Below are 57,671 nucleotides of genomic sequence, written 5' to 3'. Positions count from 1 at the left end.
AAAGGTAATCATCTTTGTAATAACATTTGTAAACAGTCTGAAAAGAAATAAAAATTTAACTTTGTAAACACAGAAATGTATAAAATTTACAAACTAAAATATTAATAAATTATGTTATTGATAATCATTTATTTTGTTTAATTTAATTAAATATATTATTTAATTAAATACTGTCTTAAAAAGTTAAATTACATTTGTAACATTTATTTAAAACAACTTATTGATTACATTTGTAACATCAAAAAATCAATTATTTTATAGTATGCAAAACACAAAGGAATTTGTACAAAAATTGGAAAAAATACTAGATTATTTTCAACTTAGTGCTTCTGCTTTTGCGGATAAAATTGGCGTGCAGCGATCAAGCCTTTCTCACCTACTCTCCGGTAGAAACAAACCCAGTTTAGAATTTGTAATTAAAATTACAGAAGCATTTCCCGAAGTAGATTTGTATTGGTTTTTGTTCAATAAAGGAAATTTTCCTAAATCAAATTCGTCAGAAAACATTTCAATAAATGAAGTTCTTCCTTTGAAAAAAAGTGAAGAGAACAGTAAGTTAGAAACTACCAAGTCGGATAAATTCAATTTTTCTAACCAAGACGAAGTTGAAAAAATAGTAGTTTTCTACAAAAATGGTACTTTTAAAACGTATTTACCCAAATAAAGAAAGCCAAGACTCACAGGAGCCAAGGCTTTCAGGACCAATAAAACAAACACAAAAAACTATCTTCTCAGCAAGAAAACTGCAGCACAACCAGGTTCTAGTCTGTTCATTGTTGGGGCATAATCGCCACTTGTGGAAGGAACAGAGAAAGTTAATACTCTCCCACCCCCATTTGCTCTTTCAGCTACATAAATCATTTTTGTTACATTATCATAAGCCACATCAACCGGATTTCCTAACATTGAACTAGGACCGTAGATTCTAATTTGATTAGCCATTGAAATTGTTCCGTTATTAGCTGTGGACGAGAAAACTGAAGAAAAATTGTTAATTACAATCACCCCTCCGTCAGAATCCGAAGCGGCAGCTCCAACATCCGTTAACACCATCGTGTTTTCTACACTTGAATAAGTAATTCCATGTGTTCTTACCAAACCTTCAATTGTCACTCGCTTGCTGGAAACCAGAGGGCCTGAGGAGTTGCCCAACACATTATTATAAACTACTAAATCACTAGTTAAGTCAGCGATTGCATACAAGTTATTTCCGTCAAAATGGATTCCCCACAACTTTATATCAACTTCAAATGTTCTTTGCAATGTAAATCCGGAAGCGGTTTTTTCGTAAACAAATAATTTGTTTTGATTTCCGTTAGATTCAGCTTGATCTTGCGTTACAATTACTGTATTCCCTGCAACCGCAATCTCTCTTGCATTGTTAAAATCAGATGTGCTACTGTAAGCCAAAGTTAAACTTGAACTGTTGTTCATCAATGCTTCACTAACGTTTCCATAAGCTTCTAAACGATTATTTGACCGTGATGCAAGAATAATTTCGTCGGTAGACGGATAGTAATGAATTCCATCTGCGTCGGTAGAATTTACCGAAAAACTTTGAGTAGTCGGCATGGAAGGAAGTAAATCCATTACCGATACCATTCCTGAAGTATTACTAGAAGTAAACAACTTTACTTCACTAACTGTTTGTTGGTTACTATCGTCATCACTACATGACATAAATAAGATTGAACTCAAGATAACCGCCGTAAATAAATTTTTGTTTTTCATGCTGTATAATTTTAAGTGTTTATACATGCATGTACGAAAACAAATTACAATTGGTTTTTAAATAATTGATTTTTTTTCTTTAAAAACTATTTTCAGGTATTTTACCGATTACGCCAATATAAAATTTTTGTAAAAACAACAAATCCTCTTCTATTTTTCCGGTTGGATAAAACGGTTCACCAAGTTTGACTTGTTTTTTAGAATAATCAAAAGCAACCGGAATTATGGGCACATTGGCTTGAAGAGCAATGTAATAAAACCCTGTTCTCCATTCGGTAACTTTTTTTCGGGTTCCTTCCGGAGCAATAGCCAACCTGAAAATTTCTCTATTTTGAAAAACTTTTGAAATAGCATCCACTTTATTTAAACCTCCTGATCGATCTAATGGCTCACCTCCCATCCATTTAAAATAATAGCCAAAGGGAAATCGAAATAATTCTTTCTTTCCGACAAAATTCATTTCCAATCCCATAATTCCTCTTGTGAAAAGTCCGATATAGAAATCATGCCAACTGGTGTGAGGCACAACAATCATCACGCATTTTTTTACAGTTGCTTCAATCGTTCCTGAGATTTTCCATCCCATCAATTTGAAAAAAATCAATTTATATAGCCATTTCTTCATTGCCTAAAATATTTTAGTAAAAATACGATTTATGCCTTATTTTTGATAAAAATTATCGAATGTTCAAAAAAATAATCAGCTACCTCTATCCTATTCCTCTACACAAAACGACTTCTGAAGTGAGTAAATCGTTGGAAGTTACCATGGTAAACGGAGAAGTGGTTTTGGATAGTTTAAATACGAATTATTCGTATGGTAGTCTGCAACGCATCCTTCGAAAAGGGCTTCTGTGTATTGGCTTTGAGAACATAAAACCACTAAATCACGTTCTTGTTTTAGGTGTTGCCGGCGGAAGTGTCATCAAAACATTAGTAGATGAAATCGGTTACACAGGAAAAATTACCGGCATTGAATTGGATGAAAAAGTGATTGATTTGGCTAATGAACATTTTGGTTTAAATAAAATCAAAAACCTCAATATTATTCATCATGAAGCCTTTGAATTTGTGTTAAAAACAAAAATGAAATATGATTTGATTATTATTGACATCTTTCAAGACACTGTAATGCCCGGATTTTTGTTTGAAAATTTCTTTCAGAATCGGTTAACTGAGGTATTAAATAGTAAAGGATATATCTTATTTAACACAATGATTTTGAATACTCATGACAATGCTCGAAACAAAGCTTATCTTTCCTTTTTTGATACTGAAAAATATAAAGTTTGGACACTTCCACGGGTAGAAGAACACAATGAATTAATCATCATACAAAAAGAAAAATAACTTGGTATACTAATTGTATGAAAAACAATCAAGTCTAAATAAATCAGTACATTTGATGGCAGAAATTCACAACATGAAAAAATTATATTACCTACTCCCAATTGGTTTAGCCCTGCTCATTTTATTTGGTTTTGAAATGGATGATAAAGATAAAAACACCCAAAAAGCAGGAAAAAAAATGCAAGAGATGGTGATTGGCATTTCAAAATATGCCCGAAAATTTCATCCTGATTTTATTGTTATTCCGCAAAACGGTTCGGAATTAGCTTTTCAAAATGTTAATCCAGAAAATCCATTGTGCCAAGAATATATAAACGCCATTGACGGAATAGCGATTGAGGAATTATTTTTGGACGAAAAGGGTAAGGCAGATGATTATCGAATCAATAACTTAAAAAAAATACCAAATGACAAAAAAGTAATTGTTTCTGAGTTTGTAAAAGAGAAAAATGATGAAGATAGAATTGTTAAATTGAATCAAGAAGCCGGATTTGTTCCGTTTATCAGAACGGCAGACAATTATCATTATCATACTATTCCTGAAAAAACACTAAATGAAAACTCGAACAATATTACTAAATTAGTTGATGTTCAAAATTTCTTATACCTCATTAATGCTGATGATTTTGACACTAAAAAGGAATTAATTGAAAAGGTTGCCAATAGCAATTTTGATTTAATTCTAATCGATTTATATTATTTGAGTTTTCCCTATACCAAAGCCGATTTAGAAAAACTAAAAATAAAGAAAAACGGCGGAAAACGATTGGTTATTTGTTACCTCAACATTGGTGCGGCAGAAAACTGGCGAAGTTATTGGCAATCCGATTGGAAGTTAGGTAATCCGAAATGGCTTAAAAAGAACTACAAAGGTTATGACAACGAAATATATGTAGAATTTTGGGAGCCTACATGGCAGAAAATGATGTTTGGCAAGGAAGATTCATACATGAAAAAAATTATCAATGCCGGATTTGACGGTGTGTTTTTAGACAATGTGGAAGCCTATTATGCTTTGTACAATTAAATAAGAAGTCTGGCCTTTTCTAAATCTTCGGGCGTATCTATTCCAATTCCAACATGATTGGTTTCTACCATTTTGATTTTTTTACCATATTCTAAATAGCGAAGTTGTTCCAATTTTTCAGAAGCTTCCAATGATTTCATTGGTAAATGATAAAAATCCAACAAGGCTTGTTTTCTGAAAGCATAAATTCCGATATGCTGGAAGTAGCGAACACCCACATTTTTTTCTCTAGGATATGGAATAACCGAACGTGAAAAATACAATGCTAATCCGTTTTGATCGACAATTACTTTTACGTTATTTGGGTTTTCAATCGAATTCCAGTCGGTGATTTCTCGCATAAGCGAAGCTAAATCGACCTTTTGTTCAACATCTTTTTTAAAAACTTCAATCACTTTTTCAAGTGGTTCTTTGTTAATGAAAGGTTCGTCTCCTTGCACATTTACAACCACATCAACGTCTAAATTTTCAACCGCTTCGGCAATTCGGTCACTACCACTTTCATGTTCTTTAATGCTCATAATGGCTTTCCCGCCTTTCGAAACAATTTCATTGAAAATTAAATCCGAATCCGTTACAACAAAAACATCATCAAATAAATGGGTATTGACTGCCGCTTCATACGTTCGAGTAATGACTGTTTTTCCTCCTAAATCTTGCATAAGTTTAGCCGGAAAACGAGTAGAAGCATAACGAGCTGGGATGACGGCGATGATTTTCATAGTTAAAGTGGCTGAGTTACTGAGAAGCTGAGTTGCTAAGTTTTTTCTATTTCATTATTTTTTTGAATAATTTCATTCCCACAAAGAAAATAAAAAGCACTAAAATAAAGGCTAAAATAGGTATAAAAATAGAGGTGAATGACATAACTGTGGCAGTTCCTGTTTCAACGGTGGAAACAAATGGATTACCAATTCCCCCTGTGGCAGCAGTTGAAGTGAGTCTGGTTGCAGCCGTGGCAGAATTAATGGCTGCGGCTGTTCCTCCTCCGGCAATTATGGCTAAACCCCAAGTGAAGAGCGGACTGAAATCAACTAATGAAGAAGCCATAACTGCTGTTCCGGCAATTGCCGCTAGTGGAACCGCAATCGTATCTAAAATATTGTCTACAAAAGGAATATAATACGCTAAAACTTCAAAAATCATGGCAATGCCCAATGCGATTAAAGCCGGTGTTTCGCCTAACCAACTCCAGGACTCATTCACAGGAATCCAATTTAGGTAAGAAGCTAAACTCAGTATAAAAAGCGGTACAAAAACCCTAAAACCGGCTGAGGCTGCCAATCCGATGCCGAGACAAATGCTTATTATAGTTTCAATGGATATCATACTTCAAATTTATTCAAAATTTTCATCTTTATAACCAATCAGATACAATTTTTCCTTGGCACGTGTAATGGCGGTGTACAACCATCGAATATAATCTCTATCTACACCATCCGGCAAATAGGGTTGTTCTACAAAAACAGTATTCCACTGACCTCCTTGTGATTTATGACATGTTATGGCATAAGAAAACTTAACTTGTAAAGCATTAAAATACTCGTTTTCCTTCACTTTTTGCACTTGTTTGTATTTTGGACCTTCATTTTCATAATCTTGCAACACTTCTTGATATAAACGGTTTGACTCTTCATAGGTTAGTGAAGGTGAAATGCTTGTAACCGTATCCAACAACAAGATAGTTTCGAATGGTTTTTGGTTGGGATAATCGACCATTCTGATTTTTACTTTGGCAAATTTGAAACCGTATAATTCTTGAATTTTGTGAATTTCGAGTATTTCAATAATGTCGCCATTGGCAATAAATCCGGCTTCATCGGTTTCTTTTAACCAAAAATAATTGTTTTTAACCACCATCATAAAATCGCCGGCAGACAAATCGCTTTCGCGAAAGAGAATCGCGTTTCTAATTTGCTGATTGTATTGATTAGCTCGCTTGTTGGTGCGGACAATGAAAGCCGTTTCCTCCATCCCATCCTTACTGTATGCGGTATGGATGGCATCTTGAATATCATAACCATCCGTTAAACGTACAATATCTTTGAATCCTTGAAGTGAAAATTGAAACGAATCGATAAAATGCTCCTTTAATTTTTCCCTGAGAAGTGTTGCATTATACAAAATTCCGGAGTTTTCTTCTTGTCGCATTACTTCATCCAATTCAATATGAAATACTTCTTTATTATAGTATGTCATTAAAGTTTCTATATTTAAAGCCGGACTTACATCCAAGTGAACGGGTGGTAACTGAGCTGTGTCGCCAAGTAGAATCATTTTACAATTTTCACCGGAATACACATAACTCATTAAGTCATCCAATAGCGAATTGTTGTCCATCGATTTTGAGTCGGTATTCACATCCGAGATCATCGAACTTTCATCAACAATAAAAATGGTGTTTTTGTGTTTATTAATTTGTCGGGTAAAAGAAACACCACCAGAGGGATTTTTTTTGGGAAAATAAATTTTTTTATGAATGGTAAAAGCCGGTTTTCCTGAATAATTGGCGATTACTTTTGCTGCCCGACCGGTAGGAGCTAATAGAACATATTTTTTGTTTACGGAGATTAAGTTTTCAACTAAAGTAGAAATTAATGTTGTTTTACCGGTACCTGCATACCCTTTTAAAACAAAAAGCTCGTTTGAATTTGAATTTGTGGTGAAATTAGCAACCTTTTCAAAAAAAACAGTTTGTTTTAAAGTAGGAGTAAACGGGAACGATTTTTGTAAGATACTGTAAAACAGAGATGAATTCATTGATGAAAAGTTACGAAACGATTAAAATTCAAATATACTGATGAATTTTGTGTGAAATGCTTTTGAGAAAAAAAAAAAATTGTAGATTTGCCTTAAACTGAAATTAAAAAAAATCAAGATGATTAAATTAGTTATAATTGTTGTAGTACTTGCATTAGCCATTTTTGGAATTGTAAAATTACTTGATAAAAACACCAATACTAAATTGAAACCTATTATTTCAATCGTGTTATGGGCTGTAACAATATTGTTTGGCTATTTAATTTACGAATCCATTCAAGACCCGATTCGTTTTGACAAATTAAAAGAAAAGCGTTTTCAAGTTGCGGTAAATAAAATGTTGGACATCAAAGCTGTACAACAAGCCTATAAATCTATCAATGGAAAATATACTGACAACTTAGACACTTTAATTTCATTTATTGAGAATGAAAAATTTACAATCATTGAAAGAAAAGACACTTCTATAATTGATGTTGAAAAAAATGCCGCTTACAGAATTACAGTAGGTCCTGACGGAACCGGTGGTTATTTTAAAGACATCGTTGTTACTAAAGAATTAGGTAAAGTAAGTATCAAAGATTCATTATTCAAAGATTCTGACCGATACAAAAGACTTAACATCGTTAAAATTGGCGATATTGAAGCTAAAATTGATATGAAAGCCGGTTTTATTAAGAAAAGTGATTTAAATGTACCTGTTTTTGAAGCAAAACTTGAAAAAGCAAAATTGTTAACCGACCAAGATCAAGGATTAGTTGCAAAAGAAAAGAAAGTTGTATCGGTTGATGGCATCAATGGAGAATACATTCTTTTAGGATCAATGGAAGAAGTAAGTTTGTCAGGAAACTGGCCTAAAAAATATGGAAATAACGAATAATTCAATCATTCAAAAAAGTTATAAAAAGCTGTCCATTCAGGTTTCACTGAATGGGCTTTCTTTTTGTTGTCGAGACACTTTGTCGGGGCAAATTACTTCGTTTGAATCTGTTGAATTTGAAAATTTTCCAAAAAATTACACAATTGAAAACGCTTTGTGGAAAACACTTTTAGATTATTCCGATTTAACAAAACAGTATGATCAAATTACTGTTTTACATGAAAATAATCTGAGCACTTTTGTTCCAAAGCCACTTTTTGACGAAGATTATAAAGGCAGTTACCTGCAATACAATACCAAAGTTTTTGACACTGACTACTTTGCCGTAGATGAAATCGAAAAATATGAAATGATGAATGTTTATGTTCCTTATGTGAATATAAATAACTATCTAATCGATCAATTCGGAACTTTTGAATACCAACATTATACCGGAATTTTAGTTTCTAAATTATTAGATCTTTCAAAAAACGACGTTTCTCAAAATATGTTTGTACACATCGCCAAAACACATTTTGAAATCATCATTATTCAAAATCAAAAATTAGTGCTTTTTAATTCTTTTGAATATCAAACTCCGGAAGACTTTCTTTATTATCTGTTATTTACAGCTGAGCAACTTCATTTAAATCCGGAGTCGTTTAAGTTAATCATCTTGGGCGATTGTACAGAGCAAGACGAATTGTATCAAAAAGCATATCAATATGTTAGAAATACATCGATGTTGGATGTTACGGATTTACAAAAATCGAATTCGTTTACTACACAGAAAAACCGAACCCATTTTATACTTTTTAACGCTTGAGAATCATATCCGGAAAATACAAAGGTCGCCGATTATCTCCTCCCAAAAACTTACCTGTTCGCCCCACAACCGATATGAGCAAAGAGGCATTGTTCAATATTTTAAATAACCATTTTAATTTTACGGAACTTTCAGTTTTAGACTTATTTGCCGGTACCGGAAACATCAGTTTTGAATTTGCATCACGTGGAAGCGAACCTATCGTTTCTGTTGATGCCGATTTTGGATGTGTTTCCTTTATTAAAAAAACGGCAGCAGAATTCGATTTTACAATTACCGCCATCAAAAGTGATGTGTTTAAATTTTTAGAAAAAACAAAAGGGGATTTCGATATTGTTTTTGCCGATCCGCCTTACGGAATAGAGCAAAAAGATTTTGAAAAAGTGGTTCAGCTCGTTTTTGAAAGAGAGCTTCTCTCAGAAGACGGAATGATGATTGTGGAACATTCTAAGCACACCAAACTAGAACATCTTTCCAATTTTTCATTTCAAAAAAATTATGGTGGTTCTACTTTTTCTTTTTTTGAATGGGAAAGTGATTCAGGTAATAATGAAGATAATGAAGATGACAGCGAAGAATAAAATTCCTTTTTTCGGACTTTTTATAATCCTTTTGACTTTTAATTCCTGTTATTTTCCGCACTACAAGTCCATAGCAGAATCTAGCATGTATGACATTGATTTTTCACAAGGAAAATGGTTTTTAAATCATGTTACCGTAAATGGTAATGCTTGGAATGATTTGACTACTCAAACAGAAGTAGCTCTTTCAACTTGTCTCAAAGACTCACTCTATTTAAGTTACGGAAAGCGAAAAGTACCTTATATTATTCCGGTATTAAATGATAAAAATGCTAAAGAGCAATTAAATTTATTGAAAGCAACCAATAGTGTGAATTATGTAATTCAGGTGATTGGTAAAATAATTGCTGACGAAATTGGAGTAATCAATATCAGTCCGCATGATTTCAATGAAAAATCAGAAGCATCCATTTCAATTCAAGTTTATGACATTCAAAAAGGGAAACTAATATATTCCCACAAAACCACCGGCATTATTGATAGCGAAAACAAAAACAAAGATGTTGTTTTTGGGAAATCAATAGAAACAATTTTAAAAAAATGTCTAGAAAAAGAATTAAAAATATTGATGAAAAATTCCGGCTGTCAAAAAAAGTAAAATTTATGGAATTGATAAAGAATGTTGAATTTTGATTGAAGATTAACGAATTTTGAACTGCTCTTCACTAATAACCCTTCATCCAACACCAAAAAAAAGCAGACCTATAAGCCGGATTCTGTATTCGCCAAAACGAACCCTTATCATTTATCTAGTTCAATAGTTACCCATTGAATCGAGCTGCCTACCCTTCAACCTCGGACGAGTAGCCCTTATCCGCCGGGGCGGAACGTTGATTTACATGGCATTTCACCGCATAGAGTTTACCTGGTTTCACTACAGCCGAACTGTACATACTTTCTGTTGCACTGGTCCTCATTCGCCTGAGCGAACGGACGGGTGTTACCCGTTATGCTACTCTGTGGTGTCCGGACTTTCCTTCCGCCTAGGCGGACGATAAGGCGGTCTGCAGTGCAAAAATAAACTTAATTAATCATTATTTAGCAAAATCTTGTAGATTAACTTTTCCTGATGAAATGAGATAAATTATTACCACCACAACCATAATTATCGAAAAAATCATATAAAAGGCAAACCCAACCGGGATAAACAAAAGTGTTTTGAGAATAATTTTTTTGAGTGATAATTGAAAAATTCGTTTTAACGCAAAAAAATGATATACAAACATGATTATAATGGAAAGGAATGAATAGTAAACATACTCAACATTAAAAATTAAAATTATTGGAATGAACAAAATAGTTAATATTGAAGTTTGTGAATAGGTATAAAAATAAATCAGATTATGCTCTGCATAATTAAATTGTTTATAGTTATAAAAAACAATTTTTGATACTAATGCAAGTAATGGTAAAATGGAAAATATCAAAATACTATTGTAATCATAAATTGAATTCATGTATTCATTCATGTCAAAAGGTGTCTTTTGGTTTCCGGACATAGAGGTATAGTCAATTTCGCCAAGATACCCATTACGCATCAAATACACATTGATACTACTTAATGTTACGGCAATAATTAGGTAGGAGATTGGATTGACGTAACGCATTCTTAACCCATCTAAATAACCATTTACAACCCATTCAGGATGAGTAAACATCGTTTTAAAAGTAGTAATAAACTTGTTGTCCAAACTCAAATAACGTTCAGAAAATTCATGAATTACTTTTTTTACAGTTAACTTTTGAGTAACTACTTGTGCACCACAATCGGAACAGAATTTATCTTCTAAAAGCAATGGCTTTTGACAATTTTTACAATTCATGTTATTTTTTTTAACGAATTTAAAAAAAATTTACTTTGTACATTTGAAAAAAGTTTTAATCATGAACATTAAATTAATCGCAATTGGTAAAACAGATAATAAAAATCTTCAATCGTTGATGGAGGAATACCAAAAACGATTGTCGTTTTATATTAAATTTGAATTGGAAGTGATCCCTGATATCAAAAATGCTAAAAACCTTTCTGAAACTCAGCAAAAAGAAAAAGAAGGCGAATTGATTTTGAGCAAATTAGCTCTTACCGATTTTCTAATTCTATTGGATGAAAACGGAAAATCATTCGGAAGTATTGAATTTGCAAACGAATTGCAAAAGAAAATGAATGCCGGTATCAAAACGTTGGTTTTTGTAATTGGCGGTCCATATGGCTTTTCAGAAACAGTTTATCAAAAAGCACAACAGAAAATTTCGCTTTCTAAAATGACCTTTTCACATCAAATGGTGCGGTTATTTTTTATTGAACAGGTTTATCGTGGTTTTACGATTTTGAAGAATGAGCCATATCATCATCAGTAAAAATCGCTTTGCTTCTTTTTTTAACCACTAAGGGCACAAAGAATTTCGCAAAGGACACAAAATCAGGATTGCAACTCAACTTTATGAAATTCCTCTTTCGTCGGGATGACAACATTGCGTTAAAAACCTGAAACATGAAACGTGAAACTTTACATCCCACAATCACAATCCGGTAATTTCTTTTTATCATAAATAAAATGAACCGGAGAAATGGTAATCCTTTCGTTTTCGAGTGATTTCAGTTCAATTAATTTAGATAAATACTGATTAAAGGTCAGTCGCTCATCAAAATTCAAATAAATTAAAACTCGTTTTCCTTCGCTGGAAAAAGCAATGTATTCTTTTAAAAAAGTGAACAGTTCGTTCATTTCTACCTCATTCCCATCAACCGAAACTTTATTTTTAGGTTTAAAATTGACTGAAAAAGTTTGAAAATGAAGATGGTATTCTGGATTTTCTTTTACATAAATGGTTGAAAAATAACTGTTGTAGCTGTAATTCACATCTTTAAATGGAATAAAAGCCAATGTTTTTTGAACACTGTCTGTGTACGAATAAAAATTTCCTGCTTCATCGTTTTTATGAAATTGTGCCTTGTCTCTTCGTTCTTGCAACGCTACAATTTCAGGAATTGCTCTATTCAACGGAAGGCGTTTGTCCACATGAAAAATCCAGTTGGTTGTGCCGATGGTATTTTTTCGATTCACTTCGGCAACCGTATCTTTTCCTTTCGTATCTAAAAAAATATAAACAGGCGAATGATCTACAACGGTTGAATCAATCGTTCGATTGGCTTTCACTAATTCCAATTCCTTTTGACAGGAAATCATCATCAAAACAACAAATAGTAACGTTAGTTTTTTCATCTTACAAACTCATTAAAGAAAATAATTTCACACATTCTACCGCTTCTTTCACATCATGCACTCGCAAAATCGAAGCTCCTTTAGTCAATGCAATCATGTTGAGTGCCGTAGTGCCATTGAGTGCTTTTTCGGGCGATGATTCGAGCGGTTTATAAATCATCGATTTTCTGGAAACTCCGGCTAAAATCGGAAGTTCAAGACTTTGAAATAACTGTAATTTTTGCATCACTTCATAATTTTGTTCGGTTGTTTTGGCAAATCCAAAACCGGGATCAATAATCAAATCATTAATTCCGAAACTTCTGGCTTGAACCACTTTTTCTGAAAAATAGAATAACATTTCTTTGACAATATCATCATAGGTTGTCAAACTCATCATCGTTTGCGGCGTTCCTTTCATGTGCATCATGATGTACGGAATTTGAAATTTTGCAATAGTTTCCATCATTTTTTCATCTAAACTTCCGGCAGAAATATCATTAATGATTGCTGCACCGTTTTCAATTGAAACTTTGGCAATTTGACTTCTAAATGTGTCAATGGAAATGATGGTATTTGGAAATTCTTTCAAAACCGATTTTAAAATAGGAAGTAATCGATTTACTTCTTCTTCCTCAGAAACAAATTCAGCATTGGGTTTGCTTGAGTAGGCTCCTATATCAATAAAATCAGCTCCTTCAGTCAACATCACTTCTACCCTTTTTAGAATTTCAGTTTCGTGTTGGTATTTTCCACCGTCATAAAAAGAATTGGGCGTGACATTTAAAATCCCCATTACTTTTGGCGTGGTCAAATCGATTAAATTTCCGAGGCAGTTTATTAACATATCGTTTGAAAAAAGGCATTAAAAAGTAGCATCTACTTGTTTTGAAAATTGTATTTTTGAAAATCTTTACAAATATAATTCAATAATGAATAGTACGTCCCAACAATATGATAAAGTAATTGCCATTTGCCGACAATTATATTGCAACAAAATGAAAGATTACGGCAGTGCATGGCGAATTTTGCGTTTACCATCGCTAACCGACCAAATATTCATCAAAGCTCAACGCATCAGAAGTCTTCAGGAAAATGAAGTTCGAAAAGTGCAAGAAGACGAAACGGGAGAATTTATCGGGATTATCAATTATTCGATTATGGCGTTGATTCAATTGGAAAAAGGTGTCGTAGATCAACCCGATTTAAGTTTAGAAGAAGCCACCCGTTTGTATGATGAAAAAATTACCGAAACCAAATCCTTGATGGAAAATAAAAACCACGATTATGGTGAAGCCTGGCGTGAAATGCGAGTAAGCTCTTTAACCGATTTAATTTTGCAAAAACTCCTTCGCGTAAAGCAAATTGAAGACAACAAAGGTAAAACATTGGTTTCCGAAGGAATTGATGCTAATTACCAAGACATGATTAATTACGCTGTTTTTGCCTTAATTCATTTAGGTTTCCACGAAAAATAAACCAAATTGACAGATTGCCAAATTAACTAATTGACACTTTATCAACATGAAAATTATCACACATATTTCCAGAATTTTAGTCGGATTATTATTCATCATTTCCGGATTAATCAAATTAAATGATCCGGTTGGGTTTTCGTTTAAATTGGAAGAATATTTTTCGGAAGGTGTTTTGAATCTTCCGTTTTTAATACCTATCGCGTTGATTATTGCCGTTTTGGTGGTTATTTTTGAAGTAGTATTAGGCATTATGCTTCTCATCGGTTTTAAACCTAAATTCACGGTTTGGAGTTTATTTTTGATGATTGTGTTTTTCACCTTCCTTACCTTCTACTCTGCCTATTTTAATAAAGTAACCGATTGTGGTTGCTTTGGCGATGCATTAAAATTAACACCTTGGGAGTCATTCACAAAAGATATTGTTCTGTTGGCTTTGATAGTAATTTTATTGATTAATATTAAATACATTCAACCGCTTTTTGGACGATTAGCGTTAAACATCACCGTTTTAGCCTCTTACATTTTTTGTTTATGGATGGCATACACCGTATTAATGCATTTGCCATTTATTGATTTCAGGGCGTATGCCGTGGGAACCAACATTCAAAAAGGAATGGAAATTCCGGCCGGTGCTCCGATGTCGGAATATGAAATGCTATTTATTTATAAAGTAAATGGTGTAGAGACCGAATTCTCACAAGCCGATGTCATGGCAAATAAAGTGCCGGAAACTGCTGAATTTGTGGACAGAAAAGATAAATTGATTAAGCAAGGTTATGTTCCGCCAATCCACGATTTTACAATAGAATTGGATGGAAGTGATTATACCGAAGATATGCTGAACGAACCCAAATTAATCATGCTTATTTCATACGATTTAACGAAAGCTGAACACGATGGATTGAATGAATTGGAAGATTTTTATCAAAAAGCAACCAAAAAAGGGTATAAAGTAATTGGAATGACTTCTTCAGACAAATCGATTATAGATCAAGTAAAAGCGGAATATAAATTCAGTTTTGATTATTATTTCTGTGATGCAACTACCTTAAAAACGATTGAAAGAGCCAACCCAAGCATTGTTGTTTTGGAAAAAGGAACGATTGTAGAAAAGAAACATTTTAATGATATTGATCAAGTAACTTTAAACTAAGTTGATTCGCTATCTCCTAAATAAAATGGGTTATGCTTTGCTTACACTTTTCGGTGTAATTACGGTTATTTTTGTTTTATTTACGATACTTCCCGGCGATCCGGCTCGAATGATGCTCGATCAAAATGAAAACTCTGAACAATTGGCAATTGTGAAGAAAAAATATGGTTTTGATAAACCGATTTCTACACAATACTTGTATTATTTGAATGATTTGTCGCCAATTTCTTTTCATAGTTCCAATCCAGAAGATTATACTTTTTTAACGGAAGGAAAATACAATGCTTTTCATTTAGTGAAGTTGGGAAACACAACAACCGTATTAAAAACACCTTACTTAAGAGAAAGTTTCCAGAAAAGCGGTAAAAAAGTGACGGATGTCATCGGAAATACATTGCCTAATACCTTTATTCTTGCCTTGTTTGCTATTGTTATTGCAATTGTTATTGGGGTTCTTTTAGGAATTATCTCTGCACTATACAAGGACACGTGGTTAGATCGAATAATTGCTCTAATTAGTACACTAGGCATGAGCATTCCTTCCTTTTTTAGTGCGATTTTGTTTGCTTGGTTGTTTGGGTTTGTATGGCATCATTTCACCAGACTCAATATGACAGGCAGTTTGTATGAAGTAGATGATTTTGGCGAAGGAAGCTACATTCAATGGAAAAACATCATTCTTCCGGCAATAGTTTTAGGAATTCGTCCGCTTGGTGTTGTGATTCAATTGATGCGAAACTCACTTTTAGAAACATTTGGTCAAGATTACATCAGAACAGCGAAAGCCAAAGGATTAAATTCCTATCAAATTATTAAAAATCATGCATTAAAAAATTCGCTAAACCCTGTCGTTACGGCTATTTCAGGCTGGTTTGCCTCGATGTTGGCCGGAGCTGTTTTTGTAGAATACATTTTTGGTTGGAACGGGCTCGGAAAAGAAATTGTAGAAGCATTGAATAATCTGGATTTGCCCGTCATCATGGGTTCAGTCATTGTGATTGCCACAACTTTTGTGGTGATTAATATTTTGGTCGATTTGGTATATGCTTATTTAGATCCAAAAATCAGGTTAAGCTAAAACGATTTCGGTTTTTAATTAGGACTTTTTTGGGATTTCATTTCCGGAGTTATTGTAAATTTGTGTGATAAATAAACTCAGTTCATATCTCTGAAGTAGTATAAAAAAAACAGCCACTGATTCGCAGATATTTAAAAATTTCTTTTAATCTGTGAATCAGTTGCAAAAAAACAAAGCAAAGCAAAAAGAAATAAAATAAATTAATAAAAACAATGAAAAAAATAATAGTGTCTTTTATTGTTGCGTTAGGATTGATTTCCTGCTCCAATGCTCAAAAAACGGAATTCTCAAAAGAAGCCTTAGCTGATAAAATGATGTCTGTGGATGGTACTGAATTGACCTTTTCAGACATCCTTAAAAAATATGAAGGAAAAACTGTTGTTATTGATGTTTGGGCCTCTTGGTGTCCGGATTGCATCAAAGGAATGCCAAAAGTAGAGGCGTTGCAAAAACAATTTCCGGAAGCCGTTTATTTGTTTTTATCGTATGATAAAACGCCCGAAAGTTGGGCAAAAGGAATTGAAAAATATGCGGTGAAAGGCGAACATTATTTAATTTTATCCAAATGGAAGGGCGGAACATTTAGCAATTCAATTGATTTAGATTGGATTCCGCGGTACATCGTTTTAGATAAAACAGGAAAAATTGCTTTGTATAGAGCCATCGAAGCCGATGATGAAAAATTGATATCGACCATAAAAAACCTAAACTAATGAGACAAAAAATTGTTGCAGGAAACTGGAAAATGCATAAAAATGCAGAAGAAACCGAAGATTTATTAAATGAATTAATTGACAAAATTCCAACTGATATTGAGCAAAGAGTGATTGTTGCTCCAACGTTTGTGAATTTATCAGCAGCAGCCGATCATTTGGAATTTACTAACATTGAAGTGGCCGCACAAAATATGCACCAAGCAGAAGGCGGAGCTTTTACCGGTGAAATATCTGCTTCCATGTTAAAAAGTGTTGGGATTAATATTGTGATTTTAGGACACTCAGAACGAAGAGCTTACTTTCACGAAACCGATGCGTTGCTTGCAAATAAAGTGGATACTGCTTTGAAACACGAAATGGAAGTCATTTTCTGTTTTGGTGAAGAATTAAAAGACCGTCAATCGGGTCAACATTTTAATGTGGTAGAAAATCAGTTGAAAGACGGTTTGTTCCATTTAGAAGCGTCGGCTTGGAAAAATATTATTTTGGCCTACGAACCGGTTTGGGCCATTGGAACAGGAGAAACCGCTTCACCGGATCAAGCACAAGAAATGCACGATTTTATTAGAGATACCATCAATAAAAAATACGGAAATGCTGTTTCCGAAGATGTTTCCATTCTTTATGGAGGTAGCGTAAAACCTGAAAATGCGGCCGAAATTTTCTCAAAACCCGATGTGGATGGCGGATTAATTGGTGGAGCTGCTTTAAAAAGTGAAGATTTTACAAAAATTGTTTTAGCAATTTAGATATTCTACAAAACAAAAAAGTCGTCCAAAAATAATTTCTGACGACTTTTTTTATGTAATTCAATTTCGTTTAATCATTCATTGAAATCAAAAACTCTTCGTTATTTCGGGTTTTCTTAAATCGGTCGTTGATAAAATCCATGGCTTCCACCGGATTCATGTCTGCTAAATATTTCCGCATAATCCACATGCGTTGAATGGTATTTTCATCCAATAATAAGTCATCACGTCGCGTACTTGAAGAAGTTAAATCAATCGCAGGGAAAATACGTTTATTGGAAATTTTTCTATCCAATTGAAGCTCCATGTTACCGGTTCCTTTGAATTCTTCAAAGATAACTTCATCCATTTTAGAACCTGTTTCAGTAAGAGCTGTGGCAATGATACTCAACGAACCACCATTTTCGATGTTTCGGGCAGCACCAAAGAAACGTTTAGGTTTTTGTAATGCATTAGCATCCACCCCACCACTCAATACTTTTCCTGATGCCGGTTGAACGGTGTTGTAAGCTCTTGCCAAACGTGTAATGGAATCCAATAAAATCACAACATCGTGTCCACACTCAACCAAACGTTTTGCTTTTTCAAGTACAATGTTGGCTACTTTCACGTGGCGATCGGCTGGTTCATCAAAGGTTGAAGCAATAACTTCGCCACGCACATTGCGTTGCATGTCGGTTACCTCTTCCGGACGTTCATCTATTAATAAAACGATTAAATATACTTCAGGATGGTTGGCTGCAATGGTGTTGGCGATGTCTTTCAACAACATGGTTTTACCTGTTTTGGGCTGAGCCACAATCATACCACGTTGTCCTTTTCCTATTGGAGAAAACAAATCGATAATTCGGGTTGAAACAGTTGCTTGTTTTTCGGCTAATTTGAATTTTTCTTGTGGAAAAATCGGTGTTAAATGTTCAAATGAAACACGATCTCTGACTACTTGCGGATCATGACCGTTAATTTTTAACACTTTTACTAATGGGAAAAACTTTTCTCCTTCTTTAGGAGGTCGAACCACACCTTTCACTGTATCTCCGGTCTTTAAACCAAAAAGGCGAATTTGTGATGTGGATAAATAAATATCGTCCGGTGAAGCCAAATAATTATAGTCCGAAGAACGCAAAAAGCCATATCCATCGGGCATCATTTCCAAAACCCCTTCACTTTCGATGATTCCGTCAAACTCATAGTCGGCGTCTCGATAATTGGTCTTTTTATTTTTAAAATTTGGATTATGGTTTCCATTTCCGTTTCCATTGCCATTTTGATGCTTTTGAAAAGGCTGGTTTTGCTGACGTTGAGGCTGGTTTTCAGTATTTGATACCTGATTTTCGTCTGTAGCCGGAGGTGTTTGAACTTCGGTTGTATCGGATGCTTCCGGTTCTTCATTTTTCTTTTTAAATACCTTTTTCTCAAACTTTGATTTGATGAACTTCGCCGGTCTATCATTGCCTTTAGTATCTTGAGTAGACGATTGCGTTTCAACTTTGCTTTCTTGTGCAGCCGTTTCTTCAACTTTCATCAAGGGCGTTGTTTCCGTTTCAGAAAATAATGTAGAAACTTGTTCTTTATTATCTTTATTGGCCACAATTCGTGCTCGTTTGCTTTTTGACGCAGGTTCTTCGGCAGGTGATTTCTTCTCAGTATTTGAAACACTATTTTGTGCTTCAATAATTTTTTGAATTAAATCATCTTTTTTTACGCCGTTGAATTTAATTGTTTTGGCTGCTTTCGCAATTTCTTGAAGCTCAGCAAGCTTCATTTCTTTTAATACAGAAATTTCAAACATGAATGTTCTAGGATGTTAATTTTTAGTCGGAAAATGTAATGAGGTACACTATAAATATTTTATCTGCGGTAATGAAGAAAAACAGATTTATACTGCAATATTACAAATATTTTTTAATAAACAATAGCAATTATTAAAAAAGAAAATATATTTTTGCCTTTATAATAATAAAAAATGTTACAAAGAATACAATCGCTCCATTTACTTGGTGCTATCTTATGTTCAGGAATTCTTCCTTTTTTTCTACCACTTTGGTTTGACGAAAATGGTTTTCCTTTTTATTTCCAAGGAGATTTACCTATTTCCATTTTATTTGGTTTCAGTGCTTTATTGTCAATATTAGCAATAATATCCTACCGAAAAAGACAACATCAATTTGTACTTTGCAGATTGAACATCATATTAAACGTAATTTTATTGTTATTATTTGTGTTGTATGCTCCAAAATTATCTGGAGACCCGTATGTGTCTAAGAAGGGTATTGGGCTGGTTCTTCCTTTACTTTCTATCGTGTTTTTAGCGTTAGCCAATATCGCTATTCAAAAGGATGAAAAGCTCGTAAAATCGTCGGGCAGACTACGTAAATAATACTGTAAACTTAGTTTATTTTAGTGCGTTAAAAATCCGAACCAGAAGTTCGGATTTTTTTTATCGTCTTTTTTTTAAATTTTTGATAGAACGGATTCTATAAATTATCAAAGGAATGAATAATTTATAAGTAATTTTTTCTACATTTGATATTACATTACATAAAAATAAACTTTAAAATTACATGTCTGAAAAAATACGAATTCATTTAGCTGATGATCATCAAGTCTTAATCGATGGGATGTTGGCAGTACTTAAAACGAATTCAAAATTTGAAGTTGTTGGGCATTCTTTAAATGGATTAGAATTGGTTGATAAAATTCAATCAAATGAGGCTGACATTTTGATCATGGATATTAATATGCCTCATAAAGATGGAATAGAAGTTTTAAAAGAGTTATCCCAAACTAAACATTCTTGTCGCGTTATCATTTTATCGAGTTATGACGATATTAAGTTAATTAAAGAAGTTTTAAAATTAGGAGCCAATGGTTATCTTTCTAAACAATGTGCCGGAGAGAGTATTGTGGAAGCCATTGAAAGCGTAGCAGCCGGAAAAGATTATTTTTCACAAAACATTCAAGAGAAAATTGTTAGTTCTTTTTCGGGAAATGGCACTGAGCCTTCTACCAATGAAGTTTCTATCAACACGAATTTAACCGACCGAGAATTAGAAATTTTAAAACTCATTTCTCTGGAATACAGCGGAAAAGAAATTGGCGAAGAACTTTCCATCAGTTTAAATACTGTGGAAACTCATCGGAAAAATTTAATCAAAAAACTGAATGTAAAAAATACAATTGGTATAGTGAAATTTGCAATTAAAAATAACTTAATCAAACAATAACTATGGAACTATTAAATACTTATTTAACAGAACGAATAGATACAGACAATTACAAACTAACCTATTACTTTCCAGATAATTGTGATATTAGCTTCACACAAAAAGATGGTGTATATTCAGTTGAAATCAAACTTCAAAAAGGACAAACTCAACCGTCTTCAAATTATATATCTGATACAATTAATTGCACACAATACAATGGTCAAATTGAAATTGTTTTTGTACAACAAATTTATGACCCTACAGGGAATGGTTGGGGTGATGGAACTGCAATAAGACCAAAAATGAAAATTTTGATTGATGGATAAGTTTTTTTTGCTTTTTTTCTTTTTTTTTCTAGGATTAACAATAGCTGTAAGTCAGTCGATGATTGATTCAATAGATTATTATTCTGAAAAAAAAGAATTAACAAAAGCTATAAATTATGCGAAAAACAAATCTGAAGAATATTTAAATCAAAAAAAATATCAAGATTTCTGTAAAATTTCTGTTCGTAAATCAAAACTTTATGGAACTCTAAACGATCACGACAAATCGCTAGGTACACTTTACAAGGCTTTGTCTATTTCTGAAAAAAACAAATTACGTGGTAAAGCAGAAATAATCGAACAAATTGCAACACATTATTCTATTATCGGTGACACTTTAAAAGCTTTTAAAAATTATTACAAAGCAAAACGTATAGCTTTAACAGAAAAAGACACCGCTTCTCTTAAAAATATTTATCAGAATCTTTTCAGGCTACACACTGTAAATAAAGTTGACAGCTCATATATTTACATGAAAAAGAAATTTGAGTTGGACAAATTGGTCAACTCGCCTTTTGGGATTGCTGGCAGTTATAATAATCATTTTGTTTATTACACATTGATTAATAAGCATTCAATGGCTAAATCTTATTTAGATAGTAGTTATAGTTATGCCATTAAAATAAACAACAAAAAACTAATCATCTCATCATTAAGTAATTACGGATATTACTACATGCAATTTGAAAATGATTTTAAAAAAGGGGCTGATACATACGAAAAAATAAAAAAAGATTTCAAAGATGATTTAAGTACTTTTGACTATGTAGAATTATATAGTAATCTAGTTTATGCCTATGAACAATTGGGCGATTACAAACGTGCTAATTTCAATAGTTCTTTAGCCTTGGATTATAGTAAAATGTTATACAATGAAAACCTAAATGATAAAATACGTGAAATAGAAACTAAATACATCATTGAAAAGGTTGAGGATGAATTCAAAGAAAAATCGAAACAACTGGAAGAAAGACAAAGTCGAAACAGAAAAATCATTTTCATATTTGTAGCTTTATTTGGGTTCAGTTTGGTGTTGTTTTATTTCTTTTATCAAAACTTACAATTAAAACAACGCAACAAAATCAAAGAATTAGATAGTGAAATTCAGGAAAACATCATCAACGCCTCTATTGACGGACAAGAAATTGAACGAAAAAAACTCTCTGAAGTACTTCACGACAACATTAGTGCTTTACTCTCGTCTGCCGGTTTGCATTTATCCGCTTATTTAGTTGGGCAAAAAGGCGAAACTCCGGAAGAAATTCTAAAAGCTAGATCACTCTTGAAAGAAGCTCATGATCAAGTACGTGATTTATCTCATGAATTAGTACCACCTGTTTTAGCGAAATTGGGTTTATACTACGCTGTACAAGATTTATGCGAAAAAAATTCAAATTCTATTATCCATTTTACCTTTAACTTTTTCGATTCGAACCAAAAAAGATACAACGAAGAATTTGAAACCAAAGTCTATTTCATCATCACTGAACTTGTGAATAATATTGTAAAACATAGTAAAGCAACCAGTGGTTACATCACATTGGAAGAACGAAATAATCAAATCATCATCAACGTAGAAGATAACGGAAAAGGGTTTGACAGCACAAAAACCTTTTGCAGCGACGGTTTTGGTCTTACTCAGATTAAAGCCCGTGTAAAAAACCTTAAAGGCAAAATTACCATTAATTCAAAACTAAATGCAGGAACATTGGTTTACATTAAATTACAGATTCCTCATTAAATTTTCTTTTCCATTTCTATAATTTCCAAGGCTTTAATTTGTTCTCCGTCAATTTCAAATCGCAGCATTGTTCGTACTTGATGAAATCCGTGAATTCCGGCGGCTCCCGGATTCATGTGTAACATATTCAACGTTTTATCAAATTGAACTTTTAAAATATGCGAATGACCACAAATAAATAGCTTTGGCGGATTTTTTCGAAGTTCTTCCCGAATCGCTTGATTATATTTTCCGGGATAACCACCAATATGCGTGATTAAAACCTCCACTCCTTCACAAAAAAAACGATTGTTCATCGGAAATTCCATTCGAGCTTTGTCGTTATCGATATTGCCATAAACCGCCCGTAGTGGTTTAAATTTTTTAATTTCATCGGTCACTGCCAAATCACCAATATCTCCGGCATGCCAGACTTCATCGGCTAAACGGACATACTTGAGAATTTTTTCATCCAAATAACTATGTGTATCAGAAAGAAGAAGAATTTTTTTCAATTTTTAAATTTTCAAGGGAATACGAAGATACAAAGATTTTACAAGTGAAAACTGTGTTCGTGAGTGAATTTCCATCCTCAATCTTCCATCTCTCCAAAGTTTAACGTAAAATTATATACCCCTTAAATTTGATACAATTTCAATTCAATTATCTTTGTGGATTGAAATATGAGATACTTTATCAAACTAGCCTATAACGGAACCAATTACCACGGGTGGCAAACACAACCTAATGCCGTTTCTGTACAAGAAACTTTGGAAAAAGCACTTTCGCTTTTACTTAAAAATAAAATTGAAATTGTGGCTGCCGGTCGAACAGACGCCGGTGTTCATGCCAAAGAAATGTTTGCTCATTTTGATTTTGAAGAAGAAATTGATAGTGATTTTTGGGTCCCTAAACTCAATTCCTATCTACCAAAAGATATTGTAATCTATTCGATTTTTGAAGTTGAAGCAGAAGCTCATGCCCGTTTTGATGCCATCGAAAGAACTTACGAATACCTCATTCATTCCACCAAAGATGCTTTTATTAACGAATTAAGCTGGTATCATTTTTATCCTTTAAATTTGGAAAAAATGAACCAAGCCACCAAAATTTTAGTAGAATATACCGATTTTGAATGTTTTTCAAAAGTGAATACGGATGTGTTTACATTTAATTGTAAAATAAAAAATGCTTTTTGGAAACAGAGAGACAACCAATTAATTTTTACAATAACTGCTGATCGTTTTTTGCGAAATATGGTGCGAGCCATCGTTGGAACTATGATCAATATTGGCCAAGGAAAAATTGAACCGGAAGACTTGCGAACCATCATCGAAAGTAAAAACCGGAGTCAGGCAGGGTTTTCTGCACCGGCTCACGGACTCTATTTAACCCGAATTTTATATCCCTATAGCACCGAATGAAAGCATTTGATACTCAATTATTCAAACGAATTTTATTCTATACCAAACCCTATCAATGGCGGTTTAAAGGAGTAATATTTTGGGCAATCGGACTTTCTGTTTTTGCCGCTCTTCGTCCCTATTTATTGAAAAATACAGTTGATGATTATATCAAAACAAATGACAGTCAGGGCTTGATGTTTTATATATTATTAATGGGAATTGTATTAATTCTTGAAGTACTATCGCAATTTTATTTTGTCTATTGGGCCAATTGGCTAGGCCAAGATATTGTTCGCGACATCCGAATCAAGCTTTTTGACCACATGCTTCGGTTTAAAATGAAATATTACGACCATTCTCCGGTTGGTCAATTGGTCACTCGTTCCGTTTCAGATATTGAAGCCATTGCTCGTATTTTCAGTCAAGGATTATTCATGATTATCAGTGATTTAATGAAAATGGTGGCTGTTATTTTTGTCATGTTTTATATGAATTGGAAACTTTCATGGATTGCTATTTTGGCCATGCCCATTTTAATTTATGCCACCCGAATTTTTCAATTAAAAATGAAATCGGCATTTGAAGAAGTGCGAACACAAGTGGCAAACATCAACACATTTGTGCAGGAAAGAGTGACCGGAATGAAAGTTGTTCAACTTTTTTCAAGAGAACAAATTGATTATGAAAAGTTTAAAGTCATTAATGACAAACACAATAAAGCATGGATAAAAACAGTTTGGTATAACTCTATTTTCTTTCCGATTGCCGACTTGGTTACCTATTTCACCTTAGCTTTTGTGGTCTATTTTGGTGGTTTATCGTTGATTGGAGGAGAAACAACCACCACTTTTGGAGATTTATTTACGTATACGATGTTGATTGGGATGTTATTCAACCCGCTTCGACAAATTGCCGATAAATTCAACGAGATGCAAATGGGGATGATAGCCGCCAATCGTGTTTTTGCCATTTTAGATATGCAAGACCAAGTGCAGGAAAACGGAACGGTTGAAGCTCCACATTTTGAAGGAAAATTATCTTTTCAAGAGGTTCGTTTTGGTTATATTGAAGAGGAAGAAGTAATTAAAGGTATAAATTTAGAAGTCAATCCGGGCGAAACCATCGCTATTGTAGGCTCCACCGGTGCAGGAAAATCAACCATAATTAATTTATTAAATCGATTTTACGAAATTCAAAGTGGTTCCATTTCCATCGATGGAAAAGACATTAAAACCTTTGAATTGAAAAGTTTACGCAAGCAAATTGCTGTAGTTTTGCAGGATGTTTTTCTGTTTGCTGACACCATTCTGAATAATATTACACTCGATAATCCAAACATTACCAGAGAGGATGTTATTGAAGCAGCCCAAAAAATTGGCGTTCATGAATTCATCATGACTTTGCCCAATGACTATGATTATAATGTAAAAGAACGTGGTGTGATGCTTTCTTCCGGACAACGCCAATTGATTGCTTTTCTTCGTGCTTATGTGAGCAATCCGAGTATTTTAATTTTGGACGAAGCTACCTCTTCTATCGATACGTATTCTGAAGAATTAATTCAAAGAGCGACAGAAAAAATAACCAAAGGAAGGACTTCCATTGTTATAGCACACCGCCTTGCTACTATTGTGAATGCCGATAAAATTATTGTGATGGATAAAGGAAAAATCGTTGAACAAGGCAAACATGCTGAACTCTTATTAAACGAAAAAGGATTTTATAAAAATTTATACGATTCGCAATTTGTAACGGAACATTAGAAAGTTGTCTGTTGTCAGTTATCCGAAAACAGACAACGGACAACCGAAAACTGTTTATCAAAAAACTTTTTAAAAACATATTAAATCATTAAATTCGCAAACTGTAATTACGAAAAAATCCATAGATAATGAAATACGATATTATTGTTTTAGGTAGTGGTCCGGGTGGTTATGTAACTGCTATTCGTGCCTCGCAATTGGGCTTTAAAGTAGCCGTTATTGAAAAAGAAAGTTTAGGCGGTGTTTGTTTAAATTGGGGATGTATCCCGACCAAAGCTCTTTTAAAGTCGGCTCAAGTATTTGAATACCTGAAACATGCATCTGATTACGGATTGACCGTAAAAGAATTCGATAAAGATTTTGGAGCCGTTATCAACCGTAGCCGTGGAGTGGCAGATGGAATGAGTAAAGGGGTTCAATTTTTGATGAAAAAAAATAAAATTGATGTCATCGAAGGTTTTGGAAAAATAAAACCGGGCAAAAAAATTGATGTTACCGCTGCCGATGGTAAAGTAACTGAATACAGTGCCGATCATATCATCATTGCAACCGGAGCTCGTTCTCGCGAGTTACCCAACTTGCCGCAAGATGGTAAAAAAGTAATTGGTTACCGTCAAGCCATGACATTGCCGGAACAACCTAAGAAAATGATTGTCGTGGGTTCAGGTGCCATTGGTGTTGAATTTGCGAGTTTTTATAATGCCATGGGAACAGAGGTAACCATTGTGGAGTTCATGCCTAACATTGTTCCGGTGGAAGATGAAGATGTATCAAAACAATTCGAACGTTCGTTGAAAAAAGCCGGCATTTCAATTATGACCAATTCTTCTGTTGAACGAATTGACACAAGCGGAAATGGTGTAAAAGCTTTTGTAAAAACAGCCAAAGGCGAAGAAGTTTTAGAAGCTGACATTTTATTATCTGCAGTTGGAATTAAAACCAACATTGAAAACATTGGTTTAGAAGAGGTTGGAATTGCTGTTGACCGCGATAAAATTTTAGTAAATGATTATTACCAAACCAATATCCCTGGTTATTATGCCATTGGCGATGTTACTCCCGGACAAGCGTTAGCTCACGTGGCTTCCGCAGAAGGAATTTTGTGTGTTGAAAAAATTGCCGGACACCACGTTGAACCAATTGATTATGGCAATGTTCCGGGTTGTACATATGCTACCCCTGAAATTGCATCAGTAGGTTTAACTGAAAAACAAGCGAAAGAAAAAGGATACGAATTAAAAGTGGGTAAATTTCCATTTACCGCTTCCGGAAAAGCAAAAGCAGCCGGAACTCCGGACGGTTTTGTAAAAGTTATTTTTGATGCCAAATATGGTGAATGGTTAGGTTGTCACATGATTGGTGCCGGCGTAACCGATATGATTGCCGAAGCTGTTGTAGCCCGTAAATTAGAAACAACCGGTCACGAAATCTTAAAAGCGATTCACCCACACCCTACTATGAGTGAAGCGGTAATGGAAGCTGTGGCAGATGCGTATGGCGAAGTGATTCATCTTTAATAATATTTTTCAAAATAATAAGCCGTTCAATTTTAAGTTGGACGGTTTTTTTATGAAAAAAATCCAAATTTGAAAAAACTATATTCTAATAATACTTTTTAATAATATATTTGTAGCCGTAAGAAAAATTGGAGAAATGAAAAGAATAATTATCGCTATCATTTTGTTGTTTAATCTTGTGGGAAATGCCCAAGATAATAGTGTTGAAAAAAATATTTTTGGCATTCAAACCGGACTTTTCGGAGCTTGGATAACTAACGAGACTCGTTTGGCAAACAAATTTAGTTTACGTTCTGAAATTGGTATGGACTTAGGTTTGGCAACAAATAATAACGATGATGTTACTTCACTTTTTATTCCATCAATCCGAATGGAGCCAAGATGGCATTATAATTTAGATAAACGAGTTGAAAAAGGTCGTTCGATAAAAAATAACAGTTCCAATTTCCTAGCTTTAAATTTTATTTATAGTCCAGATTGGTTTTATATTTCTAAAGTGGATAATATTAATGTAATCAGTACACTATCGATTATTCCAAAATGGGCAATTAAAAGAAATATTGGAAATTCCAATTTTAATTACGAAGCCGGTTTTGGGATTGGTTATGCTATTTATTTTGAAGAATACCGAGGCGACAGATCAGGTGCAGCTGTTGATTTACATGCAAGAATTGGTTACACTTTTTAAAGCATTACCGCTTCTTTCTTAGCCAACTCAAATTCTTCCATCACCGAATCAATGATTTCTTTCACCGGTTTGATATCGTGAATTAATCCGGCAATTTGACCGATTTCTAATTCGCCTTCTACCAAATCACCTTCAAACATACCGCGTTTGGCTCGGGCTCGTCCTAACAATTCTTTTAATTCTTCGGTGGTAGGGCATTTTGCATACAATTCTTGCAAGTCATTAAAAAACTTATTCTTAATCAAACGAACAGGAGCTAATTCTTTTAATGTAACCAAAGTGTTGCCTTCTTGGGTATCAATAATGGTTTGCTTAAAATTTTCATGAGCTGAACTTTCAACAGAAGCCGCAAAACGACTTCCCATTTGAACACCATCCGCACCCAAAATCATAGCGGCTAACATTCCTCTTCCGGTTGCAATTCCACCCGCTGCAATTAACGGAATGGTAATATTTTCCTTCACCATCGGTATTAATGTTAAGGTGGTTGTTTCTTCTCTTCCATTGTGTCCACCCGCCTCAAAACCTTCTGCAACAACGGCATCTACACCGGCATCTTGGGCTTTTAAGGCAAATTTTGAACTACTTACCACATGCACCACCGTAATTCCTTTTTCCTTTAAAAAAGGTGTCCACGTTTTCGGATTTCCGGCTGATGTGAAAACAATTTTCACTCCTTCTTCCACAATGATTTGCATGATTTTTTCAATGTTGGGATACAACATCGGTACATTTACGCCAAAAGGCTTATCAGTAGCTTTTTTACATTTTTGGATATGTTCACGCAAAACATCCGGATACATCGAACCGGCTCCAATTAATCCTAAACCACCGGCATTACTCACGGCACTGGCTAATTTATATCCACTGTTCCAAATCATTCCCCCTTGAATAATTGGGTATTGTATATTAAATAGAGATGTTATTCTGTTCATTAAAATTGAATTAAAAAGAAAAGACCAATTTACGAAATTACACCCGAACCTACTAATTCATCCTTACTATTCCAAGCCACAAATTGACCTTCGGTGATGGCAGATTGTGGTTCATCGAAAACTACAAATAATCCACTTTCAAATTGATGCAACGTTGCTTTTTGTAAAGCTTGGCGGTATCGAATTCGAGCCATGACTTCCATCGTTTCTCCATTATTTAATCGTAAATCTTCTCGTATCCAATGAATTTCTTGTGGTTGAACTTTTAATGTTTTTCTGAATAATCCCAGATGCGTTTGACCTTGTCCGGTATATATCGTATTGGTTTCAATATCAGTGGCAATGATGAATAAGGCTTCTTTTGTACCCCCCACATTTAATCCTTTGCGTTGACCGATGGTAAAATAATGTGCTCCTTGGTGTTTGCCAACGATTTTCCCCATGGTTGGTAAATAATGGTAGGGTTGCGAATCAAAATTCAATTGCTCTTCTAACGATTCAAAAGTTGGTTTATCTATAGAATAAATGGGGTCATTTTTATCAATTTCGATAATAATGCCTTCTTTGGGTTGTAATTGTTGTTGTAAAAATTCAGGTAATCTTACTTTTCCAATGAAACATAACCCTTGTGAATCTTTCTTTTCGGCAGTAATTAAATCCAATTTTGAAGCAATTTCCCGAACTTGTGGTTTCGTTAATTCGCCAATCGGAAACAACGATTTTGACAATTGTTCCTGTGATAACTGACATAAAAAATACGATTGATCTTTATTGTTATCAATTCCTGCTAGTAATTGATAGATTTCTTTTCCGTCTTTTTCAAGAATTCCTTTGCGGCAATAGTGTCCGGTTGCCACATAATCAGCTCCTAACGAAAGGGCTATTTTCATGAATACATCAAATTTGATTTCGCGGTTACAAAGTACATCAGGGTTTGGCGTTCGACCGTTCTCGTATTCTTTGAACATATAGTCCACGATTCGGTCTTTATATTCTTCGCTTAAATCAACGGTTTGAAATGGGATTCCGAGTTTTTCGGCCACTAAAAGAGCATCATTGGAATCTTCCAACCACGGACATTCGTTAGAGATTGTCACGGAATCATCGTGCCAATTTTTCATAAACAACCCGATAACTTCGTACCCTTGTTCTTTCAATAAATACGCCGCAACACTGGAATCCACTCCGCCGGAAAGTCCGACTACTACTCTTTTCATTTCAACAATTTTTGCAAAGGTAGTTATTTCTGAAATTACTGTTTCTGTGCTTTAACTTTTCTTTTGGCCTCACCTGCAGGAGTTTTTGGTTTAGCTTTTTTCTTTTCGCTACGGTTTTCTTCTTTCACGAGCTTATCTTTTTCGTAAAATTTCCAAATACCAACTGATTTTCCGTTTTTAAATTCCCCAACCGTATATTTTCCACCCGCCGCTTCTCTAAAAATAGCTTGTCCGTGGTATTGACCATTCTTAAAGAACGATTCTTCCAAAACGATTCCGTTTTCCGCCACTTTTTTATAAGGTCCGTCTTTTATTCCGTTAATGTAATTTGATTCTTCAGCAATTAAACCGGTGTTGTAAAATACTTTTTTAATACCATGTAATTTTCCATTCTTATAATTCTCTAAATTCATAATGGTATCCGAACGGAGATGATAAAACTTCCATTCTCCTTCATGGACTTTATTAACTAATTTTCCTTCACTTACTTTGTGTTTTCCATTAAAAACAATGGTGTAACATGAACCATCATTCGCAGAAAAATCGCGTGTAGCCACCACTTTTTTAACTTTAGTATTGTCATAAAAAGTAAATACACCCACTTCTTTACCATGTTTAAACTCACCTTCATATTTGAGGTTTTTGGTGTCTTCATAGTAACCCTTCCAAATGCCATGTTTGTTCCCGTTTGCATCGAGTTGATTTATTCTGTCTTGAGCAAAAATTGCAGATGATATAAGAAAAATAATTAAAACATTATTTTTAAAAAATTGACCACTCATGTGTATATTATTTTTATTAATAAAACTAAACAAGAACAAAAATAGTATAACAAAAACATATTTTGTTTGAAAATGCACAAATTTAAATCTGCTTAATTTATTTTCTTATTTAATAAATACATGAATAATACTAACTAAACAATGATGACTTTATATACTATTTGATTTAAAATAGCATAAACAAAATTACTTTAAAACTATAATGTTTATTAATTTTTTGTTAAAATTAAACAAAAATAACCTTAACAAAGAGATTAAACAATTCGTAAAAATACCATATAAAACAAGGTCTTAATTAAAATATCATGTTCATATTAGACATTAAAAAATCATATATTGTTTATCTTATTTAATAAATAGTTAAACAATATTAAAAAATATTTCTATATTTGTACCGAACAATAAAAAACTCAATAACTATGAAAAATGGAAAATTTTTAAAATCAGTATTATTTGCTTTTTTAGCAATAGCTACCTTATCTTGTAGCGATGATGATTCAAATCCGCCACAAAGCAATACAATTGCTGCCATTGCTTCTCGTACTCCGGATTTAAGTACATTGGTACAAGCTTTAGATCGTGCAGGTTTAGTTGCTGCTGTTGATGGAACTACTCAATTAACTGTTTTTGCTCCGACCAATGCAGCTTTCGACACTTTCTTCGCTGGTTTAGGATCGGGTGTTAACGTAAACAACGTTGATGTTGACGTATTAAGACAAGTATTATTAAACCACGTTGTTTCAGGTAGTGTTCAATCCTCACAGTTATCAACTGGATACATTAACACATCAGCGACTTACAACGGTGAAGCAAACAAAAATTTAAGTATGTATGTGAGTACCTCACCTGGCGTAAGATTGAATGGTGTATCTAATGTTGTGACACCAAATATTATTGCTTCTAATGGTGTGGTCCATGTAGTAGATGCAGTAATTGGTTTACCTACTGTAGTTACTTTTGCTGCAGCTGATCCAAATTTCTCTGCTTTAGCGGGAGCTTTAACTGCACAAGGATTAGTTCCAACATTAAATTCATCTACAACTCCAGCACCATTTACAGTTTTTGCACCTACAAACGATGCTTTTGCTGCTTTAGATAATGATCTTCCAGGTGTAGTTGCTTCTTTAACATCAGAACAGTTAACCGCTGTATTGACACATCACGTAATTGCCGGAGGAAATGTGAGATCAAGCGATTTGACTCCTAATGGTACAACAACAGCTCCTTCTTTACAAGGTCAAAATTTGAATATCACTCTACCGGGAACAAATGGCAATATCGCCAATATTACTGATGGTTCTGGCAGAACAATGGGAATTGTAGCCGTCGATGTTCAAGCTGCTAATGGTGTTATACACGTATTAAATAATGTATTGGTACCCGACTTAAACTAATATTAAAAATTGTTATGAAAAAGAAAAGCTCCGAAGTTATCGGAGCTTTTTTTATAGCCTATTTCTTCAATTTCTTTTGCTTTTCAGCCTCTTCCATCATTTCCTGCATTTTGCGTTGGAAACGATTCATGGTTTTAGGCTTCGTTTTGTTCTCTTGAATTTGAGCGTGAATCTTTTTGTCATCGATGATGTAATTTTTAATGACTAACATAATTCCAATCGTGATCGTATTTGAAATAAAATAGTATAAACTCAAGCCAGATGCAAAATTATTAAAGAAAAACAACATCATTAACGGAGAAATATAAATCATAATTTTCATGATTTTACCCATATCCGGCATGCCTTCTTGTGGAGGAGTGCTCATCGCTTGGTCTCCGGTTGTCATTTTCATGTAAAAGAAAATAGCAACAGAAGCTAAAATCGGGAATAAACTCACGTGGTTACCATAAAAAGGAATGTAAAAAGGTAAATTGATGATCGAATCAAATGAAGATAAATCATCTGCCCACAAGAAACTTTTTTGTCTTAAATCTATTGCCGACGGGAAGAAACTGAACAAGGCATAGAAAACAGGAATTTGTAATAAAGCCGGTAAGCATCCTGCCATAGGGTTCACCCCCGCCTTGGAATACAATTTCATGGTTTCCTGTTGCTTCTTCATCGGGTCTTTTGCGAATTTGGTACTTAATTCCTGAATTTCCGGACGCAAAACCTTCATCTTTGCTTGGGAAAGATATGATTTATAGGTAACAGGCGACATGACAATTCGTACCAAAATGGTTAAGATAATAATGGCGATTCCGTAAGGTAAAAACCCAATCAACAAGTCGAAAGTAGGGATAAATATATAGCGGTTTATCCAACCGAAAATCCCCCAACCTAACGGTACGATTTCATCTAAATTTTTGTCGTATTTGTTTAAAATATGGTAATCAGCCGGTCCGTAATACCAATTCATATTGTAATTTACTTCTCCATTTTTGAAAGCTAGAGGAACAGTTGCTTTAAACTGCTTAGTAAACAAAGTATCTTTTTCTTCGTCTTTCACTAGATTTTCCGAAACTACAACTGCTTTTTCAAAAGCAGTGTCAGTCAATAAAACTGAAGTGAAAAAATGTTGTTTAAATGCAATATACGATACGTCCACTGGCTCATCCGAGGTTGAAGAACTTTGACCTAAATAATCGTCTTTTCCACCTTCATATTCGAAAATAAGCTCTGTATAACGGTTCTCGTAAGTTACACTTTTCTCATTGCGATAGGTTTTGATTTTCCAATCTAAATTTAACGGATTGGATGTGTTTAAAACCGTATTTAAACCTTGGGAACGAATGGCAAAATCAAGCATGTATTCGTTTGGTTTCAATACATAACGATACTCTAAGTATTGATTATTTCCTGCCTTTAATTTTAATGAAACGACTTGGTTATTTCCTTCTTTAGACAAAGTAGGTTCAAAAAACAAGTCTTTAGTATTTAACGTACGATTATCGTTGGTTTTTAATTCAATGTTAAAATCGGCATTGCCATCTTTAATCAAATGCACTTTTTTGCCGGAACCTTTACGGAATTGTTCAAATTCTTTCATTTCTGCCTCAACGATGTAACCCCCTTTGTTGGCAATTTTTAATCGCAAAACTTCATTTTCAACGGTTGTGAATTCATTCTTTGCTGAAGGAAGTGAAGCCGAATAAGCAAAAGACCCTAAGCTACTTTGTAATTGAGCAGCTTGAATTGAGTCAGAAACCGGTTCAACCGCTTTTATTTCTGTTTTTGCAACTTTTGTTGAAGTAGGTTTTTCTTTGGCCTCAACTTGTTCTTGTTGAGCCTTTTTAGCTCTTTCTTTTGCTTCGTTTTGTTGGCTGTTGTACATGACCCAAATCAGAATTAGGAATATTAATCCGAATCCGATGATCGAGTTTAAGTCTAATTTTTTTTCTTCCATTTACTTACTTATTAGAATTTACGCTTCCGAATTAAACAGAAACGGTTTTATGTTGTACAGCCGCTTTAACAAATCCAACAAAAATTGGATGCGGATTGGCTACTGTACTTTTATATTCCGGGTGGTATTGCACTCCGATGAAAAACGGATGGTTTTCAATTTCAATAATTTCAACCAAACCTGTCTCTGGGTTTATACCACTTGTTTTTAAACCAGCTTTTTCTAACTGCTCTTTATATTGTCCATTAAATTCAAAACGATGACGATGACGTTCTTCAATTTGACTTTTTCCATAAATCTGATACACCAACGAATCTTTTTCTAGGTTACATTTCCAACTTCCCAAACGCATGGTTCCGCCTTTATCGGTAATGGTTTTTTGTTCTTCCATCAAATCGATTACCGGATGATTAGTTTGCGAATTCATTTCGGTTGAATTGGCATCTTCTAAACCTAGAACAGTTCGAGCATATTCAATCACTGCCATTTGCATTCCCAAACAAATTCCGAAAAAAGGAATGTTGTTTTCACGAACATAACGTACGGTTTCTATTTTTCCTTCAATTCCTCTTTCTCCAAATCCGGGTGCGACTAAAATTCCATCGAAACCACCTATTTTTTCAGCTACATTATTTCTATCAATATATTCTGAATGTACGCTAACAATATTCACTTTCGTTTCGTTGGCGGCACCGGCGTGAATAAACGCTTCTAAAATGGATTTATACGAATCTTGTAATTCCACATATTTTCCAACCAAACCGATATTAACCGTGTGTTTTGGGTTTTTCAATTTGTATAAAAACTCGTTCCATTGTTTCAAATCGGGAGAAGATTTTTCAGGTAAATTCAATTTTTTCAACGCTACTTTATCCAAACCTTCTTCCAACATCAAATTGGGTACATCATAAATTGTTGAGGCATCAATGGACTGAATCACCGCTTCCCTTTTTACATTACAGAACAACGCTAATTTTTGACGTAATTCATCAGACAATTCATGTTCCGTTCGGCAAACTAAAATATCCGCTTGAATTCCGCTTTCCATTAAGGTTTTTACGGAATGTTGCGTTGGTTTTGTTTTCAATTCCCCTGCCGCAGCCAAATACGGAATCAATGTCAAATGAATAACGATGGCATTTTCTTCCCCCAATTCCCATAACAATTGACGAACCGATTCGATGTAAGGCAATGATTCAATATCACCCACCGTTCCACCAATTTCGGTGATCACGATGTCAAAATTGCCAGAATTTCCCAACAACTGCATTCTTTCTTTAATTTCGTTGGTTATATGCGGTACCACTTGTACCGTTTTACCTAAAAATTCGCCTCTTCTTTCCTTTTCAATCACAGAAAGATAGACTCTTCCTGTAGTTACGTTATTGGCTTGCGAAGTGGGAACGTTTAAAAAACGCTCGTAATGACCCAAATCCAAATCGGTTTCTGCTCCATCATCTGTTACATAACATTCGCCGTGTTCATAAGGATTTAATGTTCCCGGATCGACGTTGATATACGGGTCGAACTTTTGTATGGTGGTTCGATAACCTCTGGCTTGCAATAATTTTGCTAACGAAGCCGCAATAATTCCTTTTCCCAAGGAAGAAGTTACGCCACCCGTTACAAAAATATACTTCGTCTGATTCATTGTGTTGTTGTTTGTTGTTGTAGTTGTGTGTGATGAATTAAAAGACATACTTTAATGCAAAACGGTGCAAAAGTACGATTTAATTCATCAATGTAAAAATGAAATATTGAGATTGTGATGTAATTATTGAATTTAGAAAAAATTCAATGAATTTCAATAATTATGGTTTAGGAAATTTGTCTTTAATCGTTCGAATTAAATGTTCTAAACCGTTCAATTTAAGTTCATAAATCAACTGAAGTTGTTGTCCGAGTTCTCCTTTAGGAAAACCTTTTTGATGGTACCAAACAATATAATATTCAGGCAAATCGATCAAGTATCTCCCTTCATATTTTCCGAATGGCATTTTGGTATGAGCTAATTTGATAAGAATTTTTTGTTGATTCAAGAAGGTTGTCAGTTGTCAGTTGTCGGTTGACAGCTAACTGACAACCGAAAACAGAAGATTATTTCCAATTAAAAGTAATTTCCTTTTCAATATCCGGATGAAGACTCAACAGCACCGGACAAGTCATCGCAGCTCTTTCCAATATTATTTTGGTTTTATCATCAGCGGCTATATTCATGTTTAAAACGGTAATAATTTTGGCGATTTTTCTAGGTTCTGCCTGCATGATTTTGGTCACTTCAACGGTTGAACCGGTCAAATCCACATTCAAATCTCTGGATTTTATTCCCATAATGGAAATCATGCAAGTCGCTAAAGAATTGGCAACCAAATCGGTTGGCGAAAAGGCTTCACCTTTCCCGTGATTATCTTTAGGAGCGTCTGACAAAATTTCTGTACCCGATTGTAAATGAACGGATGTAGTGCGTAAATCGCCAATATAAGTCACTTTGGATGTCATTATTCAACAGGTTTAACGGTTAAATCTTCTTCGTATCGCATAATGTAAACACCTTTATTCGAATAACCGGAAGCTAATTTTTTCTCGTAATCAAATTTATTTTCTATACCTTCCGTTGCTGTTGATTGTATTGTAGTTTCAAAATCTTCTTCCTGGGAAAGTCGGAGCATTGTGTCGAAAACTAAATCAAAACCACGCACAGCATACTGATTAGGATAAACATTGTTTATTTTCTTGTAGTTGGCTGCAAAAACTAATGATTCAGGAGTGTCTTTATACTTTGTTAAAGATGGAAAAATAATATTATGTTTTATAATTCTTCGAAAAACTTCATCTGTTTCAAAAGTTGGATTAATATCTAAAACAACCAACTCCGTCTGAAAACCGGCAGCTTTTGCATTTACATAATGTGTTATAGCATTGAGAACCATTCCTGTTGTAGCTGTTTCAAGTATAAAATAGTTCACCTTGTCTTTTGAAAGTTTAGGAGTGATACTATCACCGATAACCCCACCTTTTTCGCCTAATGGTACAATAAAAATATCTTTATGATTTTCTTCAATAAATTGTTTAGAAGAGCCTTTTTTTCTGTCTATCATGGCAATCATATTGCCTTTTTTAGAACGAATATAATCGAACATTACGTTCTTCACAAATTCTGCAGAAGGTAACGATTGATACAAATTGCTGTAGGATTTTGCTGTTTCCCGCAAAGGTGAAATAATTGGAATATTATTGGGATTTAAAAGTTCTGCAGCCATTTCTACATATTGAGGATAAAAAGGACCTATCACAACATCCGCTTGATGAATGTTGTTGTTTTGAAGAATAGAAACAACGTTGGACGAACTCTTAGTTTCTTGAGAATCAAATATTTTTACATTGAAATTAAGTCCAAGTCGTTTGGCAGAATCTATCGCCATCAAAACGCCTGAATAATAATCTAACGTCATATTTAAAAACCCATCTCGTTTCAATCTAGCTTGAGTTGATAAGGTAGTATCGCTCTCAATGTTGGATACATTAAAAGGAATTAATAAAACTATTTCTTTTTTTTCTTTTCTTACAATGGATTTACTTAAATCTTTTACTTCACGAACAGTACCTAAATTAAAGGTAACATCTGATGGAACTTTGAGGAGCATCCCTTCTCTAACACCTTCTTTAATTTCCGGATTTAAAGCAATCAATTCGTCTTGACTCAAACGAAACATTTTAGCTAAACCAAATAACGTTTCTTTAGGTTTTACTTCGTAAGTCAAATATTTACCATTGTTGGGTACTTCGATTTTTTTAGTTGGAATAGAAGTCGTTGTATCGACTGTTTTTCCTTTTGTAATGATTAATTTTTGTCCGATTGTTAAGCCCGATTTTACCTCAGGATTCAACACTTCAAGTTCTTCAACTGATACATTGTATTGTTTAGAAATACCATACAACGTTTCTTTTGGTTGCACTTCGTGAAAAACGGATTTAGTATTAATGTTTACATTTGCAACAACTTCTGATTTACTGCCTGAAATTTGAATTGTTTGTCCTATTTTGAGTCCGTCGGTTTTTACTTCCGGATTCAATCGTTCCAATTCCTCAACTGTTGTATCATATTGTTTAGCTATACCAAACAAAGTTTCTTTTGGCTGAACTTCATGGGTCTTTTGTTCTTCGTTTTGCACTTTTGTTATCACTGAGTTTGGAATGAGCAAAACTGCATTTTCTTGAATACCATTTTGAGCATCTGGATTCAAACGATAAATATCATAAGGTGTAACTTTGTATTTCTGAGCAATTTGAGTAATTGTTTCTCCTTTAACAACTATATGCTTTTTATAAGTAGACGTTTGTGCCATCAAAAAATTGGTGACAATCAAAAAAACAATTAGAGTTCTAAATATTAATATCATACTTGTAGGTTACTGCTATTTAAATGCGTTTAATTGGCTTTTATAGTTAATACTTGACCGGCTTGTAATCCATTTTTTAATAAACGTTCATTTTGGCTAATTATGGTTTCAATTGAAACATTATATTTTTTTGATAATCCATATAAGGTTTCTTTTGGAGCCACCGTATGCTTGATTATTTCGCCTGTATTTTGATTATTTACAGTTTTGGCCGGTTTTTCGTCTTTTTTAACCACTTTAGTATTTTCAGTACCAACAACTGTGCCATCCGGAATTTTTAATGTTTGACCGGCTTGCAAAACATTTTTCATCAAAATTGTATTTGCATTTTTGATTTCATCCACTGAAACATTGTATAGTTTAGAAAGTCCATATAAAGTTTCACCCGGTTTCACTTTGTGCATTTTGATGATGGTATTTCTTTTTTGAACAACTGTTTTTTCATGTTGTTCAGCTGGTTTTGGAATTGTCTCCGTTGGATTTGAAACCGGTTTCGCTTGATAATTTTCAGTAGGAAGAACAATTTCCGGGGATTTTTGTGGTGCATAAAACTCTAAAACCATACCCTCTTTTAAACCATCAATAGCAAAACGATTGGCTCTGTATATTTCAGCTGGATCTACCACATATTTTTTAGAAATGTCTAATACGGTTTCACCCGAAGCTACTGTGTGTTTCACAGGATCCATTCCGGGTTTCACGACGGTTTGTGAAAAAGTGATTTGGGGGCTTAGCAATATCATTGCTCCAAACAAAAACTTCTTCATCTTTTATTTAACTTAAAATTATTCCCACTCAATTGTTGCAGGCGGTTTAGAACTAATGTCATACACCACACGGTTTACTCCTTTTACCTTATTGATGATTTCATTGGATATTTTCATCAAGAAATCATAAGGCAAATGAACCCAATCTGCGGTCATTCCATCAGTTGATTCAACAGCTCTTAACGCTACTACTTTTTCATAGGTACGTTCGTCACCCATTACTCCTACGCTATTTACGGGGAGCAAAATGGCACCTGCTTGCCAAACTTGATCATAGAGTCCGTGTGATTTTAGACCTTCGATAAAGATAGCATCAACTTCTTGCAATATACGAACTTTTTCTTTTGTTATATCGCCTAAAATTCGGATTGATAATCCGGGCCCCGGAAAAGGATGTCTTCCCAATAATTCAGGGTCAATTCCCAGTGTTGCTCCTACTCGACGCACTTCATCTTTGAACAGCATTCGCAATGGTTCAACAATTTTTAACTTCATAAAATCCGGTAAACCTCCCACATTATGATGCGATTTTATAGTTGCTGACGGTCCTTTTACCGAAATCGATTCAATCACGTCCGGATAAATCGTTCCTTGTGCCAACCATTTCACGTCTTCAATTCGATGTGCTTCATCATCAAAAACCTCGATAAACACTCTTCCGATGGCTTTACGTTTGGCTTCCGGTTCCTCAATTCCGGCTAACTGGTCTAAAAATCGATCGGCAGCATCTACTCCTTTTACATTCAATCCCATACCTTTGTATTGGTCTAATACATTTTGAAATTCATTTTTTCGCAACAAACCATTATTGACAAAAATACAATAGAGATTTTTGCCAATGGCTTTGTTTAACAAAACAGCTGCAACAGTTGAATCTACTCCACCCGAAAGTCCTAAAACCACTTTGTCTCCTTTGATTTTTTCTTGCAGTTCTGCTACAATTTCTTCTACAAACGCATTGGGAGTAAAGTTTTGTGGTACTTCAGCAATGCGAACTAAAAAGTTTTCCAACATTTGTTTTCCATCGGTAGAATGATATACTTCCGGGTGAAATTGAATGGCATAGGTTTTCTCGCCTTCAATTCGATAAGCTGCATTTTCTACATCTTTAGTACTAGCCAATCGAACTCCGTTTGTTGGTAATTTCTTAATCGTATCGCTGTGACTCATCCAAACCTGACTATTCAATGCTACTTCCTCAAAAAACGGATCGTGGTCATCCACAAAACTTAAATTAGCTCTACCGTATTCGCGAATGTTGGAAGGAGCTACTTCTCCACCATCAAAATGGGCCAAATATTGTGCTCCGTAACAAACGGCCAACAAAGGCATTTTACCTCTAATTTGTGATAAATCGGGATGAGGAGCATCTTCAGCTCGAACTGAAAAAGGACTTCCGGATAGAATTGTAGCCTTAAAGCTGGACAAATCTTCAGGAATTTTATTATAAGGAAAAATTTCGCAGAATATATTTAATTCCCGAACTCTTCTCGCAATAAGCTGTGTGTATTGCGAACCAAAATCTAAAATTAGTACGTTGTGTTGCATGGGCAAAAATAGCTATATTCTTGGAAAGTGAAAAACAGTTTCCAAGTTAAATTTTAATTTAATAAACCGTATTGAATATTTGTTAACTCGTCTTTAAATTCCGATTTCAACTTGAAAACGAATGTACCAGTTTGTTTTGCTGCTTCCGTCAAAATAAGATAAATCATCCAATGTAAATTCGGATTGAATTTTAAAAGCATGTTCCCAAAAATATTTGGTAACTCCAACACTGTATTGTTTGGTATCGGGTGTGAAATTTTGAATACTTTCATTGACCTTTTGGGTTGAAAAACGGCCAATTATTTCATAATTTGTTGGAAAAATATAACTTAATTGATAATCAAAACCTTCTCCTACATAAACAAAACGAAAGTCAGTAACATCTTCAGGATTGAAGGTCAATGGATTTTCTGCCGTTCGATTCATATAAGAACTCATCAAGGCCCAGCCATTGTATTTCAACATTGCATCTACAAAAAAAGATTCCATCGTTCTTTTTTCAAATAAATCGGACCCTAATTGTCCTTGCGTTTGACGAGCTTTCACATTTCGATGAAATGTCCCTCCTAATAACATTTTAATTTTTTGTTCACGAGCTATGTCGCCTTCAAAATTTGTTCCGTCTTTTGCAAAGGAGCCCAGCGGAAAAAACTCCAATCTTCCGGTCAAAGCAAAACCATCATCTGGACTCTTGGTTACATTTCTTCCATTTCCGGTGCTGATAGCTGTTTTAATATTATATGAAAATTTATCCTTTTTCTCATTTAGAAAATACGCTTGAAATCCAAAATCTCGGTCAATATTAAATCGTGCGTTATTGATAGAACGATCGGTTAATTGCAACGCTCCTGAGGAATTAACCCGTTGACGATTTCCCGGTAACTTTGTTTGTCCGAAAGCAAAACTCCAATGTTTATTTGGTCTGTAAAACATCACCGCATCGCGAATAATATTGATGTTTTCGCCTTCTTCTATTTCTCCTACATCACCCGGTGCAAAAGACAATTGAATAGCATATAAGAATTTTGGATTTCCCACATAACCGTCAAATCGCAAGCGTAATCGACGAATTTGACCATCAAAAGCATCTTCTTGGTCTTCATGATTCAAATAGCCTAATCTGTTTTGCATTCTAAAACGAATGTTCAATTGAAAAATACTGTCAGGAGAAGTTAACCCCAAACCTCTTCCGTAATTATAATAAGGTAAAGTGGCTAATTTTAAATCATTGTCTTTTGTACTAAACTTTATATCCTGAGCAATTGAAAATAGGGATATTAAAAAAAATAAAAGTGAAAAAAACTTATTCATTGGTAGTGGTTGTGTTTGCTTGGCAAAAGTAATTTAATTTTTGTAATGTAAAAGTTTTGTAGCGGGATTGTTACCTTTGCAAAAAAAACAAAATGTCAAACATTTATTTAGGATATCATTTTACGGTAGAACCGAAGGAATTAGGTTGCGAAATTTTAGTTGCCGAATTGGGCGAAAAACCATTTGAAAGTTTTATTGAAACCGAATTTGGTGTAACAGCTTATGTGCAAAAAGACCTTTGGACAAAAACTATTTTAGAAGATATTTTCATCTTATCATCTCCTGAATTTGTCATTTCATATGTAGTGGAAGAAATTGAACAAGTCAATTGGAATGAAGAATGGGAGAAAAATTTCGAACCGATTGATGTAGAAGGTAAATGCCATGTTCGAGCCCCTTTCCATCCCAAAACGGAAGCTGAATTTGATATTATTATCGAACCCAAAATGAGTTTCGGAACGGGTCATCATGAAACCACCCACATGGTCATCCACCATTTATTGGAAACCGATTTGGTTGATAAAAAGACGTTGGACATGGGTTGCGGAACCGCCATTTTAGCCATTTTAGCCGAAATGAAAGGAGCTAAACCAATTGATGCCATTGATATTGACAATTGGTGTTATTTGAATTCAATTGAAAATGCAGAACGAAATAAGTGTGAGCACATTTCCGTTTATGAAGGAGATGCTTCATTGTTGGTAAATCAAAAATACGATGTTATCATTGCCAACATCAACCGAAATATACTTTTGAATGATATGCATCGTTATGTGAATTGTTTAAATCAAAATGGTTTATTATTTTTGAGTGGATTTTACCAAGAAGATATTCCCGTCATTGATGAATGTTGCCAAAAATTAGGATTGACATTGGAAAAAACCTTGGAACGGAACAATTGGGTGAGTTTGAAATATCTGTTGAATGGTTAAATTATTCGATTGTTAGATTGTTGGATTAATTCAAAAATCAAAAAAATCTGATAATTCAATAATGATAAAAATAAAAAAATATGAGTACGATAGAAAAAATTCAAGAAGAAGTTTTAGTTGAAGAAGCCATTGGCATTAACAACGAAATTGTGCTGTTTAATGATGATGTCAACACTTTTGACCATGTTATTGATACCTTAATTCGCGTTTGTAATCACACGAGTGAACAAGCTGAACAATGTGCCATTTTAGTGCATTATAAAGGTAAATGCACGGTTAAAACCGGACCTTTTGACGAATTAAAACCACAATGTACTCAATTATTAGAAGCCGGTTTAAGTGCCGAAATTATCTAACTGAACAGTGGAACAATACGGCAAAATACTCATTATCGCCATGCCGCTTTTTTTATTATTAATAATAATCGAAAAAGCCTATGGGTATTTTCGTGGAAACGATACCGCTCCCTTGATGGATACCGTTTCCAGTTTAAGTTCAGGAATTACCAATGCCACAAAAGATGTTTTAGGAATAAGTGTTTCGATTTTAACGTATGAATGGATGGTTGCTAAAGTAGCTTTCTTTACAGTGGAAAACACAATCCTTACTTACATAATTGCTTTTTTTGTCATTGACTTTTATGGCTATTGGACCCATCGTTGGTCACATCAAATAAATATTTTTTGGAATAAACATGCCATTCATCACAGTAGTGAAGAATTCAATTTGGCTTGTGCTTTGCGACAATCTATTTCTTCTTTTGTCAATTTATTTACTTTTTTATTACTTCCGGCAGCATTTCTAGGCGTTCCGCCAAAAGTGATTGCCATTGTTTTACCTTTGCATTTGTTTTTACAATTTTGGTACCATACCAAACACATTGGTAAAATGGGATTTTTAGAAAATATCATTGTTACGCCTTCCCATCACCGAGTGCATCATGCGATTAACAAAGAATATTTAGATAAAAATCACGGACAAATTTTTATTTTTTGGGACAAATGGTTTGGTACTTTTCAGGAAGAATTAAAAGAAGTTCCGCCTGTTTTTGGCATTACAAGACCCGCTCAAACCTGGAATCCGATAAAAATTAATTTTCAGCATTTATGGCTTTTAATACAAGATGCTTGGCGAACTGAAAATTGGAAAGATAAATTCAGAATTTGGTTCATGCCAACGGGTTGGAGACCGGAAGGCTTTGAAGAAAAATACCCGGTTCATAAAATTGACAATGTGTATAATTTTGAAAAATACAATCCCAAACATTCCTCATTTTTAACTTATTATTCGATAACTCAACTATTTATGACATTGGGATTTGTGAGTCTTCTATTTGCAAATGTTGGAACCATTGGTTTACCCTCAATTTTTGTTTACGGATTATTCATTCTAATCACAATTTACAGTCAAACTGAATTAATGGATACCAATACCAACGCATACTTTTTTGAGCTTTACCGTATGCTACTTGGTTTTGGTATTTTGTTTATTTATGGAGACTGGTTTGGATTAAATACTACACTGGATTTTACAAATTATGCAATAGGTTTTTACTTTTTAATTTCGTTTGTGTTTGCCTATTATTTTTCAATACGAGAGTTTTCTGGGTACAAAAACTCAGCTAAACCTGTTAATTCCTAATGAAAGTTAAAAATTATACCCGAAGTTTTGCGGTTATTGCGATTTGTTATCTTATCTTATTGATTACCAATAAAGAAGAAATGGCTTGGTGGTTGAAACCATTGTTAGTACCGTTTCTAATCAGTATAGTGGCGATTTCAGATAAATTTAAAACACAAAAAATACTTTTGCTTGCATTATTTTTTTCTTGGATTGGTGATGTTTTGTTGATGTTTACCAATAAAAATGTTTTGTTTTTTATTTCAGGACTAATTGTATTTTTAATAGCTCATTTAGCTTTTATTTTTTTGTTTAACAAGCAAAATAAAAATACTACAAACAAAAATTATTTACAGTATATTCCACTTGTGGGGATTTATCTTTTTGCAATTTTGAGTTTATTATGGTCATCGTTAAACGAAATGAAAATTCCTGTAACCATTTATGCCCTGGTTATTTCAATCATGCTTTTGATGAGTATAAAAGCTTATTTTGAATGGAAAAAACCGGCTAATCTTTTGGTTTTGATTGGTGTTTTATTGTTTGTTATATCAGATAGCATTTTGGCAATAAATAAATTCTACACAATACTACAATTTAGTTCTTTTTTGATTATGAGCACATATCTTGGAGCTCAATATTTTATTGTAAAAAGTATCTTAACTAACAATAAAGTTTAGCTTATTCTAACAAACGTACAATTCACAAACGCTTTCATTTTTCAATTATTATCTCATGAAGGTTTTAGATTCTGATTAGATAATAAGTAACAAAAATTCCACAAGTACTACTTTAAAATTAGCAATACTCGTTAAAAGTTGTATTTTTATACTTTCAAATATGATTATTTAATTATGCTTCAACAATCTTTTGATTTAAAAAAAAGATATCTACATATCTATAATTTGATTTTTAAATGCCTACCTCTTTTTATGGCATTTATGGTGCATTCGCAAGAACTGCCACCCATCATTAAATATGCTCCCAATACCTATAAGGCAGGAAATCAAAATTGGATGATTTCTCAAAACAAACAAAACTTCATGTATTTTGCAAATAATGACGGTTTATTGGAATTTAATGGCTCGGAATGGATCCTTTACCCCTCTCCAAATGAATCAATTCTTAGGTCGGTAAAAGTAATTGAAGATAGAATTTATACCGGTTGCTACATGGAATTTGGTTATTGGGAACGCAATCAAAATGGATTACTGAAATATAAATCATTAAGTGAAAAAATTAAATCAAAAATACTGGACGATGAACAGTTTTGGAACATACTCCAATTTGATCATTGGGTAATTTTTCAATCGTTGAATCAAATCTTTATTTATGATTCCAAAAGAGAAAATTTTAAAGCCATTAAACCTGAATCAGGAATATTTAAAGCTTATTCCGTAGCAAAATCAATTTATTTTCAAACGGTAAAAAATGGATTTTACGAGATAGAGAACGGCGTGAGCAAGTTAATATCTAAAGATCCGTTTTTTATCAATAATAAAATTGTATCAATTTATAAACGCGATAATTCATTATTACTATTGACTCAATATGATGGTTTTTATGAATTTAAAGAAAATAAACTTTATAAATGGGTTACTGATATTGACGAAGAACTCAAAAACAGTAGTGTTTATTGTGGGAAAAAATACTCGGAAAACGGTTATATAATCGGCACCGTTTCTAATGGTGTTTTTATTGTCAATTCAGAAGGAAAAGCCCTTTTTCACATGACTCAAAACAAAGGGTTAAGCAATAACACCGCCTTATCTCTTTTTGAAGATGCTGATAAAAATATTTGGATAGGATTAGATAACGGAATCAATTGTATAAATATAACTTCGCCAATTCTAAGTTATTATGATGACACCGGAATTTTAGGAACAGTTTACGCATCAATACTATTTAAAGATAAATTGTATGTAGGAACTAATCAAGGATTGTTTTATAAAAATAAAGAGGGCGAGGATACTTTTAAATTTGTTTCGGGAACAAAGGGCCAAGTTTGGTCGCTATTTTCACATGATAATCAATTATTTTGTGGTCATGATTCCGGTACTTTCTTAATTGAAAACCAACAAGCGACAACAATTTACAATGGCTCCGGCACTTGGAAATTTGAAATAAGTCCTATCAACAAAAACATAATATTACAAGGAAACTACTATGGTATTTCGATTTTGGAAAAGATTGATAATAAATGGAAATTTAAAAATAAAATAAATGGCTTTGATTATTCTTCCAAATATTTTGAATTTTCTTCTCCAAACGAAATTATTATTAGCCATGAATACAAAGGAATTTTTAGAATTAAAACTGATTCCGACTATAAAAAAGTTACTTTATTTGAAGCACATGAATTTCCTAAAAAAGGTAAAAATGCCAGTATTGCCAATTTTAATAATTCTATTTATTATGCTTCTAAAGATGGAATATTCTCATTTAATAAAAAACAAAATAAGTTTGAAAAAAATAATAAACTTAGTTCTGTCTTTGAAAAAGATGAGTACCTATCCGGTAAATTAATGACCGATAAATCAAATCGCCTTTGGTTTTTTTCAAAAAATTACATTAACTATTTTTCATATGGAAAATTAAGCACAACTTTAAAACACAACGTTATTCCGATTCCTTCTTCACTAACTAATTCTATGTTAGGTTATGAAAACATATCTCAACTCTCTGAATCACATTATTTAGTTGGAACCACTGACGGCTATTATACCATAAATATTGATGATTTGTTGTTCAATAACAACCATCTATACATTTCTTCAATATCAACTAACAGACATAATGAAGCATTGGTTTATGAATCAATTCAAGATAATGGTTCTTTTAATTCAAATAATAACAACATCACATTTTCATACACTGTTCCAAAATTCAATAAATATATCATTCCTGAATTTCAATATAAACTGGAAGGATTCCAAAATGATTGGAGTGAATGGAGCTCAAAATCATCTGTAAATTTTAAAAATCTCTCTCCCGGTAAATATACATTTGTAGTACGATCGAAAATTGGAAATGCTATTAGTGAAAATGCAGAGAAATATTCTTTCACCATACTAAAACCTTGGTATGCTACCAATTTAGCTTTGATAATTTATACGTTGTTTTTACTGATTTTAGCTTATTTTATTAATAAAGCCTACCAGAAATATTATTTTAAACAACAAGAAAAATTAATTGAAGAAAATAACCGTTTACTTGAAATTAAAGAACTAGAAACCGAACAGGAATTAATGCGGGTTAAAAACCAACAATTGGAGCAAGATTTTGAAATTAAAAATAGAGAATTGGCCGCCTCTACAATGAATTTGATTAAGAAAAACGAATTGCTTTCGATGATTAAAGAAGATTTAAAAAACTCTAATGAAACACTACCCAATAAAAGCCTAAAATCATTAATAAGTAATATCAACAAAAATATTAATGAAGAAGATAGCTGGAATGTTTTTGTAGATGCTTTTAACAATGCCGACAAAGACTTTTTGAAGAAAATTAAAATGGCCCATCAAAGTTTAACGCCAAACGATTTGAGACTCTGTGCTTTTCTGCGACTAAATCTATCCTCTAAAGAAATTGCTCCGTTATTAAATATATCGGTGCGAAGCGTAGAAATAAAACGTTATCGATTACGTAAAAAAATGGATTTATCGCACGAACAAGGATTAGTAGAATACATCCTTTCCATCTAAACTAACCAAACACCAAAACCTGAAAGCATTTCATCTTCGGAAGAAATGCTTTTTCTGTTTAATGTGGTAACTTATCTTTGAATAATCCATACAAAAAAGTACCAAATAGTGCACCTAAAAGCACAAAAGCAACATTGTAAAAACCTGCTCCTAAAAGTATAAATATCGGTCCCGGACAAGACCCTACCAATGCCCAACCTAAACCAAAAAGTATTCCACCAATCCAATACCGGGCATTCCCTTTTTCTTTATCTAAAATTTCAATTGGCATTCCATCGATGTCTTTGAGCTTTTTCCGCTTTATAATTTGAATACCAAAAAGACCGGTTGCAATCGCTGTTCCGATTATTCCATACATATGAAACGACTGAAAATGAAACATTTCATATATTCTATACCATGAAACAGCTTCTGTTTTGGTTAAAACAATTCCGAAAAGAAAACCAACAAGTAAATATTTTAATAAATTCATAATTTAAAAAAGTAAAGGTAAAAGAAAATGAGCCATGATTAAACCGCCAATAAAAAACCCAATAACGGCTTTTAGTGAAGGTATTTGAAGGTTACTCAATCCTGAAATTGCGTGACCGGAGGTGCAACCGCCGGCATAGCGACTGCCAAAACCGATTAAAATTCCACCTATAATCAAAATAATAATCATTTTAGGAGATGAATTTTCAAACAATGAATTAGGCAATAGCTTTCCGTTTGGTTCATCAATTCCCATTAAGCTCAATTGCTCGATTGTTTTCGGATGAAGACTTACATTGGAAATATCATGCAAAAAATGTACAGCTACAAAACCGCCTAGCATGGCTCCAACTACAACGACCATATTCCATCGTTGGCTTTTCCAATCCCAATCAAAAAAAGGAATCTTTTTACCAATTCCGGTCATGGCACAAAGTGAACGAAGGTTCGATGACATTCCGAATGTTTTCCCGAAATAAATCAAAAGCAACATGACTAATCCGATTAAAAAGCCGGAAATAGACCAATGCCATGTTTGTGAAAGTAATTCCATAGTGTAATTTTTTTACAAAAATAGAATATGAAGTGCTTTATAACAAATGAAATAGTAAATGTTATCCGAAAAAACTTTTACCTTTGACTAAAATTTGAACCAATTAAATGAAAAAACAAATCTTTCTATTACTCTTTTTTGTAGCCGTTTTGACGGTTTCTTGTGGCGGAATTAAAAACACGATAAAAAATATTGATAATTCAGCCCCTACTCCCATGTTGAAAAAAGATAATTCTTTTGTATTAACAGCAATTAGCGAGGATGCCAAATATGGCTATGACCCTGATTATCCTATTAATATTTTTTATCGAACCACTTCTAACGACACTATCAACCAAGAACGATTTTTGAAAGCTTTGGCAGGACCTAACGGAGAGAAATTGTTTTATAAGAAATTGGAAAGTTGCTGTCCGTTTCCAACCAAAAGAAGTGAAATCGGTGCCGGATTTTTAGATGTTTACCAATTACAATGGGTGGGATGTAAAAAACCCTTAGTACTCTATTTCAACATATATGAAAAGGGAAAATTAATGGTTCCCAAAGGCTTAACTGCCAAAAAAGATGAGTAACGTAGGTTACAAAATGAATTCAAATTATTCGTACTTTTGCACTTTAAAAACCAACTATGGAGATTACTAAAATACCTCAAATAAAACATACTCAGAGTGGAAACTTCTTTGTTTTAGCCGGACCTTGTGCTATTGAAGGCGAAGAAATGGCACTTAGAATAGCGGAACGTTTGGTTGAAATTACCGATAAATTAGAAATTCCTTACGTTTTCAAAGGCTCCTTTAAAAAAGCAAATCGTTCCCGAATCGATAGTTTTTCAGGAATTGGTGACGAAAAAGCCTTAAAAATTTTACAAAAAGTATCACAAACTTTCGGAATACCAACCGTAACCGATATTCACACCAATGAAGATGCTCCCATGGCCGCAGAATATGTGGATGTTTTGCAAATTCCGGCTTTTTTGGTTCGTCAAACCGATTTAGTGGTGGCTGCCGCAAAAACAGGCAAAACCGTTAATTTAAAAAAAGGACAATTTATGAGTCCGGAAAGCATGATACATGCCGTGAAAAAAGTATTGGATTGTCAAAATGAAAACGTAATGGTTACCGATCGCGGAACCATGTTTGGCTACCAAGATATGATAGTTGATTTCAGAGGAATTCCAACTATGAAACAATTTGCAACAACTGTATTAGATGTTACCCATTCACTGCAACAACCCAATCAAATGTCGGGTGTAACCGGTGGTCGTCCGGATATGATAGAAACCATCGCTAAGGCGGGAATTGTAACCGGTGTAGATGGCATTTTCATAGAAACCCATTTTGACCCGGCAAATGCAAAAAGCGATGGAGCTAATATGCTTCACCTAGACTATTTTGAAAATTTAATGACCAAATTAGTAGCCATACGTAAAACAATTAATCAATTCTAAACCTTATTATTTTTAATCCCGTGAAAAATCAATCGTTATTGATTGTGCTCTTTTTTTGTGCCGTTTTTCAACACATATCAGCCCAAGAAACTCCGGTAACTCCTGAAAAATACACAGCCCACAACAAAGGTAAATTTTACATATTTTGGGGCGGAAATAGAGAAGATTATACAAAATCTGATATCCGTTTTAAAGGAAAAGATTATGATTTTACCCTTTATGATGTTGATGCTCATGATAAACCTAAAGGTTTCCATATCGATTACTTTAATCCGATTCGAATGACCATTCCACAAACCAATTTGAGAATCGGTTATTTTATAACAGACAAATACAATATTTCCATAGGGTTTGACCATATGAAATATGTTATGTATCAAGACAAAGCGGTTGACTATTCGGGTTATTATCCTAACCAAGGAAGTTACGGAGAAATGTTACCTAACGGTCAAATTTTATTGACAAAAGATTTTTTAAAATTTGAACATACTGATGGTTTAAACTATGTAAATACGGAAATAGCACGTGTAGATGATATTTCAAAATTGTTTCTAATAAAGAATACTGATCTTTTACAAGTAAATTTTACGGAAGCCATTGGAGGCGGATTTTTATATCCAAAAACGAATACAACGCTTTTAAACAAAGAACGATATGATGAATTTCATATTTCCGGATACGGTTTTTCTGCCAAAGCCGGCTTAAATATTACTTTCCTTAAATATTTCTTTATTCAAGGAGAATTAAAAGGCGGTTATATTAACATGAATAACATTCGGACTACTCAAGACAAAGCCGACAGTGCTGAACAAGATTTCTGGTTTTTACAACGAATTCTTGTCGTTGGAGGAATATTTAGGATTTAAAACAGTTAACTTTATCTTATTGTCATAACAATGCTTCTCTAGAGAAGCATTTTTTTTTAAAATTTATTCAAAATTTTAAATCGTAAAATGTTATCATAGAGTTAAAAACAATGTCCTAAACTATTAAAATTACTCTAATTTTAAGAAAATTTTATATTTATATTTCTTAAAAAAAATCGTTTCAAAACATATTTAAGAATCTAATTTACAACGCTTTAACTGTGATTTGCAAAGTTATAACACTTTATTGTCATAAACATTATTAATGCAATTCATTAATTATATAAATAAAAAATTATGAATTATAATACTGAACTTTGCATCAATAATCATTAAACCTATATAATATGACAAAAGTTACAGTAGCAAAAGGTGACGGTATCGGTCCTGAAATTATGGATGCAACTTTAGAAATTATTCTCGCTGCAGGTGCCAAAATTGAAATTGAAGAAATTGAAGTTGGTGAAAAAGTTTACTTAGCCGGAAATACTTCAGGAATTTCAAATGAATCTTGGGACATCATTAGAAGAAATAAAATTTTTCTAAAAGCTCCAATCACGACACCACAAGGTGGAGGCTATAAAAGTTTGAATGTGACCACTCGAAAATTTCTTGGATTGTATTCAAATGTTAGACCTTGTATGAGCTTACATCCTTTTGTAGAGACTAAGCATCCTGTTATGGATATTGTGATTGTTAGAGAAAATGAAGAAGATTTATATGCCGGTATTGAGCACCAACAAACCGATGAAGTAGTACAATGTTTAAAATTAATCAGTAGACCGGGTTGCGAAAAGATTGTTCGCTATGCATTTGAATATGCCAAACAACAAAACCGAAAAAAAGTTACATGCTTCACAAAAGATAACATCATGAAACAAACCGATGGATTATTCCATCAAGTTTTTGATGAAATCGCCCAAGAATACCCGGAAATTGAAAACGAACATTGGATAATCGATATAGGTGCCGCCAAAATGGCCGACACACCCGAAGCCTTTGACGTGATTGTGATGCCTAATTTATACGGCGATGTACTCAGTGATGTGGCCGCTCAAATTACGGGTTCTGTTGGTTTAGCCGGTTCTGCAAATATTGGTGAAGAATGTGCTATGTTTGAAGCAATTCATGGTTCAGCTCCCAGAAGAGCAGGACAAAATGTGGCAAATCCATCAGGACTTTTGCAAGGTGCCATCATGATGTTGAATCACATTGGTCAAACTGATGTTGCCGAAAAAGTGCAAAACGCTTGGCTAAAAACACTGGAAGACGGAATTCATACGTATGATATTTTTAAAGAAGGAACAAGCAACCAAAAAGTAGGAACCAAAGAATTTGCACAAGCAGTAATTGCAAACTTGGGCTACAAACCTTCAAAACTTAAATCAGTTTCTTATGCCAATAGTTCGGCATTAAATCTTCCAAAATACATTCGAAAACCAGCCGCAAAAAAAGAATTAGTAGGCGTAGATCTATTTGTTCATTGGGCCGGAACTAATCCAAATGAATTGGCAGAAAAATTGAAAAAAATAGAACTAGACGGAATTCAGCTAAGCATGATTACCAACAGAGGGATTAAAGTATGGCCGGATGGCTTTAATGAAACTTTTTGTACAGACCATTGGAGATGCAGATTCAAACCAACCGAATCCACAACCATCACCAAAATAGACATCTATCAACTTTTGAAAAATGCAATCGATCAAGATATTGATACCATCAAAACAGAAAACTTGTATTCCTTCAACGGTAAAGCAGCCTACTCACTAGGACAAGGTCAATAATAAAATTTATGCCTATTACTAATTTGAAGAAAAACATAAATTGAAAACATATTTCAATACTATTCTTTAAACAAATAATTTATAACAGGGTTGAACTTTCGGGTTCAACCTTTTTTTTTAAGTTGATATGAGTTTTATCAGATTGCTCTTAACTTATTATTTTAGAAAATGGAATTAATAAAAACATATTTGACGTCTAGTTTTTTACTAAAATAATTTGAGCTAGTAGTAATTCAACCAAAACCGCTTGATCAATCTCTTCCAAAGATTTGTATCGTAATGATTTTACCAATGTCCTTCCCTCTCCTATTAACTCATTTTGATGTAATGTCAAATTATAACCTTTCATAAAGGCAACGTCAACATACTGTCTTTTCTGACTGACATTCAAATAAACAAACGGTTTGTTTTTATAATAATAAAACGGAATTTTATATTTGTAAAGTAACTTTATCTCCGGAACAGTTAATTCAATTACCGCCTGAACATGCAGTAAAATCGAACGATACGGTTCAGGTTGATTTAAGATATATGCTTCTGCCGGTTTCATTTTTCAAAAATAAATGAAAATTTGTTTGGTTGTGAAAAATTTTATATTTTACTTTGCAACTCAAAGTACTTTTATATGGAAGCAAAAGATTATTTAAAAGACATACAGGACATCAAAGAAATGATGTCAAAATCTACTCAATTTATTTCCTTAAGTGGGTTGGCCGGAATTTTAGCAGGAATTTATGCCTTGATTGGTGCTTATATAGTAAACCAATTGATTAGTAATCATTCTTCCTATTATGTGACGTTAGAAAGTAAAACTTTCAAGCTAATTTTATTAACGGCGGTGATTGTGTTGGTGTTATCAATTGTCTCTGCCTACATTCTTACGGCACAGAAAGCAAAAAAACAAAATGAAAAAGTATGGAATGCTTCTTCAAAAAGATTACTTGCCAATTTTTCGATTCCTTTAATTACTGGTGGAATCCTGATCTTATTGTTACTAAAAAATGGATCGTATGGTTTAATTGCTCCAATGACACTTATTTTTTATGGTTTAGCATGTGTAAATGCTAGTAAATATACTTTTAGAGATATTAAATACCTTGGAATAACTGAAATCATTCTAGGCCTTTTTGCAGTACAATTTTCCGGCTATGTCTTAGTATTTTGGATTCTTGGCTTTGGCGTTTGCCACATTTTATATGGAAGCATTATGTATTTTAAATATGAACGAAATTAGATTTTTGGATTGTCAGATGATCCGATTTTTAAATTCTTACAATTTTTCAATTTCTATTAATCTGTGTTCAAAAAAATAATTCCTTTCCTTTGCAAAATGAAAAACATCATCCAACATATCAACAAAGCCTTTGACCATCGCATCCGACTGGGCATTATGTCGATATTGATGGTAAACGAAAGTGCCGATTTTAACACGTTAAAAGAACTGTTAGGCGTAACCGACGGCAACCTTGCCTCCCACGCCAAAGCTTTAGAAGCAGAGGAATACATTGCCATCGAAAAACAATTCATTGGAAAAAAACCCAACACCAGTTACAAAGCCACCAAACTCGGAAAAAAAGCTTTTCAAGAGCACATTGAGGCCCTTGAAAAATTAATCAGAAAAAGCTAATCTATTTTTTTATCTAATAACTTTGAAAAACAAAGTACTTTACAAATGAAAAAATTACACTACTACCAAAACATCAGAAAAAATGAAGTCATCGTTTTTGCAACGTTAACGCTTTTCTGTTTCTTGTTATTACTCATTAGAGCCAAAGTAACACAAAGTGTTTTCTTCTTCTTTTTGATTTGGAATTTATTCCTCGCCTTTATCCCCTACTTGATTTCATTCTTTCTTTTTACATCAGTTACTTTTCAAGAAAGGAGATTTTTACGAATCGGAACGCTTTTGGTTTGGTTATTATTTCTACCTAACTCTTTTTATTTATTAACCGATTTTGTCCACGTCAACAAATTTCCGGATGTGCCTTTTTGGTTTGATTTGGTATTGGTTTCTTCCTTCTCCATAACCGGATTTGCGTTGGGCCTATTTTCCATACGAACCATCGAAAAAATCATTCAATTGCATTATTCCAAAGTCCAAAGTAAAATCATGCTGTTTTGTATTCTTTATTTAACCGCTTTTGGCATTTACCTAGGACGATTTTTACGTTTCAACAGTTGGGATTTATTAACTAATCCAATTGAGCTATTTGCTTCTTGTGTGGATTGCCTTTTCATTCCTGATGTACAGAATTTCACGCTCGGTTTCGGCACTTTTTTACTTGTTCTATATTTCGTTACAGCTTCCTTCATTTCTAAAAATAATAACGTCTAAATCACTTCAAACCTTTTAAACTTTTAAACCTTTAACCTTTTAAACTTTTAAACTTAAAAATCATGGAAAAACAAACCAATTTCTTTCAGTCCAACACCGCAAAAATTATCATGGTTGGCTTTCTAACGCTCATTTTATTGATTCCGCTTCAATTTGTGAAAAGCTTAATTGAAGAACGTTCCCTCCGCCAAAAAGAAGTGGTTTCTGAAACCTCTGAAAAATGGGGAGAAGCAATCTATTTTTATGGTCCGATTTTAAAAATTCCATATAAACAAACCAGTGAAATAGTCGAATACGATGCTAAAACCAACGTTCAGGTAAAAAAATACGTCACCGAAACCAAATTAGCCTATTTCTTCCCCGAAGAATTAAAAAATACAACTGATGTTACCATGGTGAAACCCTTGCAACGCAGTTTGTATAAGTCGAATGTCTTCAATGCTCAAATGGATTTTTCGGGAAGTTATGTGGTTCCGAATTTTAAAATCAATTCGATTGCGGATGAAAATATTATGTGGGACAAAGCCACGATTCAGATTCGAACCACCAATTTAAAAAGCATCAAAAGTCAAGTGAATTTGAAGTTAGGTGATTCGGTCTATCGATTTGAACCAACGCAAAACAAGCAAAACGATTCGATGTCCACTTTAGAAACCGGTTTGGTGAATTTGCAACCGCTCAGAGAGATGAAAAAGCAAAACTTTACGTTCAACATCAATTACAATGGAAGTAAAATGATTCACTTTGCTCCGATTGGTAAAACGACATCGGCAAAAATGAAATCCAATTGGCCGTCACCGAGTTTTTCAGGAAACTTTTTACCCAATGATAAAAACAAACTCATTACAGCCAAAGGTTTTGAAACCGAATGGTAAGTCTTGCACCTCAACCGACCTTTTCCGCAACAATCGTTTGAAACCTTACCGAATGTAAAACCGCACGCATTTGGTGTCGATTTTATTACGACAGTGGATGAATACCAACAAAACGAACGAGCTTCAAAATACGGATTTTTGGTGATTGGATTGACTTTTTTAATCTTTTTCCTCATCCAAAGCATTAGCAAAATCAACATTCACATTTTCCAATATTCGATGATTGGATTGGCGTTGATTATGTTTTATACGTTGCTGATTTCGATAACAGAACACAGTAGTTTTACCTTAGCCTACATAGTAGCCGGAGCTTCAGTGATTGTCTTGATTTCGCTCTACTCGATTTCAATTTTAAAGAACAAAAAGTTTCCGGCATTTATTGGCATTTCGCTTACGTTTTTATACACGTTTATTTTTGTGATTATTCAAATGGAAGATTATGCATTGTTGGTAGGAAGCATCGGTTTGTTCTTGATTTTAGCTGCGGTGATGTATTTTTCTAGGAAGATTGATTGGGGAGCCTTTAGATTTGTTCATTGAAAATTTTGTAATTTTAATAACAACCAAAACTGACAAAGTAAACCATTTGCGGTAGCAAAGATTTCAGACTTATCCCCCGATCAGGACTTTGTCAGTTTTATTGAA

The 57,671-nt window shown here is 33.7% G+C and carries 58 protein-coding genes, 1 other RNA gene and 1 pseudogene; 35 read left to right on the top strand and 25 right to left on the bottom strand.

All coding sequences use genetic code 11. From position 1 onward, the window contains the following. Window positions 1-262 precede the first annotated feature (262 nt). Window positions 263-664, top strand: a complete 402-nt coding sequence (locus tag EQG68_RS08800; protein WP_129464444.1) for a helix-turn-helix domain-containing protein — start codon at window positions 263-265, stop codon at window positions 662-664. A 59-nt stretch (window positions 665-723) separates the two neighbouring features. Here the strand turns inward: EQG68_RS08800 and EQG68_RS08795 are convergent, their stop codons facing one another. Continuing rightward, window positions 724-1,731, bottom strand: a complete 1,008-nt coding sequence (locus EQG68_RS08795) for a hypothetical protein (protein ID WP_129464443.1) — start codon at window positions 1,729-1,731, stop codon at window positions 724-726. 79 nt (window positions 1,732-1,810) lie between these two features. Further along, on the bottom strand, window positions 1,811-2,356 hold the full coding sequence (locus tag EQG68_RS08790; RefSeq protein WP_129464442.1) for a 1-acyl-sn-glycerol-3-phosphate acyltransferase: 546 nt from the start codon (window positions 2,354-2,356) through the stop codon (window positions 1,811-1,813). A 59-nt stretch (window positions 2,357-2,415) separates the two neighbouring features. Here EQG68_RS08790 and EQG68_RS08785 point away from each other — a divergent pair, with 59 nt between their 5' ends. Further along, on the top strand, window positions 2,416-3,081 hold the full coding sequence (locus EQG68_RS08785) for a spermidine synthase (protein ID WP_129464441.1): 666 nt from the start codon (window positions 2,416-2,418) through the stop codon (window positions 3,079-3,081). Between the two features lie 55 nt (window positions 3,082-3,136). Then, a complete protein-coding gene (locus tag EQG68_RS08780; RefSeq protein ID WP_129464440.1) occupies window positions 3,137-4,108 on the top strand; it encodes an endo alpha-1,4 polygalactosaminidase in 972 nt (323 codons plus the stop codon). Here EQG68_RS08780 and kdsB read toward each other — a convergent pair. The 3 genes from kdsB to EQG68_RS08765 are packed head-to-tail and all read right to left on the bottom strand — an operon-like array spanning window position 4,105 to window position 6,868. Next, window positions 4,105-4,830, bottom strand: coding sequence for a 3-deoxy-manno-octulosonate cytidylyltransferase (gene kdsB, locus EQG68_RS08775; RefSeq protein WP_129464439.1), 726 nt, complete (start codon window positions 4,828-4,830; stop codon window positions 4,105-4,107). The genes EQG68_RS08780 and kdsB overlap by 4 nt on opposite strands. Before the next feature lie 46 nt (window positions 4,831-4,876). Continuing rightward, window positions 4,877-5,434: a DUF4126 domain-containing protein gene (locus EQG68_RS08770; RefSeq protein WP_129464612.1), complete on the bottom strand. Its 558-nt coding sequence runs from the start codon at window positions 5,432-5,434 to the stop codon at window positions 4,877-4,879. A gap of 12 nt (window positions 5,435-5,446) precedes the next feature. Continuing rightward, the gene (locus EQG68_RS08765) at window positions 5,447-6,868 is read right to left on the bottom strand and encodes an ATP-dependent DNA helicase (RefSeq protein ID WP_129464438.1); all 1,422 of its coding nucleotides are present in this window, start codon (window positions 6,866-6,868) and stop codon (window positions 5,447-5,449) included. 118 nt (window positions 6,869-6,986) lie between these two features. Between EQG68_RS08765 and EQG68_RS08760 the strand changes: the two genes are divergently transcribed. From EQG68_RS08760 to EQG68_RS08745, 4 genes are read left to right on the top strand one after another with little or no spacing between them, the layout of a single operon-like run. Continuing rightward, window positions 6,987-7,748: a hypothetical protein gene (locus tag EQG68_RS08760; RefSeq protein ID WP_129464437.1), complete on the top strand. Its 762-nt coding sequence runs from the start codon at window positions 6,987-6,989 to the stop codon at window positions 7,746-7,748. Then, complete coding sequence (locus tag EQG68_RS08755) at window positions 7,732-8,553, top strand: DUF3822 family protein (RefSeq protein ID WP_129464436.1); 822 nt, start codon at window positions 7,732-7,734, stop codon at window positions 8,551-8,553. Before EQG68_RS08760 ends, EQG68_RS08755 begins: the two co-directional genes overlap by 17 nt. Continuing rightward, entirely contained in the window at window positions 8,550-9,134 is a 585-nt protein-coding gene (gene rsmD / locus EQG68_RS08750; protein WP_129464435.1) for a 16S rRNA (guanine(966)-N(2))-methyltransferase RsmD, read from the top strand. Before EQG68_RS08755 ends, rsmD begins: the two co-directional genes overlap by 4 nt. Continuing rightward, the gene (locus tag EQG68_RS08745; protein WP_164975419.1) at window positions 9,112-9,732 is read left to right on the top strand and encodes a hypothetical protein; all 621 of its coding nucleotides are present in this window, start codon (window positions 9,112-9,114) and stop codon (window positions 9,730-9,732) included. Before rsmD ends, EQG68_RS08745 begins: the two co-directional genes overlap by 23 nt. 91 nt (window positions 9,733-9,823) lie before the next feature. Here the strand turns inward: EQG68_RS08745 and rnpB are convergent. Together rnpB and EQG68_RS08735 are read right to left on the bottom strand one after the other, a co-directional pair. After that, an RNA gene (gene rnpB / locus EQG68_RS08740) (RNase P RNA component class A) lies at window positions 9,824-10,145 on the bottom strand. A gap of 23 nt (window positions 10,146-10,168) precedes the next feature. Beyond that, the gene (locus EQG68_RS08735; protein ID WP_129464433.1) at window positions 10,169-10,957 is read right to left on the bottom strand and encodes a DUF3667 domain-containing protein; all 789 of its coding nucleotides are present in this window, start codon (window positions 10,955-10,957) and stop codon (window positions 10,169-10,171) included. 61 nt (window positions 10,958-11,018) lie between these two features. Here EQG68_RS08735 and rlmH point away from each other — a divergent pair, with 61 nt between their 5' ends. Next, window positions 11,019-11,492 carry a 23S rRNA (pseudouridine(1915)-N(3))-methyltransferase RlmH gene (gene rlmH / locus EQG68_RS08730; protein ID WP_129464432.1) on the top strand — a complete coding sequence of 158 codons (474 nt, stop codon included), beginning with the start codon at window positions 11,019-11,021 and terminating at the stop codon, window positions 11,490-11,492. A gap of 149 nt (window positions 11,493-11,641) precedes the next feature. Here the strand turns inward: rlmH and EQG68_RS08725 are convergent, their stop codons facing one another. Both EQG68_RS08725 and folP read right to left on the bottom strand, forming a co-directional pair. After that, entirely contained in the window at window positions 11,642-12,358 is a 717-nt protein-coding gene (locus EQG68_RS08725) for a hypothetical protein (protein ID WP_129464431.1), read from the bottom strand. Between the two features lies 1 nt (window position 12,359). Further along, the gene (folP, locus tag EQG68_RS08720; protein ID WP_129464430.1) at window positions 12,360-13,184 is read right to left on the bottom strand and encodes a dihydropteroate synthase; all 825 of its coding nucleotides are present in this window, start codon (window positions 13,182-13,184) and stop codon (window positions 12,360-12,362) included. Window positions 13,185-13,269: 85 nt separating this feature from the next. Here folP and EQG68_RS08715 point away from each other — a divergent pair, with 85 nt between their 5' ends. The 5 genes from EQG68_RS08715 (at window position 13,270) to tpiA (ending at window position 17,511) form a co-directional block, all read left to right on the top strand. Further along, complete coding sequence (locus EQG68_RS08715; RefSeq protein ID WP_129464429.1) at window positions 13,270-13,815, top strand: DUF1599 domain-containing protein; 546 nt, start codon at window positions 13,270-13,272, stop codon at window positions 13,813-13,815. A 46-nt stretch (window positions 13,816-13,861) separates the two neighbouring features. Further along, window positions 13,862-14,968, top strand: coding sequence for a BT_3928 family protein (locus tag EQG68_RS08710; protein WP_129464428.1), 1,107 nt, complete (start codon window positions 13,862-13,864; stop codon window positions 14,966-14,968). 1 nt (window position 14,969) lies between these two features. Next, complete coding sequence (locus tag EQG68_RS08705; RefSeq protein ID WP_129464427.1) at window positions 14,970-16,046, top strand: ABC transporter permease; 1,077 nt, start codon at window positions 14,970-14,972, stop codon at window positions 16,044-16,046. A 212-nt stretch (window positions 16,047-16,258) separates the two neighbouring features. Further along, window positions 16,259-16,759, top strand: coding sequence for a TlpA family protein disulfide reductase (locus EQG68_RS08700; RefSeq protein ID WP_129464426.1), 501 nt, complete (start codon window positions 16,259-16,261; stop codon window positions 16,757-16,759). Beyond that, complete coding sequence (gene tpiA / locus EQG68_RS08695; RefSeq protein WP_129464425.1) at window positions 16,759-17,511, top strand: triose-phosphate isomerase; 753 nt, start codon at window positions 16,759-16,761, stop codon at window positions 17,509-17,511. Before EQG68_RS08700 ends, tpiA begins: the two co-directional genes overlap by 1 nt. A gap of 70 nt (window positions 17,512-17,581) precedes the next feature. Here tpiA and rho read toward each other — a convergent pair whose 3' ends face one another. Continuing rightward, window positions 17,582-19,303 (bottom strand): transcription termination factor Rho, encoded by a 1,722-nt coding sequence (gene rho, locus EQG68_RS08690; protein ID WP_129464424.1) that lies wholly within the window; start codon window positions 19,301-19,303, stop codon window positions 17,582-17,584. A gap of 174 nt (window positions 19,304-19,477) precedes the next feature. On the opposite strand from rho, the gene EQG68_RS08685 reads away from it, so the two are divergent. From EQG68_RS08685 to EQG68_RS08670, 4 genes are all read left to right on the top strand, one after another. After that, window positions 19,478-19,891 (top strand): DUF4293 family protein, encoded by a 414-nt coding sequence (locus EQG68_RS08685; RefSeq protein ID WP_129464423.1) that lies wholly within the window; start codon window positions 19,478-19,480, stop codon window positions 19,889-19,891. Between the two features lie 184 nt (window positions 19,892-20,075). Beyond that, window positions 20,076-20,738, top strand: a complete 663-nt coding sequence (locus EQG68_RS08680; protein WP_129464422.1) for a response regulator — start codon at window positions 20,076-20,078, stop codon at window positions 20,736-20,738. A 2-nt stretch (window positions 20,739-20,740) separates the two neighbouring features. Then, entirely contained in the window at window positions 20,741-21,046 is a 306-nt protein-coding gene (locus EQG68_RS08675) for a hypothetical protein (protein ID WP_129464421.1), read from the top strand. After that, entirely contained in the window at window positions 21,039-22,787 is a 1,749-nt protein-coding gene (locus tag EQG68_RS08670) for a sensor histidine kinase (protein WP_129464420.1), read from the top strand. The genes EQG68_RS08675 and EQG68_RS08670 overlap by 8 nt, the downstream gene beginning before the upstream one ends. On the opposite strand, the gene EQG68_RS08665 is transcribed toward EQG68_RS08670, so the two are convergent. Next, complete coding sequence (locus tag EQG68_RS08665; RefSeq protein ID WP_129464419.1) at window positions 22,784-23,281, bottom strand: metallophosphoesterase family protein; 498 nt, start codon at window positions 23,279-23,281, stop codon at window positions 22,784-22,786. The two genes, EQG68_RS08670 and EQG68_RS08665, sit on opposite strands and share 4 nt — an antisense overlap. Before the next feature lie 168 nt (window positions 23,282-23,449). Between EQG68_RS08665 and truA the strand changes: the two genes are divergently transcribed. The 4 genes from truA (at window position 23,450) to EQG68_RS08645 (ending at window position 28,140) form a co-directional block, all read left to right on the top strand. Then, window positions 23,450-24,190 (top strand): tRNA pseudouridine(38-40) synthase TruA, encoded by a 741-nt coding sequence (truA, locus tag EQG68_RS08660; protein WP_129464418.1) that lies wholly within the window; start codon window positions 23,450-23,452, stop codon window positions 24,188-24,190. After that, the gene (locus tag EQG68_RS08655; RefSeq protein WP_129464417.1) at window positions 24,187-25,935 is read left to right on the top strand and encodes an ABC transporter ATP-binding protein; all 1,749 of its coding nucleotides are present in this window, start codon (window positions 24,187-24,189) and stop codon (window positions 25,933-25,935) included. Before truA ends, EQG68_RS08655 begins: the two co-directional genes overlap by 4 nt. 128 nt (window positions 25,936-26,063) lie before the next feature. After that, window positions 26,064-27,452 carry a dihydrolipoyl dehydrogenase gene (lpdA, locus tag EQG68_RS08650; RefSeq protein WP_129464416.1) on the top strand — a complete coding sequence of 463 codons (1,389 nt, stop codon included), beginning with the start codon at window positions 26,064-26,066 and terminating at the stop codon, window positions 27,450-27,452. A gap of 136 nt (window positions 27,453-27,588) precedes the next feature. Next, the gene (locus EQG68_RS08645; RefSeq protein WP_129464415.1) at window positions 27,589-28,140 is read left to right on the top strand and encodes a hypothetical protein; all 552 of its coding nucleotides are present in this window, start codon (window positions 27,589-27,591) and stop codon (window positions 28,138-28,140) included. Here the strand turns inward: EQG68_RS08645 and EQG68_RS08640 are convergent. The 3 genes from EQG68_RS08640 to EQG68_RS08630 are packed head-to-tail and all read right to left on the bottom strand — an operon-like array spanning window position 28,137 to window position 31,074. After that, the gene (locus EQG68_RS08640) at window positions 28,137-29,075 is read right to left on the bottom strand and encodes an NAD(P)H-dependent flavin oxidoreductase (RefSeq protein ID WP_129464414.1); all 939 of its coding nucleotides are present in this window, start codon (window positions 29,073-29,075) and stop codon (window positions 28,137-28,139) included. The genes EQG68_RS08645 and EQG68_RS08640 overlap by 4 nt on opposite strands. A 29-nt stretch (window positions 29,076-29,104) precedes the next feature. Beyond that, window positions 29,105-30,292, bottom strand: coding sequence for a tRNA 2-thiouridine(34) synthase MnmA (gene mnmA, locus EQG68_RS08635; RefSeq protein WP_129464413.1), 1,188 nt, complete (start codon window positions 30,290-30,292; stop codon window positions 29,105-29,107). A gap of 35 nt (window positions 30,293-30,327) precedes the next feature. Further along, window positions 30,328-31,074 carry a toxin-antitoxin system YwqK family antitoxin gene (locus tag EQG68_RS08630; protein ID WP_187347464.1) on the bottom strand — a complete coding sequence of 249 codons (747 nt, stop codon included), beginning with the start codon at window positions 31,072-31,074 and terminating at the stop codon, window positions 30,328-30,330. Between the two features lie 419 nt (window positions 31,075-31,493). Between EQG68_RS08630 and EQG68_RS08625 the strand changes: the two genes are divergently transcribed. Further along, window positions 31,494-32,468, top strand: coding sequence for a fasciclin domain-containing protein (locus EQG68_RS08625; protein WP_129464412.1), 975 nt, complete (start codon window positions 31,494-31,496; stop codon window positions 32,466-32,468). Between the two features lie 58 nt (window positions 32,469-32,526). Here EQG68_RS08625 and yidC read toward each other — a convergent pair whose 3' ends face one another. The 8 genes from yidC to EQG68_RS08585 form a co-directional block, all read right to left on the bottom strand. Then, a complete protein-coding gene (gene yidC, locus EQG68_RS08620; RefSeq protein ID WP_129464411.1) occupies window positions 32,527-34,416 on the bottom strand; it encodes a membrane protein insertase YidC in 1,890 nt (629 codons plus the stop codon). A 31-nt stretch (window positions 34,417-34,447) separates the two neighbouring features. Further along, window positions 34,448-36,067, bottom strand: a complete 1,620-nt coding sequence (locus tag EQG68_RS08615) for a CTP synthase (protein WP_129464410.1) — start codon at window positions 36,065-36,067, stop codon at window positions 34,448-34,450. Between the two features lie 160 nt (window positions 36,068-36,227). After that, window positions 36,228-36,455, bottom strand: coding sequence for a DUF3820 family protein (locus EQG68_RS08610; RefSeq protein ID WP_129464409.1), 228 nt, complete (start codon window positions 36,453-36,455; stop codon window positions 36,228-36,230). 58 nt (window positions 36,456-36,513) lie between these two features. Beyond that, window positions 36,514-36,915 (bottom strand): OsmC family protein, encoded by a 402-nt coding sequence (locus EQG68_RS08605; protein ID WP_129464408.1) that lies wholly within the window; start codon window positions 36,913-36,915, stop codon window positions 36,514-36,516. Beyond that, window positions 36,915-38,816: a LysM peptidoglycan-binding domain-containing protein gene (locus EQG68_RS08600; protein ID WP_129464407.1), complete on the bottom strand. Its 1,902-nt coding sequence runs from the start codon at window positions 38,814-38,816 to the stop codon at window positions 36,915-36,917. The genes EQG68_RS08605 and EQG68_RS08600 overlap by 1 nt, the downstream gene beginning before the upstream one ends. Before the next feature lie 29 nt (window positions 38,817-38,845). Continuing rightward, window positions 38,846-39,583: a LysM peptidoglycan-binding domain-containing protein gene (locus tag EQG68_RS08595; RefSeq protein ID WP_129464406.1), complete on the bottom strand. Its 738-nt coding sequence runs from the start codon at window positions 39,581-39,583 to the stop codon at window positions 38,846-38,848. 18 nt (window positions 39,584-39,601) lie between these two features. After that, a complete protein-coding gene (guaA, locus tag EQG68_RS08590; RefSeq protein ID WP_129464405.1) occupies window positions 39,602-41,131 on the bottom strand; it encodes a glutamine-hydrolyzing GMP synthase in 1,530 nt (509 codons plus the stop codon). Window positions 41,132-41,224: 93 nt separating this feature from the next. Beyond that, window positions 41,225-42,442 (bottom strand): porin, encoded by a 1,218-nt coding sequence (locus tag EQG68_RS08585; protein WP_129464404.1) that lies wholly within the window; start codon window positions 42,440-42,442, stop codon window positions 41,225-41,227. A 92-nt stretch (window positions 42,443-42,534) separates the two neighbouring features. Here EQG68_RS08585 and prmA point away from each other — a divergent pair, with 92 nt between their 5' ends. From prmA to EQG68_RS08560, 5 genes are all read left to right on the top strand, one after another. Further along, the gene (gene prmA / locus EQG68_RS08580) at window positions 42,535-43,374 is read left to right on the top strand and encodes a 50S ribosomal protein L11 methyltransferase (RefSeq protein WP_129464403.1); all 840 of its coding nucleotides are present in this window, start codon (window positions 42,535-42,537) and stop codon (window positions 43,372-43,374) included. Window positions 43,375-43,454: 80 nt separating this feature from the next. After that, window positions 43,455-43,730, top strand: coding sequence for an ATP-dependent Clp protease adaptor ClpS (locus tag EQG68_RS08575; RefSeq protein ID WP_129464402.1), 276 nt, complete (start codon window positions 43,455-43,457; stop codon window positions 43,728-43,730). Window positions 43,731-43,737: 7 nt separating this feature from the next. Next, window positions 43,738-45,015, top strand: coding sequence for a sterol desaturase family protein (locus EQG68_RS08570; RefSeq protein WP_129464401.1), 1,278 nt, complete (start codon window positions 43,738-43,740; stop codon window positions 45,013-45,015). Continuing rightward, entirely contained in the window at window positions 45,015-45,674 is a 660-nt protein-coding gene (locus tag EQG68_RS08565; RefSeq protein WP_129464400.1) for a lysoplasmalogenase, read from the top strand. The genes EQG68_RS08570 and EQG68_RS08565 overlap by 1 nt, the downstream gene beginning before the upstream one ends. A gap of 252 nt (window positions 45,675-45,926) precedes the next feature. Continuing rightward, a complete protein-coding gene (locus EQG68_RS08560) occupies window positions 45,927-48,698 on the top strand; it encodes a helix-turn-helix and ligand-binding sensor domain-containing protein (protein ID WP_246011693.1) in 2,772 nt (923 codons plus the stop codon). Window positions 48,699-48,756: 58 nt separating this feature from the next. On the opposite strand, the gene EQG68_RS08555 is transcribed toward EQG68_RS08560, so the two are convergent. Together EQG68_RS08555 and EQG68_RS08550 are read right to left on the bottom strand one after the other, a co-directional pair. Further along, a complete protein-coding gene (locus EQG68_RS08555) occupies window positions 48,757-49,170 on the bottom strand; it encodes a DUF6691 family protein (RefSeq protein WP_129464399.1) in 414 nt (137 codons plus the stop codon). Window positions 49,171-49,173: 3 nt separating this feature from the next. After that, the gene (locus tag EQG68_RS08550; RefSeq protein ID WP_129464398.1) at window positions 49,174-49,722 is read right to left on the bottom strand and encodes a YeeE/YedE family protein; all 549 of its coding nucleotides are present in this window, start codon (window positions 49,720-49,722) and stop codon (window positions 49,174-49,176) included. 107 nt (window positions 49,723-49,829) lie between these two features. On the opposite strand from EQG68_RS08550, the gene EQG68_RS08545 reads away from it, so the two are divergent. From EQG68_RS08545 to EQG68_RS08530, 4 genes are all read left to right on the top strand, one after another. After that, window positions 49,830-50,291, top strand: coding sequence for a 2-dehydro-3-deoxyphosphooctonate aldolase (locus tag EQG68_RS08545; RefSeq protein ID WP_129464397.1), 462 nt, complete (start codon window positions 49,830-49,832; stop codon window positions 50,289-50,291). A gap of 56 nt (window positions 50,292-50,347) precedes the next feature. Then, window positions 50,348-51,166 (top strand): 3-deoxy-8-phosphooctulonate synthase, encoded by an 819-nt coding sequence (gene kdsA, locus EQG68_RS08540; RefSeq protein ID WP_129464396.1) that lies wholly within the window; start codon window positions 50,348-50,350, stop codon window positions 51,164-51,166. A 20-nt stretch (window positions 51,167-51,186) separates the two neighbouring features. Then, on the top strand, window positions 51,187-52,032 hold the full coding sequence (locus EQG68_RS08535; RefSeq protein WP_246011691.1) for a hypothetical protein: 846 nt from the start codon (window positions 51,187-51,189) through the stop codon (window positions 52,030-52,032). A gap of 347 nt (window positions 52,033-52,379) precedes the next feature. Further along, entirely contained in the window at window positions 52,380-53,816 is a 1,437-nt protein-coding gene (locus EQG68_RS08530) for an NADP-dependent isocitrate dehydrogenase (RefSeq protein WP_129464395.1), read from the top strand. Between the two features lie 196 nt (window positions 53,817-54,012). Here EQG68_RS08530 and EQG68_RS08525 read toward each other — a convergent pair whose 3' ends face one another. Further along, entirely contained in the window at window positions 54,013-54,366 is a 354-nt protein-coding gene (locus EQG68_RS08525) for a DUF1801 domain-containing protein (protein WP_129464394.1), read from the bottom strand. Between the two features lie 75 nt (window positions 54,367-54,441). On the opposite strand from EQG68_RS08525, the gene EQG68_RS08520 reads away from it, so the two are divergent. The 4 genes and pseudogenes from EQG68_RS08520 (at window position 54,442) to creD (ending at window position 57,566) form a co-directional block, all read left to right on the top strand. Further along, complete coding sequence (locus EQG68_RS08520) at window positions 54,442-55,050, top strand: hypothetical protein (RefSeq protein ID WP_129464393.1); 609 nt, start codon at window positions 54,442-54,444, stop codon at window positions 55,048-55,050. Between the two features lie 96 nt (window positions 55,051-55,146). Beyond that, window positions 55,147-55,443, top strand: a complete 297-nt coding sequence (locus EQG68_RS08515; RefSeq protein WP_129464392.1) for a winged helix-turn-helix domain-containing protein — start codon at window positions 55,147-55,149, stop codon at window positions 55,441-55,443. 45 nt (window positions 55,444-55,488) lie between these two features. Beyond that, on the top strand, window positions 55,489-56,151 hold the full coding sequence (locus EQG68_RS08510; RefSeq protein ID WP_129464391.1) for a DUF1361 domain-containing protein: 663 nt from the start codon (window positions 55,489-55,491) through the stop codon (window positions 56,149-56,151). A gap of 62 nt (window positions 56,152-56,213) precedes the next feature. After that, a pseudogene (gene creD, locus EQG68_RS08505) lies at window positions 56,214-57,566 on the top strand (cell envelope integrity protein CreD). The last annotated feature ends 105 nt before the right edge of the window (window positions 57,567-57,671 follow it).

The sequence above is a fragment of the Flavobacterium piscinae genome, assembly GCF_004122145.1.
Lineage (GTDB): Bacteria > Bacteroidota > Bacteroidia > Flavobacteriales > Flavobacteriaceae > Flavobacterium > Flavobacterium piscinae.
The sequence above is the reverse complement of the archived record's forward strand: the minus strand, read 5'-3'. Positions and strand labels throughout refer to the sequence as shown.

Excerpts from the sequence above, each read along its gene's own strand:
- EQG68_RS08800 (WP_129464444.1), top strand. The coding sequence starts at position 263 with ATGCAAAACACAAAGGAATTTGTACAAAAATTGGAAAAAATACTAGAT.
- EQG68_RS08795 (WP_129464443.1), bottom strand. The coding sequence starts at position 1,731 with ATGAAAAACAAAAATTTATTTACGGCGGTTATCTTGAGTTCAATCTTA.
- EQG68_RS08790 (WP_129464442.1), bottom strand. The coding sequence starts at position 2,356 with ATGAAGAAATGGCTATATAAATTGATTTTTTTCAAATTGATGGGATGG.
- EQG68_RS08785 (WP_129464441.1), top strand. The coding sequence starts at position 2,416 with ATGTTCAAAAAAATAATCAGCTACCTCTATCCTATTCCTCTACACAAA.
- EQG68_RS08780 (WP_129464440.1), top strand. The coding sequence starts at position 3,137 with ATGGCAGAAATTCACAACATGAAAAAATTATATTACCTACTCCCAATT.
- kdsB (WP_129464439.1), bottom strand. The coding sequence starts at position 4,830 with ATGAAAATCATCGCCGTCATCCCAGCTCGTTATGCTTCTACTCGTTTT.
- EQG68_RS08765 (WP_129464438.1), bottom strand. The coding sequence starts at position 6,868 with ATGAATTCATCTCTGTTTTACAGTATCTTACAAAAATCGTTCCCGTTT.
- EQG68_RS08760 (WP_129464437.1), top strand. The coding sequence starts at position 6,987 with ATGATTAAATTAGTTATAATTGTTGTAGTACTTGCATTAGCCATTTTT.
- EQG68_RS08755 (WP_129464436.1), top strand. The coding sequence starts at position 7,732 with ATGGAAATAACGAATAATTCAATCATTCAAAAAAGTTATAAAAAGCTG.
- EQG68_RS08745 (WP_164975419.1), top strand. The coding sequence starts at position 9,112 with ATGAAGATGACAGCGAAGAATAAAATTCCTTTTTTCGGACTTTTTATA.
- EQG68_RS08735 (WP_129464433.1), bottom strand. The coding sequence starts at position 10,957 with ATGAATTGTAAAAATTGTCAAAAGCCATTGCTTTTAGAAGATAAATTC.
- rlmH (WP_129464432.1), top strand. The coding sequence starts at position 11,019 with ATGAACATTAAATTAATCGCAATTGGTAAAACAGATAATAAAAATCTT.
- EQG68_RS08725 (WP_129464431.1), bottom strand. The coding sequence starts at position 12,358 with ATGAAAAAACTAACGTTACTATTTGTTGTTTTGATGATGATTTCCTGT.
- folP (WP_129464430.1), bottom strand. The coding sequence starts at position 13,184 with ATGTTAATAAACTGCCTCGGAAATTTAATCGATTTGACCACGCCAAAA.
- EQG68_RS08715 (WP_129464429.1), top strand. The coding sequence starts at position 13,270 with ATGAATAGTACGTCCCAACAATATGATAAAGTAATTGCCATTTGCCGA.
- EQG68_RS08710 (WP_129464428.1), top strand. The coding sequence starts at position 13,862 with ATGAAAATTATCACACATATTTCCAGAATTTTAGTCGGATTATTATTC.
- EQG68_RS08700 (WP_129464426.1), top strand. The coding sequence starts at position 16,259 with ATGAAAAAAATAATAGTGTCTTTTATTGTTGCGTTAGGATTGATTTCC.
- tpiA (WP_129464425.1), top strand. The coding sequence starts at position 16,759 with ATGAGACAAAAAATTGTTGCAGGAAACTGGAAAATGCATAAAAATGCA.
- rho (WP_129464424.1), bottom strand. The coding sequence starts at position 19,303 with ATGTTTGAAATTTCTGTATTAAAAGAAATGAAGCTTGCTGAGCTTCAA.
- EQG68_RS08685 (WP_129464423.1), top strand. The coding sequence starts at position 19,478 with ATGTTACAAAGAATACAATCGCTCCATTTACTTGGTGCTATCTTATGT.
- EQG68_RS08680 (WP_129464422.1), top strand. The coding sequence starts at position 20,076 with ATGTCTGAAAAAATACGAATTCATTTAGCTGATGATCATCAAGTCTTA.
- EQG68_RS08675 (WP_129464421.1), top strand. The coding sequence starts at position 20,741 with ATGGAACTATTAAATACTTATTTAACAGAACGAATAGATACAGACAAT.
- EQG68_RS08670 (WP_129464420.1), top strand. The coding sequence starts at position 21,039 with ATGGATAAGTTTTTTTTGCTTTTTTTCTTTTTTTTTCTAGGATTAACA.
- truA (WP_129464418.1), top strand. The coding sequence starts at position 23,450 with ATGAGATACTTTATCAAACTAGCCTATAACGGAACCAATTACCACGGG.
- EQG68_RS08655 (WP_129464417.1), top strand. The coding sequence starts at position 24,187 with ATGAAAGCATTTGATACTCAATTATTCAAACGAATTTTATTCTATACC.
- lpdA (WP_129464416.1), top strand. The coding sequence starts at position 26,064 with ATGAAATACGATATTATTGTTTTAGGTAGTGGTCCGGGTGGTTATGTA.
- EQG68_RS08645 (WP_129464415.1), top strand. The coding sequence starts at position 27,589 with ATGAAAAGAATAATTATCGCTATCATTTTGTTGTTTAATCTTGTGGGA.
- EQG68_RS08640 (WP_129464414.1), bottom strand. The coding sequence starts at position 29,075 with ATGAACAGAATAACATCTCTATTTAATATACAATACCCAATTATTCAA.
- mnmA (WP_129464413.1), bottom strand. The coding sequence starts at position 30,292 with ATGAAAAGAGTAGTAGTCGGACTTTCCGGCGGAGTGGATTCCAGTGTT.
- EQG68_RS08630 (WP_187347464.1), bottom strand. The coding sequence starts at position 31,074 with ATGAGTGGTCAATTTTTTAAAAATAATGTTTTAATTATTTTTCTTATA.
- EQG68_RS08625 (WP_129464412.1), top strand. The coding sequence starts at position 31,494 with ATGAAAAATGGAAAATTTTTAAAATCAGTATTATTTGCTTTTTTAGCA.
- yidC (WP_129464411.1), bottom strand. The coding sequence starts at position 34,416 with ATGGAAGAAAAAAAATTAGACTTAAACTCGATCATCGGATTCGGATTA.
- EQG68_RS08615 (WP_129464410.1), bottom strand. The coding sequence starts at position 36,067 with ATGAATCAGACGAAGTATATTTTTGTAACGGGTGGCGTAACTTCTTCC.
- EQG68_RS08605 (WP_129464408.1), bottom strand. The coding sequence starts at position 36,915 with ATGACATCCAAAGTGACTTATATTGGCGATTTACGCACTACATCCGTT.
- EQG68_RS08600 (WP_129464407.1), bottom strand. The coding sequence starts at position 38,816 with ATGATATTAATATTTAGAACTCTAATTGTTTTTTTGATTGTCACCAAT.
- EQG68_RS08595 (WP_129464406.1), bottom strand. The coding sequence starts at position 39,583 with ATGAAGAAGTTTTTGTTTGGAGCAATGATATTGCTAAGCCCCCAAATC.
- guaA (WP_129464405.1), bottom strand. The coding sequence starts at position 41,131 with ATGCAACACAACGTACTAATTTTAGATTTTGGTTCGCAATACACACAG.
- EQG68_RS08585 (WP_129464404.1), bottom strand. The coding sequence starts at position 42,442 with ATGAATAAGTTTTTTTCACTTTTATTTTTTTTAATATCCCTATTTTCA.
- prmA (WP_129464403.1), top strand. The coding sequence starts at position 42,535 with ATGTCAAACATTTATTTAGGATATCATTTTACGGTAGAACCGAAGGAA.
- EQG68_RS08575 (WP_129464402.1), top strand. The coding sequence starts at position 43,455 with ATGAGTACGATAGAAAAAATTCAAGAAGAAGTTTTAGTTGAAGAAGCC.
- EQG68_RS08565 (WP_129464400.1), top strand. The coding sequence starts at position 45,015 with ATGAAAGTTAAAAATTATACCCGAAGTTTTGCGGTTATTGCGATTTGT.
- EQG68_RS08560 (WP_246011693.1), top strand. The coding sequence starts at position 45,927 with ATGGCATTTATGGTGCATTCGCAAGAACTGCCACCCATCATTAAATAT.
- EQG68_RS08555 (WP_129464399.1), bottom strand. The coding sequence starts at position 49,170 with ATGAATTTATTAAAATATTTACTTGTTGGTTTTCTTTTCGGAATTGTT.
- EQG68_RS08550 (WP_129464398.1), bottom strand. The coding sequence starts at position 49,722 with ATGGAATTACTTTCACAAACATGGCATTGGTCTATTTCCGGCTTTTTA.
- EQG68_RS08545 (WP_129464397.1), top strand. The coding sequence starts at position 49,830 with ATGAAAAAACAAATCTTTCTATTACTCTTTTTTGTAGCCGTTTTGACG.
- kdsA (WP_129464396.1), top strand. The coding sequence starts at position 50,348 with ATGGAGATTACTAAAATACCTCAAATAAAACATACTCAGAGTGGAAAC.
- EQG68_RS08530 (WP_129464395.1), top strand. The coding sequence starts at position 52,380 with ATGACAAAAGTTACAGTAGCAAAAGGTGACGGTATCGGTCCTGAAATT.
- EQG68_RS08525 (WP_129464394.1), bottom strand. The coding sequence starts at position 54,366 with ATGAAACCGGCAGAAGCATATATCTTAAATCAACCTGAACCGTATCGT.
- EQG68_RS08520 (WP_129464393.1), top strand. The coding sequence starts at position 54,442 with ATGGAAGCAAAAGATTATTTAAAAGACATACAGGACATCAAAGAAATG.
- EQG68_RS08515 (WP_129464392.1), top strand. The coding sequence starts at position 55,147 with ATGAAAAACATCATCCAACATATCAACAAAGCCTTTGACCATCGCATC.
- EQG68_RS08510 (WP_129464391.1), top strand. The coding sequence starts at position 55,489 with ATGAAAAAATTACACTACTACCAAAACATCAGAAAAAATGAAGTCATC.